The organism is Sphingopyxis indica (assembly GCF_032879645.1).
Classification (GTDB): Bacteria; Pseudomonadota; Alphaproteobacteria; order Sphingomonadales; family Sphingomonadaceae; genus Sphingopyxis; species Sphingopyxis indica.
Window position 1 is genome coordinate 3,941,396 of the sequence record NZ_CP076394.1, and the last position, 54,091, is coordinate 3,995,486.

Consider the following 54,091-nt stretch of genomic DNA (forward strand, 5'->3'; position numbering starts at 1 on the left):
GCTGAGCTTCGCATCGAAGGCCGATGGCGCGGCAGGCGCAGCGATGGCAGCGGGCGCGAGCGGCGGCAGCGGCGCCGCGGTCATCGCCGCCTGGCGCTCGGCGGCGCCGGGTCCCGCGCGCACGAGCACCGAGCGCACCGCGGGCAGATGGTGCCGCCAAGCCAGTTCGAGCCGGTCGCCGAAGCGTTCGTTGATCCAGTTCGCCGAAAAGCGGCTCGCCGTTTCGAGCGTCACAACGCCCGACAATGTGCAATAATCGGCGAAGCGCACCGGCTTCAGCCAGTGGTCGAAGGTGCGTGCGCCGAGATCGCGGCGCAGCCCCTCGGCAACGCGCGGCCAGAGCGCCGCGGCGTCGCCGCTCATCTGCCCATGTCCCGCGCTGCAATCATGGCTGTCCCCTTCATCGTCACCTGATCCATCCCTCGCTGGCCCCCGTGTCGCCGCCGCTCGAGCCGGGAGCCGCCGCCACGCTGCTTCTTCCGCCTGACCGCAGGGCGCAGACGTCCCGTCCCGGGCACGTGGCCCGAAAGCGAACGAATCATGTCGATGTGGCGGCCGCCGGCGATGGCTGGCGACGTCCCTTGTTAGGCAGGAGAAAGAGCAACGATCAAGGCCGCGACGCGTAAAAATTCTGAAATAAAATTCTTGACTCGCCGGACCCCCCGGAAAAGCAAGAAATGGGCAATTTATTGCCTGATTTCAGCTAGATATAGCTGACAATTTTCCCGGGCGCCAACGAATCGCCACGAATCCGTCACTTACCGCATTGCAACAGCAATGACTTTTAGCAGTCACAAAAAAGACCCGCCGGAGGGCCGGCGGGTCCTTGTCTTTCGCATCGGTGCGAAGGGCGAATCAGCCGATCGCGTTGACGCTCTTCGTCAGGCGCGAATATTTGCGCGCGACGGTATTCTTGTGCAGCACGCCCTTCGCGACGCCGCGCGCCATCTCGGGCTGCGCCGCGGCGAGCGCCGCGTTCGCGGCGTCCTTGTCGCCGGCAGCGACGGCGGCTTCGACCTTCTTGACCAGCGTGCGGATGCGCGACACGCGGTTCTTGTTGACGATCGTGCGCGCCGTGTTGCGGCGGATGCGCTTCTTTGCCTGCGGCGTATTGGCCATAAGTTCCTCAAAAATCCAATCGGTTCAACGGTCGGAGCACAGCCGGAAGCGGAGCAGCCGAATCGCGCGCGGGCGGCGAATCAATGTCCGGATACGGCCGGTTCCGGATGACCGGACCCTGCTCGAAGGGTGCGCCCATAGCCATGCGGGCCGCGAAGGTCAATGGTTTTCGGGCGGTTTGCCCGCATGTAATACCATATCCCGGCGATGCGCTGGCGCGATTTTGGTTTCACGCGAAGACGCGAAGAAGAAAGCGGAGGCCGACAGGCCTCTTTCCTGTCTCCACGGCGCCTCACGATCCAACGGGGTGATTGAGGAGGCCGCTTCGCGGCAATCGCCATATCTTCGCGCCTTCGCGTCTTCGCGAGAAATTTTCGTCAAAACCGCGGCCGAACCTCAGCGCTGGCATTTGGGGCAGTAAAAGGTCGACCGCCCGCTCTGCACGATCCGCGCGATGGTGCCGCCGCATTCGCACCGCTCGCCCTCGCGGCCATAGACGCGCCAGTCCTTCGCGAAATAGCCCAGGTCGCCTTCGGGGCTGAGGAAATCGCGCAGGGTCGATCCGCCCGCGGCGATCGCGGCGGTCAGGACCGCCTTGATCGCCGGGACGAGCGCCGCGAGCTTGGCGCGCGCGACGTCGGCCGCGGCGCGCGCCGGCGCGATCCGCGCCATGTTGAGCGCCTCGCAGACATAGATGTTGCCGAGCCCGGCGACGATCGTCTGGTCGAGCAGCATCGCCTTGACCGGCGCGCGGCGCCCCGCGAACGCTTTGGCCAGATGCGCGGCGTCGAACGCATCCGAAAGCGGTTCCGGCCCGAGCGTCACGAAGGCGGGGAAGATCGTCAGCGGATCGCCGCTTACCAGATCGACCGATCCGAAGCGCCGCGGGTCGTGGAGGAAGAGGCGGTGCCCGGCGCCGGTTTCGAGCAGCAGATGGTCGTGCTTTCCCGCGTCGCCGCCTTCGGTGCGCCAGCGCCCCGACATGCCGAGGTGAAAGATCATGTGATCGTCGCGATCGGTCGATACGATGCCATATTTGGCGCGCCGCGACAGGCGCGTGACCGTCGCCCCGGTCAGCCGCTGCGCCAGGTCGACCGGAAAGGGGCGGCGCAGGTCGGGGCGGAAGGTGCTGACCGTGACGAGCCGCTGCCCTTCGAGGAAGGGCGCGAGGCCGCGCACGGTGGTTTCGACTTCGGGCAGCTCGGGCATGATGTCCTCGCGGCTACGCGCCATTTGCGCGCGCGGCAAGGCCCGGCTAAAGGCGCAGCTTCACTTCTCCACTCCCCGCAAAGGCGCGACTCCATGGCCACCCCCGATACCGTCAGCTTCGGCTATGAACAGGTTCCCGCGGGCCAGAAGACCGCGAAGGTCGGCGAAGTGTTCAGCCGCGTCGCGCGCAAATATGACATCATGAACGACGCGATGTCGGGCGGGATGCACCGGTTGTGGAAGGACCGTTTCGTCCGCCGCGTCAAGCCGCGCACCGGCGAGGCAATCCTCGACATGGCGGGCGGCACCGGCGACATCGCCTTTCGCATGGAGCGCTCGGGCGCGAGCATCACGGTCGCCGACATCAATCCCGACATGCTGGGCGTCGGCATGGAGCGCGCGGCGGAGCGCGGCATCGACAGCCTCGTCTGGTCCGAACAGAATGCCGAGGCGCTGAGCTTTCCGGACCGGTTTTTCGACGCCTATACGATCGCCTTCGGCATCCGCAACGTCACCGACATTCCGGCGGCGCTCAAGGAAGCGCACCGCGTGCTGCGCTATGGCGGGCGCTTCTTCTGCCTCGAATTTTCGACCAACGAATGGCCGGGTTTCGCGCAGCTTTACGACGCCTATTCGCACCATCTGGTGCCGCGTCTCGGCAAGCTGATCGCGAACGATGAAGACAGCTATCGCTATCTGATCGAATCGATCCGCCGTTTCCCGCCGATGCCCGAATTTGCGCAGATGATCCGCAACGCGGGCTTTTCGCAGGTCAAGGTCGAACCGATCATGGGCGGGCTGGTCGCGATCCACAGCGGGTGGAAGGCGTGAGGGGGCGAACCCGTCTCTCCCCTCCCGCTTGCGGGAGGGGTCGGGGGAGGGCCTGTTTGTCCCGCGCCCGCCTCGACATGCCCTCCCCTAGCCCCTCCCGCAAGCGGGAGGGGGATTTCGCATGACCCGTCCCGTCACCCATATTTTCCGGCTGCTGAAATGGGGCCGCATCCTCGCGCGCCACGGGGCGCTGCGCGGGATAGAGAGCGCGCCGGCGACGCCGAGCGGGGTCAAAAGGCTGTGCCGCATCGCGCGGCTCGGCACGATCCAGCCGCGCGTGCCCGACTATGCCGCCGCCTTTCAGGCGATCGGCCCCGCCGCGGTCAAGCTCGGCCAGACGCTCGCGACGCGCCCCGACCTCGTCGGCGAGGAGGCCGCGCGCAATCTCCTCTCGCTTCAGGATGCCCTGCCCCCCGTCGCCTTCGACCGGATCAGGGCCGAGATCGAGGCGACGTTCGAAGCGCCGCTCGAAAGCCTCTACGCCGAATTCGACCCCGAACCGGTCGGGTCGGCGTCGATCGCACAGGTTCACCGCGCGGTGACCGCCGACGGGCGGCAGGTCGCGGTCAAGGTCCGCCGCCCCGGCATCGACAAGCAGTTCGCGCGCGACATCGAAACCTATGAATGGGCCGCCGCGCATCTCGAAGCGTTCGGCGGCGAGGCGGCGCGGTTGCGGCCGCGGCAGGTGATCGCCAATTTCCGCCGCTGGACCTTGCGCGAACTCGATTTGCGGCGCGAAGCGGCGTCGGCGTCGGAACTCGCCGACGCGATGGCGGCCGACCCGACCTATGAAGTGCCGCCGATCGACTGGGACCGCACCGCCAATCGGGTGATGACGCTCGGGTGGATCGACGGGATCAAGATTTCGCACCGCGACCAGCTGATCGCCGCGGGGCACGACATGGAAAAGCTCGCGGCGAACCTCGTCCACGCCTTTCTGCGGCAGGCGATCGCCGAGGGCTTTTTCCACGCCGACATGCACCAGGGCAATTTGTTCGTGAAGGCCGACGGGACGATCGCCGCGGTCGATTTCGGCATCATGGGGCGGATCGACCGGCGCGCGCGCTATTGGCTCGCCGAAATCCTCTATGGGCTGACCACGGGCAATTACCGCCGCGTCGCCGAGATTCATTTCGAGGCGCAATATGTGCCCGACTATCACAATGTCGAGGAGTTCGCGACGGCGCTGCGCGCGGTCGGCGAGCCGATGCGCGGCAAGCCGGTGAGCGAGCTCAGCGTCGGGCAGATGCTCGACGGGCTGTTCGCGATCACCCGCGATTTCGACATGCAGACGCAGCCGCACCTGCTGCTCCTGCAAAAGACGATGGTGATGGTCGAAGGCGTCGCGACGATGCTGAACCCCGCGATCAACATGTGGGACGTATCGGGGCCGTTCGTGCGCGAATGGATTCGCGACGAACTCGGCCCCGAGGCCGCGCTCGCCGACGGGCTGCGCAAGCAGGCAGGGACGCTCGCGCTGATCCCCGACATCATCCGGCGGCTCGACGAGCAATTGCCAAGGAAAGGCGCCGCGCCGCCCGCACCGCCGCTGCCCGACATTCCGCTGATGTGGGAACCGGGCGAGCGGCGCGTCTGGTGGCGCTATGCGCTGACCGCGCTCGCCGGTGCGGCAATAGGCGTCGCCGCCATGATGTGGCTTCCCCTCACTCCGCCCTAAAGCGTCATCCGATAGACGAGAAAGCCCGAACGCTCGGCGAGCGCGTCATAGAGACGGCGCGCATTATGGTTGGTTTCGTGCGTCTGCCAATAGACGCGCGCCGCCCCCGCGAGGCGCGCCTCTTCCGCCACGCGAGCGATCAGCGTCGAGGCGATGCCGCGGCCGCGCGCGCTTTCGGCGGTGAACAGATCCTGCAGATAGCAGACGTCGGCGATCGACGTCGTGCTGCGGTGATAGAGATAGTGGACGAGGCCGACGAGCTCGCCATCCGCTTCGGCGACGAGCGCATGCACCGGCTGGTCGGGGTCGAAGAAGCGCACCCAGGTCGCCGAGGTGACGTCGGCGGGGAGCGCGGCGCGCCCGCTGCGGCCATAGAATTCATTATAGCCGTGCCACAGCGGCAGCCAGCGGTCGAAGTCGCCCTGCACCGGCGGACGAATGTGAAGCGCGTCGGACATGCGCCAGCGCTACGCGCTCGCGGGGCGCCTGTCGACGGACGATCGGGCCGCGAGCCCGCGCTGGAGGTCGAGCCCGCTCGGCTGCTGAAAAACGCGCAGGCCGAATTCGGGCAGAATTGCGAGCAGATGGTCGAAGATGTCCGACTGAATGCCTTCATAATCGCCCCATGCGGTCGTGTTGGTGAAGCAATAGATTTCGAGCGGCAACCCCTGCGGGGTCGGGTCGAGCTGGCGCACCATCAAGGTCATGCCCTGCGCGATATGGGCGTTGGCGCGCAGATATTCGACCACATAGGCGCGGAAGGTGCCGATGTTGGTGACGTTGCGCTCGTTCACCGGATCGCGCCCCGCCTTTTCGAGCGCGGCGTTCCATTCGCCGAGCTCCTCCTGCTTGCGGCCGAGATAGGCGTCGAGCAACTGGAAGCGGCGCAGCTTCTGTTTCTCGCCGGACGAAAGGAAGCGGATGCCGTTCTGGTCGATGAACAGCGATCGCTTGATCCGCCGCCCGCCGGCTTCGGACATGCCGCGCCAGTTCCTGAAGCTTTCGGAGATCAGCCGGTGCGTCGGAATCGTGCTGATCGTCTTGTCCCAATTCTGCACCTTGACCGTGTGGAGCGCGATGTCGATCACGTCGCCGTCGGCGCCGAGTGCTGGCATTTCGATCCAGTCGCCGACGCGGATCATGTCGTTCGAGGTGAGCTGGACCGACGCGACGAGCGAGAGGATTGTGTCCTTGAACACCAGCAGCAGCACCGCCGCCATCGCACCGAGCCCCGACAGGAGGAGGAACGGTGACTGGTCCATCAGCGCCGCGACGATCAGGATCGCGGCACCGGCATAGAGCGCGATTTTCAACAGCTGAATATAACCCTTGATCGGCCGGCTCGCGGCGTCGGGGCGGTGATTGTAGATGTCGTTGCCGAGGCTGAGCGCCTTGCCGAGCGCCATCGCGACGAACAGGATGATCGACGCCGCGACGACATTGCTGACCAGCGTTACGATGGCGCCCGGCAGATTCGGGACGAGGACGATCCCCGACGAGATAATCAGCGCCGGAACGATATTGGCGAGCCGCGCCGCAACGGGCAGCGGCGTCAGGTCGTCGTGCGGCAGCCAGCGCGTGACGATACGCAGCACGATATGCTTGACGATGAAGTTGGCGAGCCACGCGACGGCGGCGAGCAACAGGAGGCCAAGCAGGGTTTCGGCCCAGGGCGGCAGATGGCCGAGGAAGGGCAGGGCGTCGGCGAGGTCGAGGCTGAGGCTTTCGGTCGTAAACTGGCGCATGGCGTCGTGCCCGCCGGCGGCGGGGCGTGGCTCCTCTGGCTATCGGTAACGCGCGCTAGGTGGCAATTGCCGCCGCGCATGTCAAATCGAGCGCCTATGCTTCGGAGCGCCCCACTCCTTCGCGGTCGCGTGGATAATGGCGCGCGAGCGGGAAGGGCGGCAGCCACGCTTCGCGGCGGATGATCCAGCTTTCATACGTCGGAACGAAGCGATCGGGCCCATCGAACGCGCCGAGATTCACTTCGATCTCGTCGCAGCTGCGCCCGAACAGCGACGAGCCGCAGCGCGGGCAGAAATGCCGTCCTTCATAGGCGCGCGTTTCTCCCGCGACCGTAACCGCATCGGCGGGAAAGATCGCCGAGGCGTGGAAGAGCGCGCCATGATGCTTGCGGCAATCGAGGCAATGGCAAAGCCCGACGCGATAGGGCTCGCCGCGCGTCTCGAAACGCACATCGCCGCACTGGCAACCACCGCTCTGCGCATCCATGTCTGCGTCCTTTCGGTTTCGAGGAGCCCCTCTAGCGCGCGCTCGACATCGAATAGGGCCGCGCCGACGCCGCACTGCCCCATGCCTTGTCGGGCTCTGCCTGCATCGTGAAGCGCAGCGTGCCGCCGGCGCGGATTTCGGCGTCGGAGATCCAGCTTCGCGTCAGCGGCTTGCCGTTCAGCTCGACCTTGCCGACATAGCGGTTCGCGTCCGAGAGGCCGACCGTTTCGACCGTGAAGCGCTTGCCGTTCGGCAGGGTCAGCGCGGCGCGATCGACGAAGGGGCGGCCGATCACATATTGGTTCGACCCCGGCGCGACCGGATAGAAACCCAGCCCCGTGAACAGCAGCCACGACGACATCTGGCCGAGGTCGTCGTTGCCAGAGAGGCCGTCGGGGGTCGGCTTATACTGGCTGTCGACGATCTGCTTCAGCCGCTCCTGCGTGCGCCACGGCGCGCCGGCATAGGCGTAGAGATAGGCGACATGGTGGCTCGGTTCGTTGCCGTGGATATATTGGCCGATCAGCCCGGCGATGTCCTCGGCATGGCTGTAGTCGAGCTTCGACACGTCATAATCGAACATCGCGTCGAGCTTGGCGATCGTCTTCGCATCGCCGCCGAGCAGGTCGAACAGCGCTTTCTGATCCTGCGGCACGAACCAGCTATATTGCCACGCATTGCCCTCGGTATAGTCCGAGCCATAGTTGATCGCGGTCGGATCGAAGGGGGTGCGGAAGCTGCCGTCGCTCAGCCTTGCGCGCAGCCAGCCCGACTTTGCATCGAAGCTGTTCCGCCAATAGCCCGCGCGCTTGTAGAAGCGGTCGGCGACATCCTTGCGCCCCATCTTCTCCGCCATGCGCGCGATCGTCCAGTCGTCATAGGCATATTCGACCGTCTTCGACGCCGCCTCGGGCTCGCGGTCGATCGGGACATAGCCCAGCTTCATATAGTCGCCGAGCCCGCCATAGGGCGCATAGTCGGCGCTCGCGACCATCGCGGCGAGCGCCGCGTCGGCATCGAAATCGCCGACGCCCTTCAGATAGGCATCGGCGATCACCGGGACCGCGTGATAGCCGATCATCGTCCATGTCTCGCGCCCCGCGAACTGCCAGACCGGCAATATGCCGTGCGGGCTGTGCTCCCGGCTCGCGACGAGCGATTTGACGATGTCGGTCGTCACCTGCTCGGGCTGGACGAGAGTGAGCAAAGGATGCTCGGCGCGGAACGTATCCCACAGCGAGAAGGTCGAGCGGACGGTAAAATCCTTGGCGACATGCACCTGGTCGTCGGGCCCGCGGTAGCGGCCGTCGACGTCGCTCCACACGCTCGGTGCGAGCAAAGCGTGATAGAGGGCGGTGTAGAGATTGGTGCGCATCGGCGCCGGCGCGTCGATCCGAAGCCGGCCGAGCGCCTCGCGCCACGCGGCTTCGGTGCGCGCGCGCACCGCGTCGAAGCTCGCGCCCCCGGCTTCTTTTTCGGCCGCATCGAGATTGGCGATCGCGCCCGCCTCGTCGACCCCCGACAGCGCGACGCGCACCTCGAGCGGCGCTTTCAGCGTGCCGAAGTCGATCCGCGCCTCGAGCGCCTTGCCGAGCTTTTCGGCGAGCGCGTCGCTCCCGCGCCCCGGCGCCTGAAAGCCCTTGTAGGGGATATTTTCGTCGCGATCGAGAAAGGCGTGGTTCGCGACCGGCGCCGAGAAACGCATCGCGAAGAAGAGCTTGCGCCCCGGCGCCCAGCCGCGCGTTTCGCGAAAGCCGGTGAGCGTGCCGTCGGGGCGCAGGTGCAGCCCCGACCAGAGGATCTTGCCCGGATAATCATAGAGCGACGCGCGGAGATCGAGGAGCAGATGCGCCTCCTTCCCCGCCGGAAAGCTGTAGCGATGGATGCCGACGCGCGTTCCGGCGGTCAGTTCGGCGCGGATGCCACTGTCGGCCAGCGTCACCGCATAATAGCCGGGACTTGCCTTCTCGGTCGCATGGTCGAAGCGCTGGCGATAGCCCGAGCCGGGCTTGGCGGGATCGCCGGGGTCGAGCCGGACCTCTCCCGCCTGCGGCATGACGAGGATGTCGCCGAGGTCCGAATGGCCGGCGCCCGAGAAATGCGTGTGGCTGAACCCCTGAATCGTCGGGTCGGGATAGCTGTAGCCCGCGGCATGGTCATAGCAGTCGCGCACCCGGCACGTCGCATCGGTGTCGGGCGACAATTGAACCATGCCGAAGGGCGCCGTCGCGCCGGGGAAGGTGTGGCCTTCGGGGCCGGTGCCGATCATCGGGTCGACAAAAGCCAGCGGATCGGGTGCCGCGGGTTCGGCGGCGGACTGGAAGGGCAGGGCGGAAACGAGCAGCGCGGCGGCGAGGGGGATATGCTTCATGCGCCCCTTTGTGCCGCGAAGCGGCGGGCGTGCCAATGATGGAATAGGAATGCGGTGCCGAGGCGTTATTGATATTCGACGGTCACCGGAATCCGGCCGCGATAGTCGCCGTCGTCGCGCGCGTCGAGCTGGAGCCGCCCGCCGAAGCGGAAGCGCAGCCGGCCGTCGGGGCCGAGCCGCGGGACGCCCGCAAGGTCGGTGACGAGCCCCGTTACCCGCGCACGGCCGCCGCTGCCGCTTTCGAGATCGACCGTCGGCGGCAGGATGACGCGCAGCTCGGCGCCGGGTGCGCCGCGCACCGAAACGACGCCGCTCACCGCATAGCCGCCGAGATCGACGATCTGCCCGCTCAGCCGCCGCGCGCCGGTGGCGGGGTCGAGCGCCACTTCGCCCCCCATCGCGCCGACCGCGACGCGGCTGAAATCGAGCTGGGTTTCGATTTCGACGTGCAGCGGCGTGTCGCGCCCGGCCGCGCGGCCGCTGTCGAATGCGCTGCTATCGTCCTTTGCGCAGAGCAGGCATTGCGCGCCGGCACCGGACGGCGCGGCGAGGAGCAGACCCAGAGCCAAGATCGGGCGCAGTTTCACGCCTTCCCCGCTAGCGCATTCGTGGTTAATCCCGCGTAAAGCGGCGATCGGTCACTTGGGGCCGCCCCTTGCGATGCGCCGGCGCGGTGCCGATATTGCGGGACAAACGGCCGCGCACTCGCGGCCCGGCAAGGAGATCATCGCCATGACCGATCCCAGGAGCGACGCGGCCCTCGACCCGATGGCCTTTCATGTGCTGCGCGAAGGCGGCACCGAGCGCGCCTTCACCGGCAAATATACCGACCACAAGGGCGACGGCATGTACCGCTGCGCCGGCTGCGGCGCGCCGCTGTTCGACAGCCGGACCAAATATGACAGCGGGTCGGGCTGGCCGAGCTATACCGCGCCCGCGAGCGACGGGGCGGTCAGCGAGCATCGCGACGCGAGCCACGGCATGATCCGCACCGAGGTGCGCTGCGCCAAATGCCAAGGCCACCTCGGCCACGTCTTCCCCGACGGCCCCGGTCCCGAAGGCCTGCGCTATTGCATCAACAGCGCAGCGCTTGACTTCGCCGAGCGCGGACGGGATGAGGCGGACACGAACGAAGGCTGATCGCCGGCCCTTCGGGGACCAGCGCCGGGGCAGAGCGAGAGAAGGAATTTGGGCTTTGCCCCGCAAGCAAGCATCTTCGGGTAAATCGTCATCGGGCAAGAAAAGCGGCAGCGCGCCGTCGGGCGTGCGGCTGTGGCTGCGCCGGATCGTCCGCTGGGGCCTCGGCCTCGCGCTGGCGGGGGCGGTCGCGCTCGCGGTCGCGGTCGGCATCGCGGTGCAGCGCATTCCGAGCTTCGAGGCGCTCAAGAAATCGCCAGCGGGCCAGACGATCCGCATCCACGCCGCCGACGGCACGATCTTTCTGTCGCTCGGCCCCAATTACGGGCGTTGGCTGACGCTGCGCGAAACGCCCGAGGTGATGCAGGACGCGATGGTCGCGGTCGAGGACCGGCGCTTTCGCTATCACCCCGGGGTCGACCCGGTCGGCATGGCGCGCGCCGCGATCTTCGCGGTCGAACATTATGGCACCGGGCGGCGGATGCAGGGCGCCTCGACGATCACCCAGCAGCTCGCGCGCAACGTCTTTCTGTCGAACAGCTATACCTGGTCGCGCAAGCTGCGCGAGGCGGTGCTCGCGCTCGCGCTCGAATGGAAATTCTCGAAGGACGAGATCCTCGAGCTTTATCTGAACAAGGTCTATTTCGGCGGCGGCAGCTATGGCATCGACGCCGCATCGCGCCGCTTTTTCGGGCATAGCGCGACCGACATGTCGCTCTCCGAAGCCGCGGTGGTCGCGGGTCTGGTCAAGGCGCCGTCGCGCTATTCGCCGACCGCCGACGCGCAGGCGGCGCTCGGCCGCGCCGGCGTGGTGCTGAACACGATGGTCGATGCGGGCTTCATCACCCGGTCGCAGGCCGACAGCGCGAAACCCGCCGACGTCGAACTCGCATCGGAGACGGGGCAGAACAGCGCGCGCTATTTCACCGACTGGGCGCTGCCGCAGCTCGACATGCTGATCGACGAGGGCAATGAGCCGCTCGACGTCTATACGACGATCGACCTCGCTATGCAGCGCGCCGCGACCTCGGCGATCCAGGCGGATGTGCCGAACGGGGCGCAGGGCGCGCTCGTCGCGCTCGACCGCGACGGTGCGGTGCGCGCGATGGTCGGCGGCACCGACTATGTCGCGTCGAACTACAACCGCGCGACGCAGGCGGTGCGCCAGCCCGGATCGGCGTGGAAGCTGTTCGTCTATATGGCGGCGCTCGAGGCGGGGTATAAGGTCGACGACCAGCTGGTCGACGAGCCGGTGACGATCCAGGGCTGGAGCCCGCGCAACTCGTCGGGGCGCTTCGCCGGACCGATGAGCGTCCGCACCGCCTTTGCCTATTCGGTGAACACGATCGCGGCCAAGCTGGGCAGCGACATCGGCTTTTCCTCGGTCGCCAACATGGCGCGGCGCTTCGGCATCACGACGCCGATCAACACCCACCCCTCGATGGTGCTCGGCAGCGCCGAGGTCCGCGTGATCGACATGACCGCCGCCTTCGCCGCGGTCGCGCGGGGGGGAGTGTCGGTGCATCCCTATGGCATCACCAAGGTGACGACCGCCGACGGGCGCCTCCTCTATCAGCGCGAGGCCGACCGCGGGCAGGTGCTCGTCGATCATTGGGTCGCGGCGGGGATCACCGACCTGTTGCAGACCGCGGTCAACACCGGCACCGGCCGCGCGGCGCAGATCGGCCGCCCGGTCGCGGGCAAGACCGGCACGACGTCGAGCAACAAGGACGGCTGGTTCCTCGGCTTTTCGAGCGGCATCACCACCGGCGTCTGGATGGGCCGCGACGATGCAAAGCCCGTCGGCGGGTTGCAGGGCGGCCGGTCGCCGGCGCGCGCCTTTGCCGATTTCATGCGTGTTGCCGTCGCGAAGCGCCCGGTCGAGCCGTTCGACACCGAGGTCGTGCTCCCCGAATGGCAGCTCGAAGAGGATGACGACGCCTGGTTCGGGGCGCCGGAGGACGGCAGCGGGCTGGTCGACGAAAATGGCATGCCGATCGAGCTTCCCGGCGCAGCGCCGCTGCCCGGCACCGAAGGCGAGGCGCAGCCCGCGCCGCCGGGCGAGGACGGACCGGTGCTCAACCAGCAGTGGATCGAGGAGCAGACCGGCCGCCGACCGCCGCAGCCCGAAGCGGGGGCGCCCAAGGCGGCACCGCCGATCCGCGTCCCGCTGCCCGCGGCGCCGAAGAACGGGACGCAACCGGTGCCGAAAGCTGCTCCGCCGCGCGAGCCATCGCCCAACGCGGGTGGCTAGGTCGTAAACTCATAAATGGCGCCATCGAGGCGCCCAAATGGCGAACAGGTCGGGGGGAAAGACGCGCCGGGAAGGCTGGTTGCCTTTCCAAGCGGCTTTCGCCCCGAGATGGAAGCCATTTGGGCGTCCCGAAGGGATTTGACCAAAATGGCCCATTGCTTCGTCGAGAAGTCTTGAAATATCGACATATTCCTGTGCCTTCTCTCCTCGCACCGGGCCATTTTGCCTCAAACCTCGATGGCGCCATTTATGAGTTTACGACCTAGAGTCTTGTTTTACCGTGTTTTCAACTCAGGTGATTCCACCTGACTTGAAAACACTTTAACCACTTCGCCTTTGATCGGCCGTGTGCTCCCGCGAAGGCGGGAGCCCATCTCCCGACGACGCCACCTTGAGCCCGTCGGTGATGGGTCCCCGCGTTGGCGCTACGCGCCGCCTTCGGCCCCGCGGGGACACACGCGCTTGAGCAAGCGCTTCATTCAAAGACCGGCAGGCGTCAGATTGCGCCGAAGCGATAGCGGTGAAGTCCGCGTCCTTCGCGGCGCAGCCACTCGCGCGCCGCGGCGACGTCGCCATCGTGCAATTCGTCGACGAGCGCGTGAAAGGCACGGCCATGGTCCATGTGCCGCAAATGCGCGACCTCGTGCGCGACGGTCGCGCGGCGGACATGGTCGGGCGCCATGATCAGCCGCCAGCTGTAGCGCAGGTCGCCGGTCGCGGTGCAGCTGCCCCAGCGGCTGCGCGGATCGCCGATGCCGACGCGGCCGACGGCCAGCCCGGCGCGCGCGGCAAGCGCGCGGCTTTCGGCTTCCATCACCGCGAGCGCCTCGGCGCGCAGCCAGCGCTCGATCCGGCGCCCGACGGTTTCGGCCGGGCCGCCGAGCAGCAGCGCGCCGCCCTCGGCGCGCACCGCGCGCGGGCGCGCCGGATTCCAGTCGATAGGGTGCGCAATGCCGCGCAGCGGCACCTCGCTCCCCGCGCCGACGGTGACCGGCAGCACCGCCTTGTCCAGCTGCGCCGCGAGCCAATCCTGTTGCTCTGCGGCCCATGCGAGCGCCTTCGCGCTGTTGCCGCGCCGCGGCAACGTCAGCCGCAGTTCGGCTCGCGCCGCGTCGAAGACGAGGCGATAGCGGCGCGCGCGCGCATGGTGGACGAGCCGCACCGGCCACGCCTCCTCGCCGATCAATATTTCGGGCACCGCCGCGCGGTCAGACGATGCGCCGAACAAGATGATTCTCCAGCGGCCCGGCGATGTCCTCGCTGACCGTCCAGCCGACGATCGATTCGCCCGCGCGATGCACCGCCTCGCGGTCGCCGCAGACGAGATAATGCCAGTCGGGCAGCGGCCGCCCCTCCGCTCGCAGGCGATAGGCGCAGCTTTGCGGCAGCCATTCGATTGCTCCGACCTTGCCCTTGGTCAGCGTCAGACAGTCGGGGACGTGGCGGCGGCGGTGCTTGTAATCGCCGCAGCGCGCAGTCGAAAGGTCGAGCAGCCGGCACGCGACATTGGTGGGATAGATGCGCCCGGTATCCTCATCCTCCAGCTTGTGCAGGCAGCATTTGCCGCAGCCGTCGCACAGCGCCTCCCACTGCCCCGCGTCGAGGGTGGCGAGCGGGGCCTCCCAAAAGGGCCGCGTGCCTATCTCACCCATTTCGCAAGCTCGGCGGCGACCTTGTCCGGCGCGCCTTCGTCGATGTCGGTCGAGGGATCGTCGAGCGGCAGCATCGCCATCGGCTTGCCATCGGGGTCCATCAGAAAGGCGATCTGCGTGTGCGCCATCAGATAGCGGTCGGGCGCCGATCCTTCGACCTTGTTGTAAACGACCGCATAGCCCTTGGCGACCTTGGCGATCTGTTCGGGCGTTCCGGTGAGGCCGAGCAGCCGCGGATGGTAGCGGCTGACGAAGGGTTTCAGCGCCTCGGGCGTGTCGCGCGCGGGGTCCACCGTGATGAACAGCGGCTGCACCTTCGCGCCGAGCTTTGGCGAGGCCTTTTCGAACGCTGCGAGCCCGCGCATCAGCTTTTGCAGATCGACCGGGCAGATGTCGGGGCAGAAGCTGTAGCCGAAATAGACGATGCGATACTGGCCGGCGAAGTCGGTATCGCTGACGGTGCGGCCGTTCTGGTCGGTGAGGGTGAACGGCCCGCCGATGCGCGCGCCGGCAAGCGGCGGCTGGGCATCGCCAGCGGGCGCCGCGCCATTGCACGCGGCGAGCGCAGCGGCCAGCATCAGGACAAGGCTTGAACGGACGAACTTTCGGCCCATAATTACGCTATTCATCATCGGTCCAGCCTTGATCGGCCAGGCTCCGAAAATCAACCTTTGTCGTCGCATCGACGACGCTTCTGCCCCGGGGGTTTCATCCATGTTTCGTCGCGCGGACTTTCGCCTCGCCGCCCTGACCGCCGCCTTTGCGGCCTCCGCCCTGCTCGCCGCGCCCGCGGCGGCGCAGTTCAGCGACAGCTACAGCTTTCTGCAGGCGGTCGAAAAGCGCGACGGCGACGAAGCGACGAAGCTGCTCAACGACAATGACGCGGGCATCGTCAACACGCGCCACCCCGACACCGGCGAAACCGCGCTGATGATCGTCGTCAAGCGCCGCGATTCGACCTGGCTGCGCTTCCTGCTCGCCAAGGATGCCGATCCGTCGATCGCCGACCGCCAGGGCATGACCCCGCTGATGCACGCGGCGATGCTCGACTTCACCGACGGTGCGACGCTGCTCCTCGACGACGGCGCCCCGGTCGATCAGACCAACCGGCGCGGCGAGACGGCGCTGATCCTAGCGGTGCAGGCGAACAACCCCGCGATGGTGCGGCTGCTCGTGCGGCGCGGCGCCAATCCCGACAAGGCCGATCATATCGCCGGCATGTCGGCGCGCGATTACGCCCGGCGCAACGACCGTTCGGGCCGGATGGCGGCGCTGCTCGACGAAAAGGCCGACGCCGCGGCGCGCGATACGGGAGCCGTTTTCGGACCGAAATGATCATGGCGATGTGATTGACGGATTGACAATCACATTATGATGTGAATATTGGCGGCATGTCTACGCAGCTCATTGATCGCATCCGCGCCATCGTCGACGATGGCGCGATGTCGCGCTCGGGCCTCGCCCGCGCCGCCGGCCTCCACGCCAACAGCCTGCGCGATCTCGATTCGCCCGGCTGGAACCCGACGGCGGAAACGCTGCGCAAGCTCGAAAACTGGCTCGCGCACGGCAGTGACCTGTCGCCGATGGCCAGCCCTGAGGAAATCATCGCCGAGGCGCGCAACGGCCGCATGTTCATCCTCGTCGACGACGAGGACCGCGAGAATGAGGGCGATCTGATCATCCCGGCGCAGATGGCGACCCCCGATGCGATCAACTTCATGGCGACCCACGGGCGCGGCCTCATCTGCCTTGCGATGACGCGCAGCCGCGTCGAGGCGCTCGGGCTCGAGCTGATGAGCCGCAACAATGGCACGCGCCACGAAACCGCCTTCACCGTGTCGATCGAGGCGCGCGAGGGCGTCACCACCGGCATTTCGGCGGGCGACCGCGCGCGCACCGTCTCGGTCGCGATCGACGCCTCGAAGGGCCGCGACGACATCGTGACGCCGGGGCATGTCTTTCCGCTGATCGCGCGCGACGGCGGCGTGCTCGTGCGCGCGGGGCATACCGAGGCATCGGTCGACATCGCGCGCCTCGCCGGGCTGACCCCCGCGGGCGTGATCTGCGAGATCATGAACGAGGACGGCACGATGGCGCGCCTCGACGACCTGATCCCCTTCGCGCGCCGCCACGGGCTGAAGATCGGGACGATCGCCGAGCTGATCGCCTATCGCAGCCGCAGCGACCGGCTGGTCGAATGCGTGTCCGACGAGCCGTTCGAATCGGACTATGGCGGCGACTGGCGGCTCAAATCCTATCGCAACAAGATCGACGGCAGCGTCAACATGGTGCTGCAGAAGGGCGCGGTCGATCCCGAGGGCGTGACCCTGGTACGGATGCATCCGGTGTCGCTGTTCGACGATCTGATGGGCCGCCCGGGGCCGAAGAAGCGCCGCCTGCAACGCTCGATGGACGCGATCGGCGAGGCGGGCGCGGGCGTGATCGTGCTGCTGATGCGCCCGCTGCCCGGCTCGGCCGCCGCCGAAGCCGCGCCGCCGCCATCGGGCGGCATGGACCTTCGCACCTATGGCATCGGCGCCCAGATCCTCGCCGACCTCGGCGTCCACGCGATGGAGCTGCTGACGCCGACGCACAGCAACCTCGTCGGGCTCGAAGGCTATGGCCTGTCGATCGTCGGCGAACGCGCGATTCCGGGAGAGGCATGATGGCGCACCTATTGATCGTCGAAGCCCGTTTCTATTCGCACCTCAACGACATGCTGCTGGGTGGCGTGAAGAGCGCGCTCGAGGCCGAGGGGCACAGCCACGAGACGGTGACCGTGCCCGGCGCGCTCGAAGTGCCCGCCGCGATCGCGCTCGGCCACGAGACGGGTCGCTTCGACGCCTATGTCGCACTCGGCGTCGTGATCCGCGGCGAAACCTATCATTTCGAGGTCGTGTCGAACGAAAGCGCGCGCGGCATCATGGCGCTGACGCTCGACGGGCTCGCGATCGGCAACGGCATATTGACCGTCGAAAACGAAGAACAGGCGCTTGCGCGCGCCGACAAGACGCGCAAGGATAAGGGCGGCGAGGCGGCGAAGGCCGCGCTCGCGATGCTGGCCCTGAAGGAACAGTTCGGCGTTGCTTGACCGACCACCGCCCAGCCGATTTTCCGTCGTCGAACGCGGCGGGCGGCTGGTGGTGATCGACCGGGAAAGCGGGCGCACGCCGCCGAGCGCGGCCGAGCGCATGGCGGACCATGACCGGCGCATGGGGCTGGAAGCGGCCCGTCCCGCCATGCCCGAACCCGTGTCCGAAACGCTGGTTGTTCCGGCGCCGCCGCCCCGAACGGTCGCCGCTCCCGCCGCCGGCTTGCAGCAGGCGAAGCACGAGGGCGATGCCGCGAATCGGGGCCGCGCCGCGCGCGGCGACCGGCCGTGGGGAAAGGAGACGACGCAGCCCGAATCGCGTCGGGCACAGCCCGCGCCGGCGCGCATCCCCCATCGCGCGCCGCCCTCTCCCGGTCGCAAGACGATCACCACCGCGAAATGGTGGGACGCGAAGGGGCCGCGCACCGTGCAGGTCGGCCCGAGGGGGCAGGCCGAACTCAACGCGGGCCTGATCGCTTTCCTGTTCATGGTGCTGGCGATTACCGTCGTCACCGCGCTGATCGCGCTGCCGCTGCTGTTCGTCGCCGGCTTCCTCGCGCTGCGCTTCGCCGACAAGATCGTCGCGCCGGTCGGTGCCTCGCTGATCGACAAGGCGCTCACGACGCGCGAATAGTCCGTGCGGCATATGGGGCTGGTCGCCCCAGCGACAGCTGGGGCCGCCGTCGGTTTACGCCATCGCAGCTGCGGCAAGCCGATGACGGCCCCAGCCTTCGCTGGGGCGACGCATATAGATCAGGCGGCTTCGAGCGCCGGATAGTCGATATAGCCCTCGGGACCCGGCGTGTACCAGGTCTTCGGATTGTCGGCGGCCCATTCGGCGCCGGTCCTGATACGCTCGACAAGGTCGGGGTTGCCGATGAAGGGGCGTCCGAAGCTGATCGCATCGGCCCGCCCGCTCGCCAGATCGGCTTCGGCCTTTTGCGCGTCATAGTCGCTGTTGAGGATCAGCGGGCCCTTGAACGCGGCGCGGATCGACGGCGACTGCTTGGGCACGTCGGTGCGGCCGAAGGTGCCGTCGGGGCCGGGCTCGCGCAGTTCGAGGAAAGCGATGCCGAGCTTGTCGAGCGCCGCCGCCGCGGCCGGGAACAATTTCTCGGGCGCGCTGTCGTCGACCCCCTGCGTCTCGCCATTGGGCGACAGGCGCACGCCGACGCGGTCGGCGCCCCAAATGCCGATCAGCGCCTCGGTCACTTCGCGCAGCAGGCGGATGCGGTTCTCGACCGGGCCGCCATAATCATCGTCGCGCAAATTGGTACGATCGCGCAGGAACTGGTCGATCAGATAGCCGTTCGCGGCGTGGAGTTGCACCCCGTCGAAGCCTGCGCGCTTCGCATTCTCGGCCGCCTTCGCATAGTCGGCGATCACGCGCGGAATTTCGTCGAGGCGCAGCGGCCGCGCTTCCTCGAGGTCGAGGCGGCCGACCGGCGTGTGCGCGCGGCCCTCGCCCTTCGTCGCCGAGGCCGAAACCGGCGGCTTGCCGTCGTTGAACACCGAATGGACGAGGCGGCCCATGTGCCAGAGCTGGGCGACGATCCGCCCGCCGGCGGCGTGGACCGCATCGGTCACCGGCTGCCAGCCTTCGACCTGCGCATCGGTCCACAGCCCCGGCGCCGACGGCCAGCCGAGCCCTTCCTGCGAAATGCCGGTTGCTTCCGAAATGATCAGCCCGGCGGCAGCGCGCTGGCGATAATATTCGACGGCGAGCTCGTTCGGCACGAAGCCCGGCCCCGCGCGGCCGCGCGTCAGCGGCGCCATGACGATGCGGTTCGGCGCCTCGATGGCGCCCAGCGTGATCGGATCGAAAAGCGTTGCGGTCATAAATCCTCCGGCTTGTTCCAATTTTGCCGCGACGGTCCGGCGGGCCGCCGCTATGGGCCGACCGAGCTATGGACGCCCGCCATATGAAACAATAGCCGGTAGCAAAAGAAAATCTAAATGACCGCCAAGACCGACAGCCTGGACAAGAGCGCGGCGACGCTGCCGCAGGCTCTGGCCTTTGCGGGCCTGCTCGCGGGCAATATCTGCCTGTCGCTCGGCGCGATGCTCGTGCGGCTCGTCGATACCGGGCCGGTCGCCGCGGCTTTCTGGCGGCTGCTGCTCGCGCTGCCGGTCATCGCCCTGCTCGGCTGGCGCGAGGCGGGCGGGCGGCTGCCGTCGCGTCACGCCCTTCTGGTCGCCGCCGGCGCGGGCGCCCTTTTCGCGCTCGACCTCGCTGCCTGGCACCTCGGCATCATCCGCACCAAGGTCGCCAATGCGACGCTGTTCGGCAATTGCGCGAGCCTGCTGCTCGTGATCTGGGGCATCATGCTTGCACGCAAACTGCCGCGCGGGTGGCAGGCGCTGGCAATCCTGCTCGCCTTCGCGGGTGCGGCGCTGCTGATGGGGCAAAGCTACGAGCTTTCCCCCGCCTATCTGGCCGGCGACCTGCTCTGCCTGCTCGGGGGCGGCTTCTATACGGCCTATGTGCTGCTGATGCAGCGCGTCCGCGGCGAGCTCGGCGCATGGTCGGCGCTGGCGATTTCGGTTCCCGCCGGCGTCCCGATCCTGCTCGGAACCGCGATCCTGCTCGGCGAGCGCATCTGGCCGCAGAGCTGGACCGTCGTCGTCATCCTCGCGCTCACCAGCCAGATCATGGGGCAGGGGCTGCTCATCTGGGCGCTTCCGCGTTTCTCGTCGCTCGTCGTCGGGCTGACCTTGCTCGTCCAGCCGGCGTTCGCGGCGCTTGCGGGGTGGCTGATGTTCGGCGAACGGCTGGGTCCGGTCGATCTGCTCGGCGGGGCGATGGTCGGCGCGGCGCTCGTGCTGATACGGTTGCCGTCGCGCGCCGCGCGGCGTATCTGAAGGTCATGGCCTCGATCCTGCCCGCCGACCCGACGCTCGACGAGATTCGCGCCGCGCTCGCGCCGCTGATCGCCGAAAATGCCGCCTTCGACGGTTTCGGCGAGGCCGCGCTGACGGCCGCAGCCGAGCGTATCGGGGTGGACCTCGACGTCGCGCGCCTCGCCTTCCCCGGCGGCGCGCGCGATCAGGTCGACGCCTGGTTCGCCGATATCGACGCGGCGATGGCGGAACGCTGGCCTGCCGAAAAACTCGCGACGCTCAAGATTCGCGAGCGAATCACCACCCTCGTCGAAACGCGGCTCGACCTGCTCGCGCCGCGCCGCGAATCGCTGCGCCGCGCACTCGCCCTGCTCGCGCTGCCGACCAACCTGCCGTTCGCCGCAAAGCTCGGCTGGCGCAGCGCCGACGTCATGTGGCGTCTCGCCGGCGACACCGCGACCGACTATAATCACTACAGCAAGCGCGCGATCCTCGGCACCGTCTATGCCTCGACGCTCGCGGTGTTCCTGAACGACGAGAGCGAGAATTTCGCCGGCACGCGCGCCTTCCTCGCGCGGCGGATCGACGGCGTGATGCGTTTCGAAGGCTGGAAGCACCGCCGCGCCGCCCGCCGCGCCGAGCGCCCGAGCCTCGCGCGTTTCGTCGGGCGGCTGCGCTATCCGGGGCGGTAGGACGGTCCGGCCAGCGGCAAAACAAACGCTGGCATTGGCGCACCGTTATTGATAATCGCTCGCAAATGATCGCGAAACTTGATTCCGCGCCGCTCGGAACCCCCGTGCGCATCGCCCGCATCGACTGGCCGCTCCTCTCGCACGACGAGGGGCGCCGCCTGCGCGAATTCGGGCTGATGGAGGGGGTCGAGATCACGCCGCTGCACCGCGGCAGCCTTTTCTCGCGCGAGCCGCTCGCGCTTCTCGTCGGACGGATGCAGGTGATCATCCGCGCCAGGCAGGCTGCCGCCATCGAGGTCGAGGCGATCGCGGCCGCAGCATGACCGGTGCCATTCCCACGATCGCGCTCGCCGGCAACCCCAACGCCGGCAAGTCGAGCCTGTTCAACGCGCTGACCGGCGCGCGGCAGAAGATCGCCAACTATCCCGGCGTCACCGTCGAGCGCAAGGCGGGGCACGCGAGCTTCGCCGACGGGCGCCCGCTGTCGCTGATCGACCTGCCGGGGAGCTACAGCCTCACCCCGTCGAGCCCCGACGAAGCGGTGACGCGCGACGTCGTGCTGGGGCAGCAGGCGGGACAGAAGCGCCCCGACGCGATCGTCATCGTCGTCGACGCCGCCAATCTCGACAATCATCTCTGCTTCGCGCTCGAACTGATCGCGCTCGGCCTGCCGACCGTCGTTGCGCTCAACATGCTCGATCTTGCGGAGCGCGACGGGCTGACGCTCGATGCCGAGCGGCTCGCCGGCGAACTCGGCGTTCCCGTGGTGCCGACCGTCGCGGTGCGCCGCCGCGGCCTGTCCGAGCTGCTCGCGGCGATCGACCAAGAAATACTGGTTCACCAGCTCGAAACGCACACGCACGCCGCACCGCCGCCCGGCGACGTCGCGCTGCACCGGCGCGCCCGCGCGATCGCGCGCGCCGCCACCCTGTCGGAAACCCCGGTGCGCCGCTGGACGCAGCGCGTCGATGCGGTGCTGCTGCATCCGGTCGCGGGCTTCCTGATCCTGCTCGCGCTGATGTTCGTGATGTTTCAGGCGGTCTATGCCGCGGCGGAAGCGCCCGCCGACCTGCTCGAATCGGGGGTCGGCCTGCTCCAGCAATGGGTCGTCGGCGCGATGCCCGACACTATCCTGCGCGGGCTGATCGTCGAGGGGCTGCTCGCCGGGGTCGGCGCGGTCGTCGTCTTCCTGCCGCAGATCCTGATCCTCTTCCTCTTCATCCTGCTGCTCGAAGCCTCGGGCTATATGACGCGCGCCGCCTTTCTGATGGACGGGCTGATGGCGAAGGTCGGCCTGTCGGGGCGCGGGTTCATCCCGCTCCTCTCCAGCTTCGCCTGCGCCGTTCCGGGCATCATGGCGACGCGCGCGATTCCGGACGCCAAGGACCGGCTGACGACGATATTGATCGCGCCGCTGATGACCTGTTCGGCGCGGCTGCCGGTCTATGCGCTGATCATCGCCGCCTTCATCCCCGACCGCGCGGTCGGCGGATCGCCGGTCGGGCTGCAGGGGCTCGTGCTGTTCGGCCTCTATGTGTCGGGGATCGTCGGTGCGCTGGTCGTCGCCTTCGTCCTGCGCCGCACCGTCGCGCGCGGCAATTCGGCCAGCTTCATGATGGAAATGCCGCGCTATCAGATGCCGCGGCTGCGCGACATTGCGATCGGGTTGTGGCAGCGCGCGTGGATCTTCCTGCGCCGCGCGGGCACGATCATCGCGATGACCACGGTGATCCTGTGGCTGCTGCTCAGCTTTCCCAAGGCCCCGGCCGACAGCGACATGCGCCAGGTCGATTACAGCATCGCGGGCCGCATCGCGAGCGGGCTCGAGGTGGCGGTGAAGCCGATCGGCTTCAACCATGACATCGCGCTCGCGCTGATCCCCGCGATGGCGGCGCGCGAGGTCGCGGTCTCGGCGCTCGCGACCGCCAATGCGATCGACGCCGGCGACGACGAGGAAGCGATGTCGCAGTCGCTGGGCGAGCGGTTGCAGGGACGCTGGAGCCTCGCGACCGCGCTCGCCTTTCTCGCCTGGTTCGTCTTTGCGCCGCAATGCATTTCGACGATCGCGATCACCCGGCGCGAGACCAACGGCTGGAAATGGCCAATGTTCATGGTTGGCTATTTGTTCCTGCTCGCCTATGCCGCTGCTGGTATCACCTATTGGACGGCGGTTGCCTTCGGGCTCGGCTGATCCTTTTCACATCTAGCGGAGCGGAGCGGCGATGGCTGGCAGCGTCAACAAGGTTATTCTCATCGGCAATCTGGGCGCCGACCCCGAAATCAAGTCGTTCCAGAACGGCGGCCGCATCGCCAATATCCGCATCGCGACGTCCGAGCAGTGGAAGGACCGGATGACCGGCGAGCGCAAGGAGCGCACCGAATGGCATAATGTCGTGATCAACGGCGACGGGCTGGTCGGCGTCGTCGAGCGCTATCTGAAGAAGGGCTCGAAGGTCTATATCGAAGGGAGTCTCCGCACCCGCAAATGGCAGGACCGCGACGGCAACGACCGCTATACGACCGAAGTGGTGATCGCGGGCATGGGCGGCAATCTGACCATGCTCGACGGCGCGCCGGGCGGCGGCGGATCGCGCGGCGGCAGCGACTGGAACCAGGGCGGCGGATCGTCGGGCGGCTGGGATCAGGGCGGCGCTTCGGGCGGAAGCTCGGGCGGCGGTGGCTGGAACCAGGGCGGCGGCGGAAGCGGCGGCGGTGGCGGCCGCCCCCCGTTCGACGACGATCTGGACGACGACGTCCCCTTCTGAGGATTTGAGGCATGGCGAGCGACCTGCTGACCGCCGCGGACGTCGCGCGCGGCGTGTGCCGGCTGTTCGTGCAGGCCGGGCTCGTCGCGATTCCCGAGGTCCCGCTGCCCAACGGGCGGCGCACCGACCTCACCGCGATCGACGCGAAAGGGCGGATCACGATCGTCGAGATCAAGGTCAGCCGCGCCGACCTGCACGGCGACGGCAAATGGCCCGACTATTGCGACTGGTGCGACCATTTCTATTGGGCGCTCGCGGCAGGGCTCGATCCCGCGATTCTCGAAACCCCCGATTACCGCCCCGAAACCTCGGGCCTGATCGTCGCCGACCGCTATGGCGCCGCAGTGGTGCGCGAGGCGGCACGCTGCGACCTAGCGCCCGCGCGCCGCAAGGCCGAGCTGCTGCGGATCGGACGGCTCGCGATGCGGCGGTCTATGGTCGCCGCCGACCCCGATTTGGCGGCCGGATGGGGCGAGGGCGTCTGAAATTTTTTCGCGCGAAGACGCGAAGAAGGCATGGCGATGCGCGACGGCCTTCTTTCGCCGTAGGCGGCCATGAAAAAGGCGCTTCGCGCGATCCTCGCGCAAAAGCGTTGGGATGAACCGCCCTCTTTGTGTCTTTGAGTGAGATATCCGAAATCTCGGCGCGCCCGGCTTTCTTCGCGTCTTCGCGACTTCGCGTGAAACCCGCTAACCCCGCACCTGCTGCATCCGCGCCAGATAGCGCGCGAGCACGTCGATTTCGAGGTTTACCGGCCGCCCCGCTGCCGCCTCATCGAGCGTCGTCACCGCCTGCGTATGCGGGATGATGTTCAGCGTGAAATGCGCGGCTCCGCCCGGCTGATCGGTCACTTCGTTGACCGTCAGCGAGACGCCGTCGAGCGTGATCGAGCCCTTGGGCGCGATATGCGGCGCGAGCGACGCCGGGGCTTCGACGGTGACCTTGACGCTGTCGCCGACGGGCTCGACCGACACGATGCGGCCGACCGCATCGACATGGCCGGTGACGATATGCCCGCCAAGCTCGTCGCCCACCTTGAGCGCGCGTTCGAGATTCAGGCGGCGGCCGACGTCCCACATCCCGGGCGCGGTGCGCGCGATCGTTTCGGCGCTCGCGTCGATCGCGAACCAGCCCGCGGGGCCGTTGCTGCCCGCATCGACCCCCTTGTCGACCACGGTCAGGCACGCGCCCGAGCAGGCGATCGACGCGCCGAGGTCGATCGTGTCGACGTCATAGGCGGTGCCGATAATCAGGCGCGTATCGCCGCGATCCTCGCGCGCGCGGACGGTGCCGATGTCGGTGACGATTCCGGTGAACATGAAGCGGTCAATCCTTCCTGATGCGCTCGTAGACGTCGAGCCGGTCGCTGCCAAGCATCCGGCTGTCGGCGAGCCGCCAGCGGCCATGCGCCGTCGCAAGGTCGGCGAGGCCGATGTCGCCGAGCGCAGGCCGGCCGCCGCCGATCAGGATCGGCGCGCGATAGAGGAGCAGGCGGTCGACCTTGTCGGCAGCGAGGAAGGCCGACGCCGCCCCCGCGCCGCCCTCGACGAGCAGCGAATCGACGCCGGGGTCTGCCTCGGGTCCGGCAAGCGCGATCCAGCCGTCGGGGGCGTCCCCACGAGTGAGCAGGAAACGCCGCGGACTGCGCGCCTCGAGCCCGGCGAGCCGCACGTCGAGCCGCGGCCTGTCGGCGGCAAGCGTGCCGCGCCCGACCAATATGCCCTCGTGCAACGCGCGCTCGAGATGGCCGTGTGCGCGCGCGCGGTCGCCGGTGATCCAGCGGCTCGACCCGTCGGGCATGGCGATGCAACCGTCGAGCGAGGTCGCGAGCTTGAGCGTCACGAACGGCCGCCCGTGCGTCGCGCGCAACCACCAGGGCGCCATCGCCGCGCGGGCTTCCTGCGCGAGCACGCCCGTTTCGACCGCGATTCCCGCCGCGCGCAGCCGCGCGATACCCTGGCCATCGGTGCGCGGGTCGGGGTCCTGCACCGCAACCACCACCCGCGCGACGCCGGCGGCGATCAGGCTGCCGGTGCAGCACGGGCCGCGCGCGCTCGTATGCGCGCAAGGTTCGAGCGTGACGTAAACGGTGGCTCCGCGCGCCGCATCGCCCGCCGCGGCGAGCGCCATTGCTTCGGCGTGCGGACGGCCGCCGGGCTGGGTCCGGCCGCGCGCGACGATCCGCTCTTTCGTAACGATCACGCAGCCGACATTGGGATTGGGCGCCGTCAGGCCGCGCCCGCGCCATGCCAGCGCGACGGCGGCGGCCATCCAGTCGGCATCGGCGCGCGGTCGCTGCATCAGCGCCGCGGCGCCTCGTCGGCGGGGGGCGGCGGGGTCCGCGCGGCGCGCTCGGCGAGCGTCGAGCGTTTGGGCGGCGCGGGCTTTTCGTCGAGGGTGTCGGCTTCCTTGCCCAAGGTTTCGCGCGTCACCCTGTCGGCTTCGCGCGAATCATAATCGACCCCCATCATGTCGGCGAGCTTCTGGAATTCGGCGCGGCGCCGTGCATTTTCGCGCGTCGTTTCCCTGGCGCGCGCGATCCAGTCGGCGCGAATATCGGCCTCGCTGCGGTCGGCCTTCCAATTTTCGAAATAGATGATCTGCGGTTTCGGCTTTTCATAGGGGATCAGATATTTTCCAAATCCCCAGAACAGCAGGATCGCGATCGCGATCGCCACGCCCCAGCTCGTCCAGCGGTGCGGCCGCGGCTGGCGGACATAGTCCCAGAAGTCGGAGACGCCGCCGCCGATATCCCAATTGTTCAACATTCCCATCGCGCCAATTTAGGCGATCGTGGACAGGATGGCGAGCAAAAGCGAGGATTGCGCGCGACGACGATTGCTAGCGCTACCAGTTGCAAAAAATGCAATCACGGATGCTGATTTCGCAGTTGCACAATTCATTGTGCAGTGCAATATCACACTTGCCTTTTAGGCATCCTCTCCCAAAACTTTCACGGGCCGCCTTCGGGCGGCCCTTTTTTTCGACTTTTTTGGTTGAGAGTCGCACCGCCCCTCGCGAATCGGGGTCTTTCCCGATCAGTCCTGAAGCGGCGTTCGCATCTCGAATCGCCGGACTTCCGCGATAAATGTTCCCGGAAGCGGCGTCGGCTGGCCGCTGTCGCTGTCGATATGCGCATAGCTGATTTCGATGTCGGTCAGCCGCTCCTCGTCGCGGAAAATGCCGCAGTGGAGTGTGAAGCTGGTTCGTCCGAACCGGCTGATCCGCGCTGCTATGGTGATCAATTCGTCGAGCCGCGCCGGCGCGTGATAGTCGATTTCGCAACGGGTTTCGCGAATATCTGTACCATATTGGTGAAAATAGGGTCCGGGCTGCCCCTCGCCGAGCGCGCGGAAATATTCGGTGACGCCGATGTCGGCGTAAACGAGATAATTGCCGTTGAAGACGATATTCTGCCCGTCGATCTCGTTGAAGCGCACGCGAATCACCTCGCGCACGCGAAAGTCGCCGAGCGGCACCGCGTTGCGATGACCGGTCATCCGCGGATCAGGCCGCGAGCGCTGCGGGAGCACGCGCGATCGGCGCGCAGGCGGCTTCGAGCCATGCCCGGTCGCCCTCGCCCATCCCCGGCGCCAGTTTCTCGAAAACCTGCGCGTGATAGGCGTCGAGCCAGTCGGCCTCGGCCGGCGAGAGCAGCGCCGGTTCGACCAGATCGCGCGCGATCGGCGCGAAGGTGATCGTCTCGAATCCCAGCATCTCCTCTTCGGCGCCGTCGATCCGGGCGGGCACGACGATCACCAGATTTTCGATCCGGATGCCGAAATGCCCCGCCTTGTAATAGCCGGGCTCGTTCGACAGGATCATGCCCGCGTGCAGCGGCTCCTCGGTCCCCGCCTGCCCGCCGGCGGGCTTGGCGATGCGCTGCGGCCCCTCGTGAACCGCCAGATAGGCGCCGACGCCGTGGCCGGTGCCATGCGCATAATCGACCCCGTCGGCCCACAGATATTGCCGCGCCAGAATATCGAGCTGGCTGCCGCGCGTCCCCTTGGGGAAGCGCGCGGTGGCGAGCGCGATATGGCCTTTGAGCACCTGCGTGAAGCGGCGGCGCATTTCGGCGGTCGGCGTGCCGATCGCGATCGTGCGCGTGATGTCGGTCGTGCCGTCGGCATATTGGCCGCCCGAGTCGACGAGGTAGAGCGTGCCGGTCTCGATCGGGCGGTTGGTCGTTTCGTCGACCTTGTAATGCGGCAGCGCGCCATTGGGTCCGGCCGCCGAAATGGTATCGAACGACAGATCGACGAGCGCGCCGCTTTCGTCGCGAAAGGCCCGGAGCTTCGCCGCGGCGCCGAGCTCGTCGAGCCCGCCCTGCGGCGCCGTCTCCTCCATCCACTTCAAAAAGCGCGCGACCGCGACCCCGTCGCGGACATGCGCGGCACGGGTGCCGCCGAGCTCGGTATCATTCTTGATCGCCTTGGGCAGCACCGCGGGGTCGCGGTGGCGCGCGATATTCGCGCCCGCCGCCTCGAGCGCGGTGAAGATCGCCGCGACCGCACGGTCGGGGTCGACCGCGACTTGTCTGCCCGCAAGATTGGCGAGTGCGCCCTCGAACGCGTCGCGATCATGGATCCGCACGCTGTTGCCGAGGTGCGCGCGCACCGCGTCGGTGAGTTTTCCGGGGGCGATGAACAGGTCGGCGGTCGCGTCGGCGTGGAGCAGCGCGAAGGCGAGCCCGACCGGCGTGTGCGTCACGTCCGATCCGCGAATGTTGAAGGTCCAGGCGATCGAATCGAGCGCGGTCATCACCGTCGTGTCGAGCCCCTGTGTCTTCAGCCAGTCGGCGATCACCGCGCGCTTGTCGGCGGCCGACTGGCCCGCCTGCCGTGTGTCATAGACCGTCACCGGCGCGTCGCTCGGCGCGGGCTGGTCGTCCCACACCGCGTCGACGGGATTGCTCTCGACCGCGACCAGCTCGGCGCCCTTCGCCTCGAGCGCCTTCGCCAGCCCGCGCGCCCAGTCGATGCCATGGAGCCACGGATCATAGCCGATTTTCTGCCCCGCGCTGACATTGGCGCCGAGCCATTCGGCGACGCTCGACTGCGGCACCCCGACATAGTCGTAGAGCGACCCGTCGACCTGATCGCGCACCTGCACCGTATAGCGCCCGTCGACGAAGATCGCCGCCTTTGCGGACAGCACCGCCGCGGTGCCCGCCGAGCCGCCGAAGCCGGTGAGCCACGCGAGCCTTTGCGCATAGGCGCCGACATATTCGCTCATATGCTCGTCGCTGATCGGAATCACGAAACCGTCGAGGCCGCGGCGCGCGAGTTCGGCGCGGAGCTTCGCGAGACGGGCGCGATAGTCGGGGGTGGACATGCTTGCTTCCTTGTTCCTACATCGCTGCCGTTCCTGCCCAGAGGGGGCGGCGCAGCGGGGGTGTCGGTCTATGCGCGCTATTTGGATGTTTCTGGCCGCAATTGCCACCCCGCTTGTCGTATCCCAGCCGCTTTCGGCCCAAGAGAAAGACCGCGATTTGACCCAAATGCCTTCCGCGCCCATCGCCGAACAGCGGCCGCACGAATTGACGCTCCACGGCGAAACGCTGTCCGACCCGTGGCACTGGCTGCGCGACGAAAGCTATCCGGTGGTCGATGACGCCGATATTCTGGCCTATGTGAAGGCCGAGAATGCGTATTTCGAGGCGGCGATGAAGCCGCACGCAGCGCTGGTCGAGACGCTGTTCCAGGAGATGAAGGGCCGCATCAAGGAAGCCGATGCGAGCGTGCCGCAAAAGGACGGCGACTGGCTCTACTGGATCGAGTTCGAACAGGGCGCCGAATATAAGAAATGGTATCGCCGGCCGACCGCGGGCGGCGAGCCGCAGCTGATCCTCGATGAAGTCGCGCTCGCCGCGGGCAAGGAATATTTCCGCCTCGCCGACATGGCGGTAAGCCCGAACGGCAGGCTGATGGCCTATGCCTTCGACGACAATGGTTCCGAGCGGTTCGAGGTGCGTTTCCGCAACCTCGATACGGGAGAGCTGCTGCCCGACGTGATTCCGGGCACGCTGTCGGCGCTCGTCTGGACGGCAGGCAGCGACGCGCTGCTCTATGGCCTCGCGAACGAAAATTGGCGCACCGACAATGTCCGCCTCCACAAGCTCGGCACGCCGGTTTCCGGCGACAAGCTGCTCTACAAGGAGGCCGACATCGGCTTCGGGGTCGGCATCGGCAAGACCGCGGCGGACAATTATATCGTCATCGCGACGGGGGATAACGAGACGAGCGAAGTCTATCTGCTCCCCGCCGACGATCCCGAAGCCACGCCGCTGCTCGTCGCGCCGCGCCGGAAGGGGCGCGAATATAGCGTCGATGAGCGCGAAGGGACGCTCTACATCCACACCAACGACGAGCATCCCAATTTCCGCATCGCGACCGCCTCTCTCGAACGGCCGGGCGAATGGACGACGCTGGTTCCGGGGTCCGATTCGACCTACATCACCGGCCTCGCGGTCTTCCGCGACTATTTCGTGCTCGAAAGCCGCGAAGGGGGGCTCGATCAGGTCGACGTGCGCCGTTACGACGCGCCGCTGACCCCCGGGCGGATCAAATTCCCCGAGGCGACCTATGTGGCGGGGCTCGGCGACAATCCCGAATATCATCAGGACAAGCTCAGGCTCGACTATGAATCGATGGTCACCCCCGACACCGTCTATGATTATGACGTCGCGAGCGGGGCGCTCGAAACGCTAAAGGTGCAGGAAATCCCTTCTGGCTATGATTCGTCACAATATGTAACCGAATGGGTCAACCTGCCGAGCCGCGACGGCAAGACGATGATCCCCGCGTCGCTCGTTTACAAGAAGGGGACGAAGCTCGACGGCAGCGCGCCGCTGCATCTCTATGCCTATGGCAGCTACGGCTATCGCGTCGCGCCGGGCTTTTCGACGACGCGGCTCAGCCTCGTCGATCGCGGGATGATCTATGCCATCGCGCATGTGCGCGGCGGCGACGATCTGGGGCGCTCATGGTATCTCGCGGGCAAGACCGGCCGCCGCAAGAACACGTTCGACGATTTCATCGACGTTGCGAAAGGCCTGATCGCGAAAGGCTATACGAGCGCGGGCAAGATCTCGATCGAAGGCCGCTCGGCGGGCGGGCAGGTGATGGGCGTGGTTTACAACGAAGCGCCCGAACTGTGGGGCGCGGTGCTCGCGGGGGTGCCCTTCGTCGACGTGATCAACACGATGATCGACGAGGAGCTGCCGCTGACCCCCGGCGAATGGCCCGAATGGGGCAATCCGGTCACCGACAAGGCGGCGTTCGACTATATGCTGAGCTACAGCCCCTACGACAATGTGAGCGCCAAGGCCTATCCGCCGATGCTCGTGTCGGCGGGGCTCAACGATCCGCGCGTCACCTATTGGGAGCCCGCCAAATGGGTCGCCAAGCTGCGCGCTACGCGCACCAATGATGCGACGCTGCTGCTGCGCACCAACATGGGCGCGGGCCACGCCGGCAAATCGGGCCGCTGGGGCGCGCTGCGCGAGGATGCCGAGGAATATGCCTTCGTGCTGACCCAGCTGGGGGTGGAGAAGTAATTCACAATATTTGTCATTCCCGCGAAAGCGGGAATCCAGCGAGCGAACGGAGAAGCTGGATTCCCGCTTTCGCGGGAATGACGAGATTGGCTATCAGCCCAGATAGCCCCGCGCCACCAACGCCGCCTCCAACCCCGCCGCATCCTCGAACCGGTGCGCCGCAATCCCCGCCGCCTCGGCACCCGCGACATTTGCGGGGTTGTCGTCGATGAACAGCGCGCCCGCCGGGTCGATGCCGAAGCGTTCGATCGCGAGCGCGTAAATCGCGGGATCGGGCTTCATCAATTTTTCGGTGCCCGAGACGATGATGTCCTGGAAACGGTCGAACACCGGCTGGGTCGGGCGGAAGCCGTGCCAGAAGTCATGGCCGAAATTGGTGATCGCGAACAGCGGCACACCCGCGGCGTCGAGCCGCTCGACAAGGTCGAGGCTGCCGCGCACCGGGCCAGGAATCGTCTCGTTGAAGCGCGCGGCATAGGCGTCGATCAGATGCGCATGGTCGGGAAATGCGGCCCGGCGTTCGGGCACCATGTCGGCGAGCGGGCGGCCGGCGTCGTGCTGGAAATGCCATTCGGGGGTGACGACATGGCCCAGAAACCATTCGAGCTCGCCCGCATCGTCGATCAGTTTCGCGAACAGATGGCGCAAATCCCATTCGAACAGCACCTTGCCGACATCGAAGATCACGCTTTGCCGAATCATGCATCCCCCACGCACGCGAAAGCGCCGCCGGAAGCATCCGACGGCGTTACGCTAACTCGCAAATCGCGCAGGGGCGGTAATCGCCCCGGCAGGGACATCAGCCCTGGCGCGCCTTGAAGCGGCGATTGGTCTTGTTGATCACATAGGTCCGGCCCCGGCGGCGGATCACGCGGTTGTCCCGGTGGCGGTCCTTCAGCGACTTCAGGCTGTTGCGAATCTTCATGGCTCTTGTCCGTAAATCTCTAGCGTTGTCACGCGAAGCGGCGCAACTATGGGGATAAGGCCAAAAAGTCAACCGCCCCTCTCCCCTAATTTCGTCATGCCGGGCTCGGCCCGGTATCCATCGCCGCGCCGACGTCATGGACCCCGGATCGAGTGTCGGGGGTGACGAAGAGGATTATCCCGCCAGCGCTTTCTGCCGCCGCCTTTGCACCGACGAGCCATAGCCCATCGCCTCGCGATATTTGACGACGGTGCGCCGCGCGATATCGTGGCCTTCGGCGGCGAGCTTCTGCGCGATCACCTCGTCCGACAGGATCGCCTTCGGGTCCTCGGCGTCGATCAGCGCCCTGATCCGGCTCTTCACCGCCTCGGCCGACACCGCGCCGTCGCCGGCGGTCGCCGAAATGCCGCTCGAAAAGAAATATTTGAGCTCGAACAGTCCGCGCGCGCACGACAGATATTTGTTGCTCGTCACGCGGCTGACGGTCGATTCGTGCATACCGATTTCCTCGGCGACCTGACGCAAGGTCAGCGGGCGCATATGCGCGACGCCGTGGAGGAAAAACCCCTCCTGCTGTTTGACGATCTCGCTCGCGACCCTGACGATCGTGCGCTGGCGCTGGTCGAGCGCGCGCACCAGCCAGTTGGCGCCCGCGAGCTGTTCGGACAACCACGCCTTGTTCCTCGCCGCCGCGCCCTGCGCCAGCTCGTCGTAATAGCGCCGGTTGACGAGCAGCCGCGGCAGGGTGCCGCTGTTGACCTCGACCAACCAGCCCTCGGCGGTGCGGCGGACGTAGAGGTCGGGGACCACAGCTTGCGCGACGCCGCCGCCGAAGCGCAGCCCGGGCTTGGGATCATAGCCGCGCAGCTCGCGGATCATGTCGGCGAGATCCTCGTCATCGACCCCGCAGATGCGCTTCAATTGCGGAAAGGCGCCCTTCGCGACGAGGTCGAGGTGCGCGACCATGCATTGCATCGCGGGGTCGTAGCGGTCGGCCTCGCGCGCCTGAATCGCGATGCATTCGGCAAGGTCGCGCGCGCCGACGCCCGCGGGGTCGAACGCCTGAACCCCTGCGAGCACCGCCTCGACGAGCGCGAGCGGCACCCCCAGCCGCTGCGCGAGTTCGGGAAGGTCGGCGCGCAGATAGCCCGCCTCGTCGATCAGCGCGACGAGCTGTTCGGCGACCATCGCCTCGAGCCCCGAAAAACGCTCGCCGACCTGCGCGAGCAGATGGTCGTAAAGCGTTTCGTCGGCGCCGGCGAAACTGTCGAAGTCGATTCCTTCGCTCGACCCCGACAGGCCGACCGAATCGCTGGCGCTGTCGTGATGGAAGCGCTCCTCGGCGTAATCGACGTCGAGATCGTCGGCGGTCCCGGCGTCGGACGACAGCGCGGCGTCGGTCTCGCGCGCTTCGGCCGCGGCGGCGGGCGCTTCGTCGGCCGGCTCGTCGGCGCCGCCCTCGCCCTCTGCCGATGCCGTATCGAGCAGCGGATTGCCTTCGAGCGCTTCGGCCAGATAGGATTCGAGTTCGAGGTTCGACAGCGCGAGCAGCTTGATCGCCTGCTGCAACTGCGGCGTCATCACCAGCGATTGCGACTGGCGTAAATCGAGGCGGGGACCCAGAGCCAAGAGCGGCTATCCCGTCAGCAAAAGCGTGTGTCCCCGCGAAGGCGGGGACCCATCTCCTGCCGGTTCGAAATGGCACCTGCCGGAGATGGGCTCCCGCCTTCGCGGGAGCACGCAAATTTGTCGAGCCGCAGCGCAGCGGTCACAGCGAGAAGCCCTCGCCGAGATAGAGGCGGCGCACCTCGGGGTCGGCGACGAGCTCGGCGGGCGACCCCGCGAGCAGCACCTTGCCGTCATAGATGATGCACGCGCGATCGACGAGGTCGAGCGTTTCGCGGACATTATGGTCGGTGATCAGCACGCCGATGCCGCGCGTTTTCAGGTCGGCGACGAGGTCGCGAATGTCGCTGATCGACAGCGGGTCGATGCCCGCGAACGGCTCGTCGAGCAGGATGATCGACGGATTGGCGGCCAGCGCGCGCGCGATTTCGGCGCGCCGCCGCTCGCCGCCCGACAGCGCCATCGCCGATGCGTCGCGCAGCCGGGTCAGGCCGAATTCCGCGAGCAGCTCGTCGAGCCTTTGCTCGCGCGCGATGCGGTCGGGCTCGGCGAGTTCGAGCACCGCGGCGATATTCTGCTCGACCGTCATCCCGCGAAAGATCGAGGTTTCCTGCGGCAGATAGCCGAGGCCCAGGATCGCGCGGCGATACATCGGCAGCGCGGTGATGTCCGATCCGTCGAGCATGATGCGTCCGGCGTCGGGCTTCACCAGCCCCATGATCGAATAGAAACAGGTCGTCTTGCCCGCGCCATTGGGGCCAAGCAGCCCGACCACCTCGCCCTTGCCGACCGACAGCGACACGTCGGAGAGCACCACGCGCTTGTCGTAGCTCTTGGCGATCGAGACGACCGCCAGCCCGTGGCCCGCCGCCGCTTCCTCCTGAACATGCGCGACATTTTCGGCGACGCCATGGTCGGCCTCGGTCAGCGTCGCGAGCTTGGGATCGTCGGTCATAGGCGGTTCGTTACCCGAGGAGCGGCGCCAGCGTCAATCTGGCAGGATTATTGCATATGATTGTTGCGCGGGACGATTGTTGCGCGGGACGATTGTTGCGTCTGTTGAGCCCCTCCCCTTCAGGGGAGGGGTTGGGGTGGGGCCATCGGCCTTGCGCAAGGCCGAGGGCCCCACCCGCTGCGACTAGCGAACAAGTTCCCAAGTCTCGCTGCCCTCCCCTGAAGGGGAGGGCGTTTCCCTTCATTCAATGCCCCACCGTCTCGCCGCGCGTCACCCCCGACTGCGCGAGCTGGTCGTCGATCGCCGCGACCAGCCGTTCGAGCCCCGCGGCATCCTTCGCCTCGGCGCGCGCGACGAGCACGTCCTGCGTGTTCGACGCGCGGAGCAGCCACCAGCCATCGTCCGTCAGCACGCGCGCGCCGTCGGTGCGGTCGACTGTGGCCTCCGCGGTCGCGAGCCGGTCGAGAACTTCGTCCACAATGGCGAATTTGCGCGACTCATCGACCTGGAAGCGCATTTCGGGCGTGTTGACCATCGCGGGCATCTCGCCGCGCAATTCGGTCACGCTCTTGCCGAGCTTCGCCGCCGCCTCGATCAGCCGCACCGCGGCATAGGGCGCGTCGTCATAGCCGTAATAGCGGTCGGCGAAGAAGATGTGCCCGCTCATCTCGCCCGCCAGCGGGCTCGCGGTTTCCTTCATCTTCGCCTTGATAAGGCTGTGGCCGGTCTTCCACATCAGGGGCGTTCCGCCCAGCTCGGCGATGCGGTCGAAGAGCGCCTGGCTCGCCTTCACATCGGCGATGACCGTCGCGCCCGGATGCTCGCGGAGCACCGCGGCGGCATAGATCTGCAACAGCTGGTCGCCCCAGATCACGCGCCCTTCGCCGTCGATCGCGCCGATGCGGTCGCCATCTCCATCGAAAGCGACGCCGAAATCGAGGCTTCGCTCGGCGACGAGCTTCCTGAGGTCTGCCAGATTCCTCTCGTCGGTAGGATCGGGATGGTGGTTCGGAAAATGACCGTCGACGTCGGTGTAGAGAAGATGATGTTCGCCGGGCAGGCGCGCGGTGAGCTTTTCGACCACCGGTCCCGCGGCGCCATTGCCCGCGTCCCAGCCGATGCGATAGGCGCCGCCCGCAAAACCCTCGACCAGCCGGTCGACATAGGCGTCGGCGATATCGACGCTGTCCGATCCGCCCTCGCCGCTCTCCCAGTCGCCCGCGGCGGCCATTGCGCCGATCCGCTGAATGTCGGCGCCGAAGAAGGGGCGGCCCTGAAACACCATCTTGAAGCCGTTATAGTCGGGGGGATTATGGCTGCCGGTTATCTGTATGCCGCCATCGACGTCTTCCGTTGACGCCGCATAATAGAGCATCGGCGTCGGTCCCATGCCGATGCGCAGCGCATCGACGCCCGCGGCGTTGATCCCCTCGACCAGCGCCGCCTCGAGCATCGGCGACGAAAGGCGCCCGTCATAGCCGACCGCGATCCGCCTGCCCCCGGCGCGCGCGATCAGCGTCGCGAAGCTGCGGCCGATCGCGCGGGCATCGGCCTCGGTCAGCGTGTCGCCGACGACGCCGCGGATGTCATATTCGCGCAGCATCGTGGAATGGAAAACATGGGTCATCGGATCGCTCGCTTGCTGGGGGAGGGGGATGGTCAGGCCATGGCGAAAAGATCGCCGTCGGGGTGGAAACGCTCGCGCGCGGGAAGATTGAGGCCCCCCATCGCTTCGCGAAGTTCCTGCCGCGCAACGACATGTCCCATCCCCATGCCGCCGAGATGCGCCTTGTCGAGCAGGGTGAGACCGGCCGGGAACAGCTCGCGATAGATGACGCGCTCGCCGAGCCCCGGGATCACGCGAAAGCCGACGCGGCGCGACAATTGGGTCAGCGCCTCGCCGACGCGGCGCATATTGTGGGCATCGACGTGCTGCAGGCGGTTGCGCAGGATGATCCAGTCGATCGTCCGCCCGTCATTCTTCGCGCGCGCCTTGCGCGCATCCCAGATCAGCTCGGAATAAAAGCTCGGGCGCGTGACCTGAAAGCTTTCGGGATCGACCTGGCCGATCAGGTCGAAGTCGATGAAGCTGTCGTTGATCGGCGTCACCAGCGTATCGGCGCTCGTCGCCAGATGGCGCGCGAACACATCGTCGCGGCCTGGCGTGTCGGCGATGAAATAGTCGGCGCCATCCGACAGCCGCGCGACCTGATCGTCCAGTTCCTCGATCGTCGAACCGGCGAACACTTCGAACCGCGGCGTCGGCAGCGCGATGTCGCGCCGCTTTGCCGTATTCTCGCGATTTTCGAGATAGCGGTGAAAGGTGCGCTGGCGCGGATCGAGGTCGAGTCCCGCGACGCGCCAGCCCTGGCTCGCGAGCGCGACCGCGAAATGCACGGCGCAGGTCGATTTGCCCGTACCACCCTTTTCATTGGCGAATATGATGCGGTGCGGCGCGGGATTCGTCATGACCGTTGCGATTTTCCTGTCGGCGCGGCATGGCGGCCGCATGAGGTGGCGTTTGCGCCGCCAATATCGGAGGCTGAACGGCGGTGCAAATCATCCGTGATATCGCCACGCTTCGTCGCGCCGTTGCGGCGCTGAAGCAGGGCGGCAAGAGCGTCGCGCTGGTCCCGACGATGGGGGCGCTCCACGAAGGCCATCTCTCGCTCGTGCGCATGGGGCGGCGGGTCGCCGACCATGTCGTCGTGTCGATCTTCGTCAACCCGACGCAGTTCGGCCCGAACGAGGATTATGCCGCCTATCCGCGCGACGAAGCGCGCGACGCCGCGCTGCTGGCGCAGGAGAAGGTGTCGCTGCTCTGGGCACCCGATGTGGACGTCATGTATCCGGGCGGCCACAGCACGCATATCGAGGTCGCCGAGCTCGGCGCCGACTATTGCGGCGCCGCGCGTCCCGGCCATTTCGATGGCGTCGCAACCGTCGTCGCCAAGCTGTTCAACCAGGTCCATCCCGACATGGCGATCTTCGGCGAAAAGGACTGGCAGCAACTCGCGATCATCCGCCGCATGGCGCGCGACCTCGACTTCGGGCTCGACATATTGGGGGCGCCGATCGCGCGCGATTCCGACGGGCTCGCGCTGTCGTCGCGCAACGCCTATCTGTCGAAGGACGAACGCGCGGCGGCGGTCGCCTTTCCGAACGCGCTCAAGGCCGCCGCGGCGGCGATCGCCGCCGGCGCCGACGTCGAGACGAGCCTGACCGAAGCCGCGACCGCGATCCATGCGGGCGGCTTCGAGCATGTCGATTATGTCGCGCTCGCCGATGCGGACAGCCTCGAACGGCTCACCGAATTTCGCGCTCCGGCCCGCCTGCTCGCCGCCGCGAGGATCGGCAACACGCGGCTGATCGACAATTGGCCGGTGGGATGAATCATCGCCCCCGCGGAGGCGGGGGCGACGCTAGAGCATCGTGCCGGAAATCTGCACCGTTTCCCCGAGCGAAGACGAGGGGCTCTGCCGAGCGAAGTCGAGGCGGCGACGCTGCGGTTCTCGCTCTGCTCGAACGAGCCCCTCGTCTTCGCTCGGGGATGCGGATGATTCAGATTTCGCGCAATTTGCTCTAATTGCCGATTTCCGCGCCCTTCCCCGCTTATCCCCGAAAAATCGCCGCACGGTTAACGCTTTGTTGACCATAAGCCGCTTTGTTGAACCCCGAAGTCTCCTGTGGGGGGAGGCAAAGGGGGTTATCATGGCCAATAGTCTGAAGTCCGCCCGGTTTCTGATCGAGAGCCGCCTGCTCGACGCGGCGCGGGGCGACGCGGGTGCCTATTTCGATCTCGGCATCGCCTTTTCGACCGGCACCGGCGGGGTCGATGTCGACCTGATCCAGGCGCATAAATGGTTCAATCTCGCCGCGCTCGGCGGCAGCCTTGAAGGCCAGCAATGCCGCGCCGACGTATCGGGCGAAATGAGCCGCGACGAAATTGCCGAAGCGCAGCGCCAGGCGCGCGCGTGGCTCGACGAAACGGCCCGCCGCCCGGCCGCCCGGCGCTTCGCGGCCTGATTTTGGTTCACGCGAAGACGCGAAGGCGCGAAGAAGACGGCTCGGGCCGACAGGCCCATTTCTTCACAAACGATGCAGCTGGCCGCAGTGGTTGAAAGAGAAAGCCGCTTCGCGGCAAACGCGACCTCTTCGCGTCTTCGCGTCTTCGCGTGAAATTTCATTCCTGATCCGCCCGCCGAAACGGCATCTGCCCTTCGAGCCAGTCCATTTCGGCCTCTTCGGCCATCCGCTCGCGTTCGAGGAATTCCGCGACCGCGCGGCGGAAGCCCGGGTCGGCGATGAAATGCGCCGACCAGGTCGCGACCGGCCCATAGCCGCGCGCGAGCTTGTGCCCGCCCTGCGCCCCCGCCTCGACACGCGCCAGCCCGCGTTCGATCGCAATGTCGACCGCGCGGTAATAGCAAAGCTCGAAATGCAGATAGGGAATGTCGGCGAGGCACCCCCAATAGCGGCCGTATAGCGTATCGGCGCCCAGGAAGTGCATCGCCCCCGCCACCGGCCGCGCGCCGTCCCACGCGAGGACGAGGATGATGCGGTCGGCCATGCGCGCGCCCATCAGGTCGAACGCCTCGCGCGTCAGGTACGGCTGCCCCCATTTGCGCGCGCCGGTGTCCTGGTAAAAGGCCCACATCGCGTCCCAATGCGCGGACGTAATCGCGCTGCCGGTCACCTCCTCGATCCGCAGTCCTTCGACCGCACGCGCACGTTCCTTGCGCAGCTGCTTGCGCTTCGCCGAGGTCAGCGTCGCGAGAAAATCGTCGAAGCTCGCATAGCCCCTGTTGGCGAAATGGAACTGGATATCGCGCCGCACCAGCCAGCCGGCGCCCTCGAACAGCGGCATCTGTTCGGGCGCGACGAAGGTCGCGTGCGCCGAGGAGAGATTGTTCTGCCGCACCACCGCTTCGGCGGCGCGGATCAGCAGCGCCGCATCCTCCGCACCCTTCGCCAGCAGCCGCGGCCCCGGCACCGGGGTGAAGGGCGCCGCGATCTGCAGCTTCGGATAATAGCGGCCGCCCGCGCGCTCCCATGCATCGGCCCAGGCGTGGTCGAAGACATATTCGCCCTGGCTGTGCGCCTTCAGATAGGCAGGCGCCGCCGCGACGAGCGCGCCGGCTTCGTCCTCGACGAGCAGCGGCGCTGCCTGCCAGCCGGTGCCCGGCCCGACGCTGCCCGATTCTTCGAGCAGCGTCAGGAAATCATGGCTCACGAAGGGATTGGCGCCGCCCGCGAGCGCGTCCCACGCCGCGGCATCGACCGCGGCGACGCCGCTGCCGAGCGAGAGGGTGCGCGCGGGCGGGTCGGCCTCGGCCATGGGCTCCTTAGGCGGGTTTCACCGCAACGATGGCGTCGACCTCGACCGCGGCGCCGAGCGGCAGGACCGCGACGCCGACCGCGCTGCGCGCATGGCGTCCCGCCTCGCCGAATACTTGCTCCATCAGCTCGGACGCGCCGTTCGCGACCTTGGGCTGCGCGGTGAAGCCGGGATCGCTGTTCACGAATACGCCGAGCTTGACGATCTTTTCGACGCGCGACCAGTCGCCGTCCACCGCCTTGCCGATCTGCGCGACGAGCATCAGCGCGCAGCGGCGCGCGGCGTCGTAACCCGACGCCTCGTCCATATCGAGCCCGAGGCGGCCGGTGACCACGTCGCCGCCGCGAAAGGGCAACTGGCCGCTGATGTGGAGAAGCCCGCCCTGTTCGACAACGGGCACATAGGCGGCGACCGGCGCGGCAGGCCTGGGAAGGTCGAGGCCGAGTTCGGCGAGCTTGGCGGGGATGTCCATGATGCGTCCTTATACCAGTTGGGGCCGGGGGGCCGGGATATTTTCGTCGAGCCGCGCGAGGATCCAGTCCGCCGCTTCGGCCCAGTCGTCGATCCGCGCGTGCGCATACGGCGCCGGGGCGATCTTGCCCGCGATCGCGGGTTCGCCGACCATGTGCAGGCGCCACACCTCGGGCGCTTCGAGCGCGACCGAATGATGATGGCCGGCAAGGTCGTCGATGAACACCGCGACGCTCGGCCGCCGCTCGTCGAGCAGCCGCCGCACCGGTTCGCCCTTGCCGCCGCGGCTGCCGATCACCGGCGCGGCGAGGCCGAGCGCGGCGAGCTGCGCCGCGCGCGCCGCCTGATGGTCGGGACCGACATTGGTGAGCACGACGATGTCGGCCGCGGCGCCGATCGCCGCCATCGCCGCCATCGCGCCGCTTATCGGATATTGCCGCTCCATCTCAGTGCGGAAAAAGCCGTCGAGCAAGGGCCAGACCTCGGCGGCTTCGAGCGGCGTCCCGCATTCCTTGCGCTTGAGCGCGCCTGCAAAGCTCGCATCCTCCATGCGGAACAGCACGCCATGCGCTTCGTCGACCCACCGGGCGAAGGGCACGACCATGTGCATCAGCACCTCGTCGCAATCGGTGATGACGAGCGGGCGGGTCATGGCGGTCCTTCCTGTCCTTCGAGCCGGCCGGCGGCGGCGGCGAGCGCTTCGGGCTTCATATCGAGCGCCTCGGCACAGGCGACAAGGTCGGGCTCGTGCGCGGCAAGAAAGCCGAGCACCGCGGCGAGCGTCGCGCGCTCGTCCAGCGCGGCGCGCAGCCCCTCGGGGGTCAGGCCGGTCATCCCGAGCAGCCGCTCGGCGCGCGGCTCGTCGGCCAGTATCCAGCCCAGCGCGTGGAGCGCCACCGCTTCATCGCCGTCATGCACGTCGAAAAACTCCTTCTGCGCGAGGCAATTGTGTCGCGGGACCGATTCGCCTAAACCGGTGTGGGACGCAAGCGGGGAAAGCGTGAAGCATGGGCAAGACCATTTTGGTCGTTGAGGACAATGAACTCAACCTCCGCCTCTTTTGCGACCTGCTGAACGCTCACGGTTACAGCGCGCATCCGGTGCGCGACGGCCGCGACGCCCTCGCCAGGGCGCGCGAGGTGTCGCCCGATCTGATCATCATGGACATTCAGCTGCCATATGTCAGCGGGCTAGAGCTGATCGGCCAGATGAAGGCCGACGCGGCATTACGCCCCGTCCCGATCATGGCGGTCACCGCCTATGCCGGCAAGGGCGACGAAGAACAGATCCGCGCCGCCGGCGCCGAAGCCTATGTGTCGAAGCCGATCTCGGTGATCAAATTCATTGAGAGCGTCGGCGCGTTTGCTTGAGGCGAGGGCGTTGCCCGCGTCACCACAGCGCCGGCTTGGCGACCATCAACCAAAAGACTCCGAGCAGCCCCAGAAAGGCCGGCCAGCCGAGCAGGAACCATAACCGCATCGTCCGGGCATAATCAGTGCCGAGCGGGGTTCCCATTTGCGCGGCGGCAGCGGCAAGACGTGTCGCGCGAATTTGAAGCCCCACGACCGGCACCCAGCAAGCGAACGCAAGCAGGTACAGGGCATAGGTCGCAGCAAGCCATGACTCGGTGGGCGAATAGCCGGCATGAAAGACGAGCCAGAGGCCGCTCGCCGGCTGGACGATCCCGCTCGTCCCGGTGAATATCCAGTCGGCACGCACCACCATGCGCCCGACGCTAGCGATCGTTGCGGCATCGCGCGTCAGATGCGCGGACCAGAAATACCATGCGGTGCCTGCGCCGAAGCCGAACAGCACGGTGCTGCCGACGATATGAAGCGTTTTCATCAACAGATAGGGGTCGATCATTTCTTCTCCCCGATCACGCCGTACACCGCAACGAGCAGCAAGATCGGCAAATTCTTGAGAAGCGGCCCCAGCGGGTCGAGCCAGAGGCGCGGGAGCGCCAGACCGATCACGATCGAATAGCCAAGAATGGCAGCGATCTGGATGATCGTAGCGAGCCGAATGCTGCGGCCGGACAACAGCAACGTCGCGATCCCTACGTCGGCCAGGCTGGCGCCGATTCGCAGCGGGTCGTCTAGCGCCGGCGAAAGGCCAAGGCCCTTCACGACCTCGCGCGTCGCCGTCTCACCATAAACCAAACCGAGCCACGCCGAGGCAAGCCACAAGAATATCAGCGCGGCGCGGGTCGCCGGTGCGAGGAAGAAGAGCCGCGCATGCCAGCGATCCTGTACGTCGGCGGGATGTGCTCGCAAGGCGTCCTCCAGACGCCTCGGTTTCGTTCCGATGGCCTCGGCGTAGGCGGCGCTGTCGCCCGCATTGCCCGCGACGAGTTGCGAAAGACTGTTGCTCGATACCGGGCCATCCCCAGTGAAATCGCCGATCCGGCCGAGTGCGCGCATAATAGGCATCGGCACCGAAACGAAGCGCGCCTCCCCAAAGCCCAGCCATGCACGATAGCGCTGCAACAGCCCGCGCAGGTCGATCGTCGCAGGACCGACGGGTTCGAGCGCGCGCCCAGCGAAAGCCGCGTCGCCGCAGAGGCGGACGACGTCGCGCGCGAGATCCTCGACGTGGATCGGCGTGAAGGCCTGATCGCCCGCGCCCGGAAGGGGGATGGCGAATGGGAACCCCGCCATGCCGCGAAGCAGCGACGTGCCGCCGTAGCTGCCGTCGCCATAGACAAGCGAAGGGCGCAGGATCGTCCAGTCGAGGCCCGATTCGCGCAACACCGCCTCACCCGCCAACTTCGTCCTTGCATAGTCGGTCGGCACGTCCGGGCGCGCGCTGATCGCCGACATCAATATGGCTTGCCGGACCCCGGCAGCGCGCGCCGCGGCATAGAGCGCGCGCGGCATCGCGATGTGGACCGCCTCCATGTACGGCCCACGCAAAAGCCCCGCTGCGTTCACGATGCACGCCACGCCGGCCAACCGATCGCGCCACGCAGCCTCGTCGGTCGCCTGCGCGAGATCGACGGTCACGAAACGCACATCGGGAAACAGCCGCTCGAGTCCGCTGGAAGACCGGACGACTGCCACGACCTCATGTCCCGCCGCCAAGGCCGACAGGATATGGCGCCCGATAAATCCTCCCGCGCCGAGCAGCATGACCCGCATATTCGTCCCCTTCGGACCCCGCGTTAGCGGGCAGAGGGTCACAGGTCAGCCCCCATTGTATCAACGCAAACGACCGCCCTTGTCTTGGGATTGCGCAGTCCTCGCTGTATAACGCCGTCCAAAGGAGAGCGGCATGGCGGGCGGTCTGGCAATCGTGCTGAGCGGCGGCGGCGCCAAGGGCGCGTTTCAGGTCGGCGTCGTCCACGAACTCGTCGTCAATCGCGGGGTCGCGATCGACATCGTCGCGGGGGTGTCGACCGGCGCGATTCAGGCGCTGGGGGTGGCGCAGGACGATGTGCCGGGGCTGCTCGACGCGTGGCTCGGGATCAGGGGCAATGCGTCGATCTACAAGGAACGGCCATTGGGCGTCGTCGGCGGCTTTCTGGGTGAGGATGCGATCTATGACGCCGCACCCTTGCGGCGCTTGCTCAAGGGCTTTGCCGACGATGCGCGGCTGCGCGCCAGCGGACGCAAGCTGCTGCTCGGTGTCGTCAATCTGGGCACCGGCGTCTTTCGCACCATCGACGAAAGCGTCCCCGGCATTCACAATTGGGTCTATGCGAGCTGCGCGATGCCGCTGTTTTTCGACCCGCTCAAGACGCGCGCCGGCGACGGGACCGAGGAACAATGGGTCGACGGCGGGGTGCGCGACGTGACGCCGCTGAGCGCGGCGCTGCAGCTCAATCCGCGCGGCGTCATCGCGGTGCGCGCCTCACCCGCGCCGCAGCCCGGTCCGGTACGGACCTTCGGCAATCTGATCGACATCGGGCTGCGCGCGGTCGACATTCTCCAGTCGGAGGTGTCGGCGAACGACCTCGCCGGCGCGGCGCTCGTCAACGATCTGATCGCGGCGCGCGAGGCGCAGCTGCGTGCGCTGCAGGCCGAAGGCATCGGCGGCGCGCAGGCGGCGCGCATCCTCCGCCCGATCGACGTCCAGATCGCGCGCTACCGCTTCGCGCCGATCCGCATCATCGAGCCCGAGGCGGAATATTCGGACACGCTCGATTTCGATCCGGCCAAGATCCGCACCGCGATCGACGCCGGCCGCCGCGCGGTCGAGCGCGAATGGGACGCGCTCGAACCCTTGCTCAGCTGATCCTGCTCAGTCGGGAGCGTCCACCTGCGCCACGTGCGACACGGGCACGTCGACGCGATCCTCGGTGATCCAGCGCCGGAAAATATCGCTCCAGCTGACGATCAGCGGCCCCGGAAACAATGCGTCGGGGTGCCAGCCGAGCAAATGGCGTCCATCGCGCCAATCCTCCGGTGCCTCTTCCGCCTTGATCCAAATCACTCGACCCGTATCCATCTCTTTGGGATGCTTTCCCCTGGCCGCCGCCAAAGCCGAAAACTGCCCAAAAAAGCCGCTTCAGTCTGTGCCGATTTGCGGCAATTCGCCGCAGCCTGTGCAGGATTGAAACAATCGTGCACGGACGCGTTCTTGCGCAACCTAGCTCGGGCAAGCTGAACCCCCGGCAACGCCGGCCGGGCGATACGGCGCAGGAAAAAGGGCGGCGCGCGGCCGCCCTTTGAAAATTGTCCGAAGGAATCGCGGGGAAAGCGGCGCCGGCTCGTCCCGAACGGCTCGATCCACCCTAGGTGTTTGGCGGAATGTCCGCGCGCCACGGGGCTCCGTAGTGGATGGCCACCGCCGCTTGCGAAGCGTCCATCAATATCGTCCAGAGTCTGGCAAGCCAGCCGGCGCGGCGAGTATCGCGGGTCATGTCTGATCTCCTTGGGCCGTCGGTGCAGGGAGGGGGCCGGACGGCGCGGCTGGCACATCATTAGGGCGATACCCGCGGCCACTGGCGCGAAAATTGATAGTCACAGCGACCAAATTTTGCGCTATGAGGAAAAATATGCGAAAAAACGTCACCCTCGATCGATTCGACCGCCGGCTGCTCGACCTGGTGCGGCAGGATAATCTGGCGCCCGCCCGGATATTGGCGGACAAGGTAGGCCTGTCGGTTTCGGCGGTGCTGCGCCGGCTGCGGCGGTTGCGCGAGGAAAAGGTGATCGTCGCCGATATTGCGGTGATCAATCCGGCGCTGACGGGCTCGGCGCTCACCATGCATGTGCTCGTGCGGATGCAGCAGGCGGGACCGCAGACGATGGACGGTTTTGCCAGGGAAATCGCGCGCCACCCGGAGGTCACCGGTGCATGGGACGTAACCGGCGACGACGATTTCCTCCTCAAGATTCAGGTCGGCAGCATGGAGGAATATGACGTCTTCACCCGGCGCGTGCTCGGCGAAGACAAGGGCGTGCATTCCTTCACGACATTGATCACCATCCGCACGATCGTCGAGGACGACACGACACGGCGGCCGCTGCGCGATCGCTAAGGCGCGGCGCGCACGAAAAAGGGCGGCGCAAACGGCCGCCCTCTGAACCCCGGCCTTCGCCGGGATGACGCATTTTCAATCCGCGCGCGCTCGGCGCGCGGGAAAATGCGTCACTTGATCTTGGCTTCCTTGAACTCGACATGCTTGCGCGCGCGCGGGTCATATTTGCGCACCGACATCTTCTCGGTCATCGTGCGCGGATTCTTCTTGGTGACATAGAAAAAGCCCGTGTCGGCGGTGCTCACCAGCTTGATCTTGACGGTCGTCGGCTTGGCCATGGCCCTATCCTTGGATTATCTGGCACATCCGCCGGGCGCCCGACCGATGCGGCGGGGCTTTGCGGCCCCGGCGGTTGGTGTGAAAAACGAAGAGGGCCGCGCGCCGGGCGCCGCCCCCATTTATCCGGGCGCCCTTGGCGGGATTCGCCGCTTCTGTCAAGCAAAAGCCGCGCGGCGGCGCGTCCGGGCGAGGCGGTGCGCACGCCCCGCCCGCCGCGGCGTCAGACGTCGCGGATCACGAAGCTCACCGTCATCGCGCGCCAGCTTTCGACGGCGACCCCGCCGCGCGTCGCGGGCTTGAAGCGCCATTTGGCAAGCGCGCGCTTCTTCGTCGCCTCGAAAAAGGCGGGGTCGTCGGCGCGGACCAGCTCGACCGCCTTCACCCGCCCGTCGGTGCCGATCAGCACGCGCACGACGACGCTGCCCTCGACCCCGGCGCGCTGCTGGCGCGGCGGATAATCGGGCTGGAACTGTCCGGCGTAGCGCGGGTCGATCTGGGCGGTGACCAGCTTCGGCGGCGCCGGCGGATCGAGTTCGACAGCGGGGCCGGGTGGCAGCGGCGGCGGATCGAGGATGACCGGTCCGTCGGCGACGCTGTTGCTGTTGTCGGAAGGCAGCTTGAATACTGTGTCGGGAGTGTCGGCAGCCGTATCGGTCCTGGGCTGCGCTTTTACGTCGGGTTGAGGGTCCGGCTCGGGTGGCGGCGTTTTTGGCAACTCGATCAGCGTTCCGACGAGCGGTATCGTATGCGGTGCTTCTTCGACGACCATCGGCGACAGCGCGACCGCGACCACCAGCGCCGCGGGCAGTCCGATCGCGATCGCCGCCGCGATCGGCCGGTGCCGCGCACCGGGATCATAGCCATAGCGGGCGCCCGCGGAGGCCGGCGCGCGTTCGGGCGCGGCGGCGAGGGCGGAAATCAGGGGTATCAGCGTCATGGCATCTCTCCTTGCCGGTGACGACCCGAACCCCGCCGCATCTTGACCGCGGCTATCGGCCAGGCCGGGTTATGAGATAATATAACGTGACGCCGATTGTCAATCGGAGAAGTCGGCAAAGTGCGGCGCGAGCGGAAGCGCTCTCAAGCCCGAGTGCTCCCGCGAAGGCGGGAGCCCATCTTCCGATCGCGCGATCCTGCACCGGTCGGCGATGGGTCCCCGCCTTCAGCCTTTGGCTGAAGTTTATCCTGAGCGCCTGCAAGGCAGTCGAAGGGCGGGAACACACGAGCCTGCGCAAGCGATTCATCCGGAATGGATCAGCGCGCCGAAAGCCGCGCCAGCGCCTCGTCCTTGGCGATCAGCGGCAGCAATTGGCGCATGTCGGGGCCATGGTCGCGCGCGGTGAGCGCGCGGCGCAGCGGCAGGAACAGCGCGCGGCCCTTCGCCCCCGTCGCCGCCTTCACCGCGTCGGTGAGCGCGTGCCAGGGGTCGGCGTCCCAGTCGATCGCCGGCGCTACAGCGGCCGCCGCGTCGAGCACCGGCAGGTCGGCGGCCTCGGGCGCCGGCGGCGCGAACGGCCCGTCGAACACCGGGACCCACTCGGCCGCCTCGGCGACGGTCATCAGGTTCGGGCGAATCGCCAGCCAGCGCGCCTCGCCGATCGCCGCAGGCAGGCGCGGCGCGACCGCGGCATAGTCGGTGTGATGCAATATCTTCTGGTTGAGCAGCGCGAGCTCGGCTTCGTCGAAGCGCGCGGGCGCGCGGCCGAAGCGCGCAAAGTCGATCCCCGCGATCAGCGGCGCGAGGCTCGTCACCGGCTCGACCGGATCGCTCGTCCCGAGCCGCGCGAGCAGCGCCGCGAGCGCGACCGGCTCGATGCCGGCCTCGCGCAGATCGGCCATGCCGAGCGAGCCCAGCCGCTTCGACAGCTTGCCTTCGGTTCCGACGAGCAGCGCCTCGTGCGCGAAGGCGGGCGGCGCCGCGCCGAGCGCCTCGAACATCTGGATCTGCGCCGCGGTGTTCGACACATGATCCTCGCCGCGCACGACATGCGAAATGCCCATCGCGATATCGTCGATCACGCTCGGCAGCAGATAGAGCCAGCTGCCATCGGCGCGCCGCACGACGGGGTCGGACAGCGTCTTCGGCTCGAAATGCTGGGCGCCGCGGATCAGGTCGGTCCACTCGATCGGCGCCTCATGGTCGAGCCGGAAGCGCCAGTGCGGCGCCACGCCATCGGGCACCGGCGCGCCCTCGGGCCTGCGCTCATAGACCGGCGGGAGGCCGCGCGAGAGCAGGATCTTGCGCCGGATCTCCAGCTCCTCGGGCGTTTCGTAACAGGCATAGACGCGCCCCGCCGCCTTGAGTCGCTCGAACTCGGCCTCGTAAAGCGCAAAGCGCACCGACTGCCGCTCCTCGCCGTCGATGTCGAACCCCAGCCACGCGAGGTCGGCACGGATCGCCGCGACATATTCCTCCTTCGATCGCTCGAGGTCGGTGTCGTCGATGCGCAGCAGAAAGCGCCCGCCATGTTTGCGTGCCCACAGCCAGTTGTGGAGCGCGGTGCGGACATTGCCGACGTGGAGATGGCCGGTCGGCGACGGGGCGAAGCGGGTGGTGACGGTCATGGCGCGCCTATAGCCCGATTCGCGCGCGATGCGAGCATGGCGCGAACATAGGGCGGATCACCCCGTCCGGAACCCGTGCGTAATCGGATAGCGGCGGTCGCGGCCGAAGTTGCGCGTCGACAGCTTGACCCCCGGCGGCGCCTGGCGGCGCTTATATTCGGCGATCGCGAGCAGCCGCTCGATCCGCGCAACGGCGTCGCGGTCGAAGCCGTAGCGCTGAGCCACATCGTCGACGCTCGCTTCCTCCTCGACGAGCATATGGAGCATGCGGTCGAGGTCTTCGTAGGGCGGCAGGCTGTCTTCATCCTTCTGGTCGGGGCGCAGCTCGGCGCTCGGCGGCTTGGTGATGATTCGGCCGGGCATCACCGGGAACACCGGGTTGCGCGACAGGCGCGGCGCGTGCGCGTTGCGCCACTTGGCGATCGCGAACACCGTCGTCTTGTACGCGTCCTTCAGCGGATTATAGCCGCCCGCCATATCGCCATAGATGGTCGCATAGCCGACGCTCATCTCGCTCTTGTTCCCCGTCGTCAGCAGCATCGGGCCGAATTTGTTGCTGAGCGCCATCAGCGTGACGCCGCGGATGCGCGACTGGATATTCTCCTCGGTGATGTCGACGTCCTTGTCGGCGAAACTGTCCGACAGCATCGTGTCGAACGCCTCGACCGCGGGGACGATCGGGATGGTGTCGAGCCGGCACCCGATCATCTCGGCGCAGCCCTTCGCATCGTCGAGGCTTTCGCGGCTCGTGAAGCGGCTGGGCAGCATCACGCACCACACCTTGTCGGGTCCGAGCGCATCGGCGGCGATCGCAGCGCAGATCGCCGAATCGATCCCCCCCGACAGGCCGAGCACGACGCCGGGAAAGCCGTTACGCTCCACATAGTCGCGCAGCGCCACGACCATCGCATGATAGATGTCGGCGGGGTGCGCGTCCCATTCGGCGATCGCACCCGGCGCGCAGCTCCAGCGGCCGTCGGCACCCCTGGACCAGTGCGTGACGCGCTCTTCCTCCTCCCAATCGACCAGCCGGTGCATGGTCGCGCCATCGGCACCCAGCACGAAGGAGCAGCCGTCGAACACCAGTTCGTCCTGCCCGCCGACGCGGTTGAGGAAAGCAAGCGGCAGCCGGTTCTCGGCAACCCGCATCCCGAACACCTGCGAGAGCCGCCGGTCGTCCTTGTCGATCTCATAGGGGCTGCCGTTGACCGAGATCAACAGCTCGGCGCCCTGCGCCGCGAGATGGCGGCACACCGCCGGCAGCCACCCGTCCTCGCAGATCGGCAGGCCGAGCTTCACCCCGCGCCATTCGACGATGTCGGGCAAGGGGCCGGGTGCGAAGACGCGCTTCTCGTCGAAAGTTCCGTAATTGGGCAGCTCGTGCTTGCGCCGCACCGCGACGACCTGGCCGCGGTCGAGCAGCGCGACGATATTGTAGAGCTTCCCCTCGGGGTCGCGCTCGACCGAGCCGACGAGCATCGCCGGGCCGCCGTCGGCGGTATCGGCGGCGAGTTCGGCGAGCATCGCCGCGGCGCGCGTCGCGAGCGCGGGCTTGAGCACCAGATCCTCGGGCGGATAGCCGATCAGTTGCAGCTCGGGATAGAGGATCAGATCGGCCTGCCCGTGCCGCGCGCGCACCGCGCGCATCGCCGCGGCGTTGGCGGCAAGGTCGCCGACCGCCTGCGTCATCTGCGACAGGACGATGGTGAGCGTGGCGGGAGCGTTGGTCATGCCCCCGCCTTTATGCCGCGCCGCGCAGCGCGGCAATGGCGCGCGCGCCGTTCGGGGCAACTTCGCCCTTCCCCTATCCGCGCCCGCTGGCTAAGGGGCGCGCATCCATCCCCAACGGCGTCAAGGGGCAGCGCATGAAACTCATTTCCGGCAACAGCAATCTTCCGCTCGCCCGTGCGGTCGCGGACTATCTCGAGCTGCCGCTCGCCGATACCAGCGTGCGCCGCTTCGCCGACGAGGAAGTATTCGTCGAGATTCACGAGAATGTGCGCGGTCAGGACGTGTTCGTCGTCCAGCCGACCAACTTCCCCGCGAACGACAATCTGATGGAGCTGCTCATCATCGTCGACGCGCTGCGCCGCGCCTCGGCCAAGCGCATCACCGCGGTGATCCCCTATTTCGGCTATGCCCGGCAGGACCGCAAGCCCGGCCCGCGCACCCCGATCTCGGCCAAGCTCGTCGCCAATCTCGTCACCACCGCGGGCGCCGACCGCGTCCTCGCGATCGACCTACACGCCGGGCAGATCCAGGGCTTTTTCGACATCCCGACCGACAATCTCTATGCCGCGCCGGTGATGAGCGCCGACATCCAGGCGCGCTTCGGCGGCAAGAATCTGATGGTCGTCTCGCCCGACGTCGGCGGCGTGGTGCGCGCGCGCGCGCTCGCCAAGCGGCTCGACAACGCCCCGCTCGCGATCGTCGACAAGCGCCGCGAGCGTGCCGGCGAATCGGAGGTGATGAATATCATCGGCGACGTCGCGGGCCGCTTCTGCATCCTGATCGACGATATCGTCGATTCGGCGGGCACGCTGTGCAACGCCGCCGCGGCGCTCAAGGCGGCGGGCGCCGAAGGCGTCGTCGCATACTGCACCCACGGCGTCCTGTCGGGCGGCGCGGTCGCACGCGTCGAGGCGAGCGAGCTCACCGAACTCGTCATCACCGATTCGATTCAGCCGACCGACGCGGTCAACGACAGCGCCAAGGTGCGCGCGCTCACCGTCGCGCCGCTGCTCGGCGAAGCGATCAAGCGCATCGCCGACGAAACGAGCGTCTCGTCGCTGTTCGACTAGAGGGGCGTCCCGTTCGGGTTGAACCATAGCCGAAATACATGTCCATCCGGACAGGACGGACTCCGGCGAGCATCACCGCGCCACCAGCGCGCCCGCGATATGATCCATCTGACGGCGAAAGGCGTCGTGATCGGGGACCGCATGGACGAGCCCGCGCGCCGTCCAGCATAAAGCCTGCGCGATGCTGCCCGCGCGCGGCACCGCCGACCCGGGGCCGCTGAGCCGGATCGCCTCGGCCATCGCCGCGACGAGCCGCCGTTCGGCCGTGCGCACCGCCTCGGGCGGATCGGTCCGCATCGCCGCGACGATCTCGGCGCCGTGCGGCGATGCGTGCAGCGCCGGGCGGTGCCGTCCGACCCACGCATCGAGCGCATCGACGATCCGCGCGGGCAAGGTCTTCGCGGGCTGGTCGATGCTCGCGAGTGCCTCGGCGAGCGAGCGGTCGATCAACGCCTGCACCGTCCAATCGGCGAGCGCGCCCTTCGATCCGAAGCGATTGTAGAGCGACTGGCGCGACACGCCGAGCGCGCGCGCAAGATCGTTCATCGACGTCCGCCGCACCCCATAGCGCGCAAAGGTCGCGACGACCGGATCGAGGGGAAAATCATCGCCCATGAGCAGCTTTTTACAATATTTATGATATTTGTAAAATTGGTCTAGCGGGGTTGCGGCGCCGGCGTCGAACGGCGCTTCGTTCCGGGGCGCAAAGATCGCCGGGAGGGAGATGGGGATTCACGCGGAGACGCGGAGACGCGGAGGAATGATTGGGACCGAATGGTCCCATTGTTCCGCTTCGGTTCGGCTGCGTGCGCAGGGGGATGCGCAAAGCCGCTTGGCGGCGGGGCGCCATATCTCCGCGTCTCCGCGTCTCCGCGTGAATCAAATCCCCTGCGCTCTCTGCGCCGCTGCGCGAAACTTCTGAGGCACCCGCCGCCGCCATCAGACTGGCGACCGGCCGCGCTATGCGCTAGCGCCACACCCATGTCGCTCGAATCCGATCTCGCGCTCGCCAATCGCCTCGCCGATGCCGCGGGGGCCGCCATCCGCCCGCTGTTCCGCACCGCCTGCGCGCACGAAGCCAAGGCCGACGCCTCGCCGGTGACCGAGGCCGACCGCGCCGCCGAAGCCGCGATGCGCCGGCTGCTCGATGCCGAGGCGCCGCGCGACGGCATCATCGGCGAGGAATATGGCGCCGAGCGCGCGGGCGCCGCGCGGCAATGGGTGCTCGACCCGATCGACGGCACGGTCAGCTTCATGGCCGGCCGGCCGATCTTCGGCACGCTGATCGCGCTGCTTCAGGACGGCTGGCCCGTGCTCGGCATCATCGACCAGCCGGTCAGCGGCGAGCGCTGGGTCGGCGCGACGGGCGAACCGACGCTCTTCAACGGCCGCCCGGCCGCGACGCGCACCTGCCGCGACCTCGCCGACGCGACGCTCGCGACCACCGGCCCGCAATATTTCAGCGACCATGACGGCGAACATTTCATGGCGCTCGCGGCGAAGACCTCGCACAAGCGCATGGTCTTCGGCGGCGACTGCTATAATTACGGCCTGCTCGCGAGCGGGCATATCGACCTGGTGGTCGAGGCGGGGCTGAAGCTCCACGATTATGCCGCGCTGGTCCCCGTCGTCGACGGCGCCGGCGGGATGATGTGCGACTGGAACGGCGATCCGCTGAGCGCCGACAGCAGCGGGCATGTCGTCGCACTCGGCGATCCCGCCCGGCTCGAGGATGTTATCGAGGGGCTCGCCTGCCACCATTGACGCGAAAGGAGCGATCATGGCCTATGAAGGAAGCTGTCACTGCGGCGCGGTGACTTATGAAGTCGAGGGCGATATTCCGGGCGAAGCGATGAGCTGCAACTGCTCGCACTGCCGCCGCAAGGGATTCCTGCTCAGCTTCGTGCCGATCGACCGGTTCCGCCTGAAAAGCGGCGCCGGCAAGCTCAAATCATACCAGTTCTACAAGCATAATATCGACCATCAGTTCTGCACCGACTGCGGCTGTCAGGGCTTTGCCGTCGGCACCGGCCCCGATGGATCGAAGATGGCGGCGGTCAACCTGCGCTGCGTGCCCGAGGCCGATCTCGACGCGCTGAATATCCAGAAGGTCGACGGCGCGAGTTTTTAAGAGGGGTGGACCCCGCGCAGCCGGAGCCGGGCGGACAAAGGTTTCGCGCAAAGACGCAAAGACACGAAGAGGTCGGCGGACAACG

The 54,091-nt window shown here is 67.3% G+C and carries 59 protein-coding genes (1 of these 59 only partly in view); 23 read left to right on the top strand and 36 right to left on the bottom strand.

Features of this window, described 5'->3' with window-relative positions:
* From dnaA to mutM, 3 genes are all read right to left on the bottom strand, one after another.
* Window positions 1-363, bottom strand: partial view of a chromosomal replication initiator protein DnaA gene (dnaA, locus tag KNJ79_RS18650; RefSeq protein ID WP_317152167.1) — the start only. Its footprint begins 996 nt before the window's first position; the window shows 363 of its 1,359 coding nt (coding positions 1-363); it begins with the start codon at window positions 361-363; its stop codon lies beyond the left edge, outside the window.
* Between the two features lie 492 nt (window positions 364-855).
* Window positions 856-1,119 carry a 30S ribosomal protein S20 gene (gene rpsT / locus KNJ79_RS18655; RefSeq protein WP_317152168.1) on the bottom strand — a complete coding sequence of 88 codons (264 nt, stop codon included), beginning with the start codon at window positions 1,117-1,119 and terminating at the stop codon, window positions 856-858.
* Between the two features lie 396 nt (window positions 1,120-1,515).
* Window positions 1,516-2,328, bottom strand: a complete 813-nt coding sequence (gene mutM / locus KNJ79_RS18660) for a bifunctional DNA-formamidopyrimidine glycosylase/DNA-(apurinic or apyrimidinic site) lyase (RefSeq protein ID WP_317153950.1) — start codon at window positions 2,326-2,328, stop codon at window positions 1,516-1,518.
* Between the two features lie 93 nt (window positions 2,329-2,421).
* Here mutM and KNJ79_RS18665 point away from each other — a divergent pair, with 93 nt between their 5' ends.
* Both KNJ79_RS18665 and ubiB read left to right on the top strand, forming a co-directional pair.
* Entirely contained in the window at window positions 2,422-3,159 is a 738-nt protein-coding gene (locus KNJ79_RS18665; protein ID WP_317152169.1) for a class I SAM-dependent methyltransferase, read from the top strand.
* 121 nt (window positions 3,160-3,280) lie between these two features.
* Entirely contained in the window at window positions 3,281-4,837 is a 1,557-nt protein-coding gene (ubiB, locus tag KNJ79_RS18670) for a 2-polyprenylphenol 6-hydroxylase (RefSeq protein ID WP_317152170.1), read from the top strand.
* Here the strand turns inward: ubiB and KNJ79_RS18675 are convergent.
* From KNJ79_RS18675 to KNJ79_RS18695, 5 genes are all read right to left on the bottom strand, one after another.
* A complete protein-coding gene (locus KNJ79_RS18675) occupies window positions 4,834-5,295 on the bottom strand; it encodes a GNAT family N-acetyltransferase (RefSeq protein WP_317152171.1) in 462 nt (153 codons plus the stop codon). The genes ubiB and KNJ79_RS18675 overlap by 4 nt on opposite strands.
* A gap of 9 nt (window positions 5,296-5,304) precedes the next feature.
* Entirely contained in the window at window positions 5,305-6,582 is a 1,278-nt protein-coding gene (locus KNJ79_RS18680; protein ID WP_317152172.1) for a mechanosensitive ion channel family protein, read from the bottom strand.
* 94 nt (window positions 6,583-6,676) lie between these two features.
* Complete coding sequence (locus KNJ79_RS18685) at window positions 6,677-7,069, bottom strand: GFA family protein (RefSeq protein ID WP_317152173.1); 393 nt, start codon at window positions 7,067-7,069, stop codon at window positions 6,677-6,679.
* 31 nt (window positions 7,070-7,100) lie between these two features.
* A complete protein-coding gene (locus KNJ79_RS18690; RefSeq protein WP_317152174.1) occupies window positions 7,101-9,440 on the bottom strand; it encodes a GH92 family glycosyl hydrolase in 2,340 nt (779 codons plus the stop codon).
* A gap of 65 nt (window positions 9,441-9,505) precedes the next feature.
* Complete coding sequence (locus KNJ79_RS18695) at window positions 9,506-10,009, bottom strand: DUF4402 domain-containing protein (protein WP_317152175.1); 504 nt, start codon at window positions 10,007-10,009, stop codon at window positions 9,506-9,508.
* A 163-nt stretch (window positions 10,010-10,172) separates the two neighbouring features.
* Between KNJ79_RS18695 and msrB the strand changes: the two genes are divergently transcribed.
* Window positions 10,173-10,580: a peptide-methionine (R)-S-oxide reductase MsrB gene (gene msrB / locus KNJ79_RS18700; protein ID WP_089215943.1), complete on the top strand. Its 408-nt coding sequence runs from the start codon at window positions 10,173-10,175 to the stop codon at window positions 10,578-10,580.
* Window positions 10,555-12,831 carry a PBP1A family penicillin-binding protein gene (locus KNJ79_RS18705; protein ID WP_394357135.1) on the top strand — a complete coding sequence of 759 codons (2,277 nt, stop codon included), beginning with the start codon at window positions 10,555-10,557 and terminating at the stop codon, window positions 12,829-12,831. The genes msrB and KNJ79_RS18705 overlap by 26 nt, the downstream gene beginning before the upstream one ends.
* 496 nt (window positions 12,832-13,327) lie before the next feature.
* Here KNJ79_RS18705 and KNJ79_RS18710 read toward each other — a convergent pair whose 3' ends face one another.
* From KNJ79_RS18710 to KNJ79_RS18720, 3 genes are read right to left on the bottom strand one after another with little or no spacing between them, the layout of a single operon-like run.
* A complete protein-coding gene (locus KNJ79_RS18710; protein ID WP_317152176.1) occupies window positions 13,328-14,059 on the bottom strand; it encodes a M48 family metallopeptidase in 732 nt (243 codons plus the stop codon).
* Window positions 14,040-14,483 carry a YcgN family cysteine cluster protein gene (locus tag KNJ79_RS18715; RefSeq protein WP_317152177.1) on the bottom strand — a complete coding sequence of 148 codons (444 nt, stop codon included), beginning with the start codon at window positions 14,481-14,483 and terminating at the stop codon, window positions 14,040-14,042. Before KNJ79_RS18715 ends, KNJ79_RS18710 begins: the two co-directional genes overlap by 20 nt.
* Window positions 14,471-15,115, bottom strand: a complete 645-nt coding sequence (locus KNJ79_RS18720) for an SCO family protein (RefSeq protein WP_317152178.1) — start codon at window positions 15,113-15,115, stop codon at window positions 14,471-14,473. The genes KNJ79_RS18715 and KNJ79_RS18720 overlap by 13 nt, the downstream gene beginning before the upstream one ends.
* A gap of 82 nt (window positions 15,116-15,197) precedes the next feature.
* On the opposite strand from KNJ79_RS18720, the gene KNJ79_RS18725 reads away from it, so the two are divergent.
* The 4 genes from KNJ79_RS18725 to KNJ79_RS18740 are packed head-to-tail and all read left to right on the top strand — an operon-like array spanning window position 15,198 to window position 18,208.
* A complete protein-coding gene (locus KNJ79_RS18725) occupies window positions 15,198-15,818 on the top strand; it encodes an ankyrin repeat domain-containing protein (protein WP_317152179.1) in 621 nt (206 codons plus the stop codon).
* Window positions 15,819-15,874: 56 nt separating this feature from the next.
* Window positions 15,875-17,149, top strand: a complete 1,275-nt coding sequence (ribB, locus tag KNJ79_RS18730) for a 3,4-dihydroxy-2-butanone-4-phosphate synthase (protein WP_089215834.1) — start codon at window positions 15,875-15,877, stop codon at window positions 17,147-17,149.
* The gene (gene ribH, locus KNJ79_RS18735) at window positions 17,149-17,574 is read left to right on the top strand and encodes a 6,7-dimethyl-8-ribityllumazine synthase (RefSeq protein ID WP_089215835.1); all 426 of its coding nucleotides are present in this window, start codon (window positions 17,149-17,151) and stop codon (window positions 17,572-17,574) included. Before ribB ends, ribH begins: the two co-directional genes overlap by 1 nt.
* Window positions 17,567-18,208 carry a hypothetical protein gene (locus tag KNJ79_RS18740; protein ID WP_317152180.1) on the top strand — a complete coding sequence of 214 codons (642 nt, stop codon included), beginning with the start codon at window positions 17,567-17,569 and terminating at the stop codon, window positions 18,206-18,208. Before ribH ends, KNJ79_RS18740 begins: the two co-directional genes overlap by 8 nt.
* 119 nt (window positions 18,209-18,327) lie before the next feature.
* On the opposite strand, the gene KNJ79_RS18745 is transcribed toward KNJ79_RS18740, so the two are convergent.
* Window positions 18,328-19,413, bottom strand: coding sequence for an alkene reductase (locus KNJ79_RS18745; RefSeq protein ID WP_089215837.1), 1,086 nt, complete (start codon window positions 19,411-19,413; stop codon window positions 18,328-18,330).
* 117 nt (window positions 19,414-19,530) lie between these two features.
* On the opposite strand from KNJ79_RS18745, the gene KNJ79_RS18750 reads away from it, so the two are divergent.
* From KNJ79_RS18750 to KNJ79_RS18775, 6 genes are all read left to right on the top strand, one after another.
* Window positions 19,531-20,436 carry a DMT family transporter gene (locus KNJ79_RS18750; protein WP_089215838.1) on the top strand — a complete coding sequence of 302 codons (906 nt, stop codon included), beginning with the start codon at window positions 19,531-19,533 and terminating at the stop codon, window positions 20,434-20,436.
* A gap of 5 nt (window positions 20,437-20,441) precedes the next feature.
* A complete protein-coding gene (locus KNJ79_RS18755; protein WP_317152181.1) occupies window positions 20,442-21,107 on the top strand; it encodes a COQ9 family protein in 666 nt (221 codons plus the stop codon).
* 65 nt (window positions 21,108-21,172) lie between these two features.
* Window positions 21,173-21,430, top strand: coding sequence for a FeoA family protein (locus KNJ79_RS18760; RefSeq protein WP_089215840.1), 258 nt, complete (start codon window positions 21,173-21,175; stop codon window positions 21,428-21,430).
* Window positions 21,427-23,298, top strand: a complete 1,872-nt coding sequence (gene feoB / locus KNJ79_RS18765; RefSeq protein ID WP_317152182.1) for a ferrous iron transporter B — start codon at window positions 21,427-21,429, stop codon at window positions 23,296-23,298. The genes KNJ79_RS18760 and feoB overlap by 4 nt, the downstream gene beginning before the upstream one ends.
* Before the next feature lie 31 nt (window positions 23,299-23,329).
* A complete protein-coding gene (gene ssb / locus KNJ79_RS18770; protein ID WP_089215842.1) occupies window positions 23,330-23,872 on the top strand; it encodes a single-stranded DNA-binding protein in 543 nt (180 codons plus the stop codon).
* Window positions 23,873-23,883: 11 nt separating this feature from the next.
* Window positions 23,884-24,357, top strand: coding sequence for an MmcB family DNA repair protein (locus tag KNJ79_RS18775; RefSeq protein WP_089215843.1), 474 nt, complete (start codon window positions 23,884-23,886; stop codon window positions 24,355-24,357).
* A 204-nt stretch (window positions 24,358-24,561) separates the two neighbouring features.
* On the opposite strand, the gene KNJ79_RS18780 is transcribed toward KNJ79_RS18775, so the two are convergent.
* The 5 genes from KNJ79_RS18780 to KNJ79_RS18800 all read right to left on the bottom strand — a co-directional run bounded on the left by KNJ79_RS18780 (window position 24,562) and on the right by KNJ79_RS18800 (window position 29,206).
* The gene (locus tag KNJ79_RS18780) at window positions 24,562-25,191 is read right to left on the bottom strand and encodes a riboflavin synthase (protein WP_317152183.1); all 630 of its coding nucleotides are present in this window, start codon (window positions 25,189-25,191) and stop codon (window positions 24,562-24,564) included.
* Between the two features lie 7 nt (window positions 25,192-25,198).
* A complete protein-coding gene (ribD, locus tag KNJ79_RS18785; RefSeq protein WP_317153952.1) occupies window positions 25,199-26,143 on the bottom strand; it encodes a bifunctional diaminohydroxyphosphoribosylaminopyrimidine deaminase/5-amino-6-(5-phosphoribosylamino)uracil reductase RibD in 945 nt (314 codons plus the stop codon).
* 29 nt (window positions 26,144-26,172) lie between these two features.
* Window positions 26,173-26,646, bottom strand: coding sequence for a hypothetical protein (locus KNJ79_RS18790; protein ID WP_245836688.1), 474 nt, complete (start codon window positions 26,644-26,646; stop codon window positions 26,173-26,175).
* A 264-nt stretch (window positions 26,647-26,910) separates the two neighbouring features.
* Window positions 26,911-27,372, bottom strand: coding sequence for an acyl-CoA thioesterase (locus KNJ79_RS18795; protein ID WP_317152184.1), 462 nt, complete (start codon window positions 27,370-27,372; stop codon window positions 26,911-26,913).
* A gap of 7 nt (window positions 27,373-27,379) precedes the next feature.
* Window positions 27,380-29,206, bottom strand: a complete 1,827-nt coding sequence (locus KNJ79_RS18800; RefSeq protein ID WP_317152185.1) for an aminopeptidase P family protein — start codon at window positions 29,204-29,206, stop codon at window positions 27,380-27,382.
* 166 nt (window positions 29,207-29,372) lie between these two features.
* Between KNJ79_RS18800 and KNJ79_RS18805 the strand changes: the two genes are divergently transcribed.
* Window positions 29,373-31,430, top strand: a complete 2,058-nt coding sequence (locus KNJ79_RS18805) for a S9 family peptidase (protein ID WP_317152186.1) — start codon at window positions 29,373-29,375, stop codon at window positions 31,428-31,430.
* Between the two features lie 93 nt (window positions 31,431-31,523).
* Here KNJ79_RS18805 and KNJ79_RS18810 read toward each other — a convergent pair whose 3' ends face one another.
* The 6 genes from KNJ79_RS18810 to KNJ79_RS18835 all read right to left on the bottom strand — a co-directional run bounded on the left by KNJ79_RS18810 (window position 31,524) and on the right by KNJ79_RS18835 (window position 37,405).
* Window positions 31,524-32,132, bottom strand: a complete 609-nt coding sequence (locus tag KNJ79_RS18810; RefSeq protein ID WP_317152187.1) for an HAD-IA family hydrolase — start codon at window positions 32,130-32,132, stop codon at window positions 31,524-31,526.
* A gap of 97 nt (window positions 32,133-32,229) precedes the next feature.
* Window positions 32,230-32,355, bottom strand: coding sequence for a type B 50S ribosomal protein L36 (gene ykgO, locus KNJ79_RS18815; protein WP_003046794.1), 126 nt, complete (start codon window positions 32,353-32,355; stop codon window positions 32,230-32,232).
* Window positions 32,356-32,529: 174 nt separating this feature from the next.
* Window positions 32,530-33,984 carry an RNA polymerase factor sigma-54 gene (gene rpoN / locus KNJ79_RS18820; protein WP_317152188.1) on the bottom strand — a complete coding sequence of 485 codons (1,455 nt, stop codon included), beginning with the start codon at window positions 33,982-33,984 and terminating at the stop codon, window positions 32,530-32,532.
* 139 nt (window positions 33,985-34,123) lie between these two features.
* Window positions 34,124-34,936, bottom strand: a complete 813-nt coding sequence (gene lptB / locus KNJ79_RS18825; protein ID WP_317152189.1) for an LPS export ABC transporter ATP-binding protein — start codon at window positions 34,934-34,936, stop codon at window positions 34,124-34,126.
* Window positions 34,937-35,180: 244 nt separating this feature from the next.
* The gene (gene pgmG, locus KNJ79_RS18830) at window positions 35,181-36,563 is read right to left on the bottom strand and encodes a phosphoglucomutase/phosphomannomutase PgmG (protein WP_317152190.1); all 1,383 of its coding nucleotides are present in this window, start codon (window positions 36,561-36,563) and stop codon (window positions 35,181-35,183) included.
* 32 nt (window positions 36,564-36,595) lie between these two features.
* Window positions 36,596-37,405 (bottom strand): division plane positioning ATPase MipZ, encoded by an 810-nt coding sequence (locus tag KNJ79_RS18835; protein ID WP_089215948.1) that lies wholly within the window; start codon window positions 37,403-37,405, stop codon window positions 36,596-36,598.
* A gap of 83 nt (window positions 37,406-37,488) precedes the next feature.
* Between KNJ79_RS18835 and panC the strand changes: the two genes are divergently transcribed.
* Complete coding sequence (gene panC, locus KNJ79_RS18840) at window positions 37,489-38,328, top strand: pantoate--beta-alanine ligase (protein ID WP_089215852.1); 840 nt, start codon at window positions 37,489-37,491, stop codon at window positions 38,326-38,328.
* Window positions 38,329-38,647: 319 nt separating this feature from the next.
* Complete coding sequence (locus KNJ79_RS18845; RefSeq protein ID WP_089215853.1) at window positions 38,648-38,962, top strand: sel1 repeat family protein; 315 nt, start codon at window positions 38,648-38,650, stop codon at window positions 38,960-38,962.
* Between the two features lie 157 nt (window positions 38,963-39,119).
* On the opposite strand, the gene KNJ79_RS18850 is transcribed toward KNJ79_RS18845, so the two are convergent.
* From KNJ79_RS18850 to KNJ79_RS18865, 4 genes are read right to left on the bottom strand one after another with little or no spacing between them, the layout of a single operon-like run.
* Window positions 39,120-40,274, bottom strand: coding sequence for a GNAT family N-acetyltransferase (locus KNJ79_RS18850; protein WP_317152191.1), 1,155 nt, complete (start codon window positions 40,272-40,274; stop codon window positions 39,120-39,122).
* 7 nt (window positions 40,275-40,281) lie between these two features.
* Entirely contained in the window at window positions 40,282-40,746 is a 465-nt protein-coding gene (locus KNJ79_RS18855) for a RidA family protein (RefSeq protein ID WP_089215855.1), read from the bottom strand.
* 9 nt (window positions 40,747-40,755) lie between these two features.
* Window positions 40,756-41,397: an HAD family hydrolase gene (locus tag KNJ79_RS18860; protein ID WP_317152192.1), complete on the bottom strand. Its 642-nt coding sequence runs from the start codon at window positions 41,395-41,397 to the stop codon at window positions 40,756-40,758.
* Window positions 41,394-41,663: a DUF3572 domain-containing protein gene (locus tag KNJ79_RS18865; protein ID WP_317152193.1), complete on the bottom strand. Its 270-nt coding sequence runs from the start codon at window positions 41,661-41,663 to the stop codon at window positions 41,394-41,396. Before KNJ79_RS18865 ends, KNJ79_RS18860 begins: the two co-directional genes overlap by 4 nt.
* Before the next feature lie 89 nt (window positions 41,664-41,752).
* On the opposite strand from KNJ79_RS18865, the gene KNJ79_RS18870 reads away from it, so the two are divergent.
* Window positions 41,753-42,115, top strand: coding sequence for a response regulator (locus KNJ79_RS18870; protein WP_089215858.1), 363 nt, complete (start codon window positions 41,753-41,755; stop codon window positions 42,113-42,115).
* Window positions 42,116-42,134: 19 nt separating this feature from the next.
* Here KNJ79_RS18870 and KNJ79_RS18875 read toward each other — a convergent pair whose 3' ends face one another.
* Complete coding sequence (locus KNJ79_RS18875; protein ID WP_089215859.1) at window positions 42,135-42,611, bottom strand: DUF2269 family protein; 477 nt, start codon at window positions 42,609-42,611, stop codon at window positions 42,135-42,137.
* Complete coding sequence (locus tag KNJ79_RS18880) at window positions 42,608-43,885, bottom strand: SDR family oxidoreductase (protein ID WP_317152194.1); 1,278 nt, start codon at window positions 43,883-43,885, stop codon at window positions 42,608-42,610. The genes KNJ79_RS18875 and KNJ79_RS18880 overlap by 4 nt, the downstream gene beginning before the upstream one ends.
* Before the next feature lie 133 nt (window positions 43,886-44,018).
* Between KNJ79_RS18880 and KNJ79_RS18885 the strand changes: the two genes are divergently transcribed.
* Window positions 44,019-44,981 carry a patatin-like phospholipase family protein gene (locus KNJ79_RS18885; RefSeq protein WP_089215861.1) on the top strand — a complete coding sequence of 321 codons (963 nt, stop codon included), beginning with the start codon at window positions 44,019-44,021 and terminating at the stop codon, window positions 44,979-44,981.
* 6 nt (window positions 44,982-44,987) lie between these two features.
* On the opposite strand, the gene KNJ79_RS18890 is transcribed toward KNJ79_RS18885, so the two are convergent.
* Both KNJ79_RS18890 and KNJ79_RS18895 read right to left on the bottom strand, forming a co-directional pair.
* The gene (locus KNJ79_RS18890; protein WP_141133960.1) at window positions 44,988-45,179 is read right to left on the bottom strand and encodes a hypothetical protein; all 192 of its coding nucleotides are present in this window, start codon (window positions 45,177-45,179) and stop codon (window positions 44,988-44,990) included.
* 301 nt (window positions 45,180-45,480) lie between these two features.
* The gene (locus tag KNJ79_RS18895; RefSeq protein WP_317152195.1) at window positions 45,481-45,609 is read right to left on the bottom strand and encodes a hypothetical protein; all 129 of its coding nucleotides are present in this window, start codon (window positions 45,607-45,609) and stop codon (window positions 45,481-45,483) included.
* A gap of 135 nt (window positions 45,610-45,744) precedes the next feature.
* Between KNJ79_RS18895 and KNJ79_RS18900 the strand changes: the two genes are divergently transcribed.
* The gene (locus KNJ79_RS18900; RefSeq protein WP_089215949.1) at window positions 45,745-46,230 is read left to right on the top strand and encodes an Lrp/AsnC family transcriptional regulator; all 486 of its coding nucleotides are present in this window, start codon (window positions 45,745-45,747) and stop codon (window positions 46,228-46,230) included.
* A gap of 110 nt (window positions 46,231-46,340) precedes the next feature.
* On the opposite strand, the gene rpmG is transcribed toward KNJ79_RS18900, so the two are convergent.
* The 4 genes from rpmG to KNJ79_RS18920 all read right to left on the bottom strand — a co-directional run bounded on the left by rpmG (window position 46,341) and on the right by KNJ79_RS18920 (window position 50,805).
* Window positions 46,341-46,508 carry a 50S ribosomal protein L33 gene (gene rpmG / locus KNJ79_RS18905; RefSeq protein WP_003042331.1) on the bottom strand — a complete coding sequence of 56 codons (168 nt, stop codon included), beginning with the start codon at window positions 46,506-46,508 and terminating at the stop codon, window positions 46,341-46,343.
* A 221-nt stretch (window positions 46,509-46,729) separates the two neighbouring features.
* The gene (locus KNJ79_RS18910) at window positions 46,730-47,446 is read right to left on the bottom strand and encodes an energy transducer TonB (protein ID WP_317152196.1); all 717 of its coding nucleotides are present in this window, start codon (window positions 47,444-47,446) and stop codon (window positions 46,730-46,732) included.
* 317 nt (window positions 47,447-47,763) lie between these two features.
* Window positions 47,764-49,074 (bottom strand): glutamate--tRNA ligase, encoded by a 1,311-nt coding sequence (locus KNJ79_RS18915; RefSeq protein ID WP_317152197.1) that lies wholly within the window; start codon window positions 49,072-49,074, stop codon window positions 47,764-47,766.
* 57 nt (window positions 49,075-49,131) lie between these two features.
* Window positions 49,132-50,805: an NAD+ synthase gene (locus KNJ79_RS18920; RefSeq protein WP_317152198.1), complete on the bottom strand. Its 1,674-nt coding sequence runs from the start codon at window positions 50,803-50,805 to the stop codon at window positions 49,132-49,134.
* Window positions 50,806-50,939: 134 nt separating this feature from the next.
* On the opposite strand from KNJ79_RS18920, the gene KNJ79_RS18925 reads away from it, so the two are divergent.
* Entirely contained in the window at window positions 50,940-51,875 is a 936-nt protein-coding gene (locus KNJ79_RS18925; protein WP_089215950.1) for a ribose-phosphate pyrophosphokinase, read from the top strand.
* Between the two features lie 72 nt (window positions 51,876-51,947).
* Here KNJ79_RS18925 and KNJ79_RS18930 read toward each other — a convergent pair whose 3' ends face one another.
* Entirely contained in the window at window positions 51,948-52,490 is a 543-nt protein-coding gene (locus KNJ79_RS18930) for a TetR/AcrR family transcriptional regulator (protein WP_317152199.1), read from the bottom strand.
* 366 nt (window positions 52,491-52,856) lie between these two features.
* Here KNJ79_RS18930 and hisN point away from each other — a divergent pair, with 366 nt between their 5' ends.
* Complete coding sequence (gene hisN / locus KNJ79_RS18935) at window positions 52,857-53,639, top strand: histidinol-phosphatase (RefSeq protein WP_317152200.1); 783 nt, start codon at window positions 52,857-52,859, stop codon at window positions 53,637-53,639.
* 16 nt (window positions 53,640-53,655) lie between these two features.
* On the top strand, window positions 53,656-54,006 hold the full coding sequence (locus KNJ79_RS18940) for a GFA family protein (protein WP_317152201.1): 351 nt from the start codon (window positions 53,656-53,658) through the stop codon (window positions 54,004-54,006).
* The last annotated feature ends 85 nt before the right edge of the window (window positions 54,007-54,091 follow it).

Bases quoted from the DNA above. Each gene is read 5' to 3' on its own strand.
- ribD (WP_317153952.1), bottom strand. From the start codon at position 26,143: ATGGCCGCCGCCGTCGCGCTGGCATGGCGCGGGCGCGGCCTGACGGCG.
- KNJ79_RS18940 (WP_317152201.1), top strand. From the start codon at position 53,656: ATGGCCTATGAAGGAAGCTGTCACTGCGGCGCGGTGACTTATGAAGTC.
- KNJ79_RS18800 (WP_317152185.1), bottom strand. From the start codon at position 29,206: ATGTCCACCCCCGACTATCGCGCCCGTCTCGCGAAGCTCCGCGCCGAA.
- KNJ79_RS18720 (WP_317152178.1), bottom strand. From the start codon at position 15,115: ATGATGAATAGCGTAATTATGGGCCGAAAGTTCGTCCGTTCAAGCCTT.
- ssb (WP_089215842.1), top strand. From the start codon at position 23,330: ATGGCTGGCAGCGTCAACAAGGTTATTCTCATCGGCAATCTGGGCGCC.
- ubiB (WP_317152170.1), top strand. From the start codon at position 3,281: ATGACCCGTCCCGTCACCCATATTTTCCGGCTGCTGAAATGGGGCCGC.
- KNJ79_RS18875 (WP_089215859.1), bottom strand. From the start codon at position 42,611: ATGATCGACCCCTATCTGTTGATGAAAACGCTTCATATCGTCGGCAGC.
- KNJ79_RS18805 (WP_317152186.1), top strand. From the start codon at position 29,373: ATGCCTTCCGCGCCCATCGCCGAACAGCGGCCGCACGAATTGACGCTC.
- KNJ79_RS18685 (WP_317152173.1), bottom strand. From the start codon at position 7,069: ATGGATGCGCAGAGCGGTGGTTGCCAGTGCGGCGATGTGCGTTTCGAG.
- hisN (WP_317152200.1), top strand. From the start codon at position 52,857: ATGTCGCTCGAATCCGATCTCGCGCTCGCCAATCGCCTCGCCGATGCC.
- KNJ79_RS18860 (WP_317152192.1), bottom strand. From the start codon at position 41,397: ATGACCCGCCCGCTCGTCATCACCGATTGCGACGAGGTGCTGATGCAC.
- KNJ79_RS18795 (WP_317152184.1), bottom strand. From the start codon at position 27,372: ATGACCGGTCATCGCAACGCGGTGCCGCTCGGCGACTTTCGCGTGCGC.
- KNJ79_RS18925 (WP_089215950.1), top strand. From the start codon at position 50,940: ATGAAACTCATTTCCGGCAACAGCAATCTTCCGCTCGCCCGTGCGGTC.
- KNJ79_RS18930 (WP_317152199.1), bottom strand. From the start codon at position 52,490: ATGGGCGATGATTTTCCCCTCGATCCGGTCGTCGCGACCTTTGCGCGC.
- KNJ79_RS18895 (WP_317152195.1), bottom strand. From the start codon at position 45,609: ATGACCCGCGATACTCGCCGCGCCGGCTGGCTTGCCAGACTCTGGACG.
- rpmG (WP_003042331.1), bottom strand. From the start codon at position 46,508: ATGGCCAAGCCGACGACCGTCAAGATCAAGCTGGTGAGCACCGCCGAC.
- KNJ79_RS18760 (WP_089215840.1), top strand. From the start codon at position 21,173: ATGATCGCGAAACTTGATTCCGCGCCGCTCGGAACCCCCGTGCGCATC.
- lptB (WP_317152189.1), bottom strand. From the start codon at position 34,936: ATGACCGACGATCCCAAGCTCGCGACGCTGACCGAGGCCGACCATGGC.
- ribH (WP_089215835.1), top strand. From the start codon at position 17,149: ATGGCGCACCTATTGATCGTCGAAGCCCGTTTCTATTCGCACCTCAAC.
- msrB (WP_089215943.1), top strand. From the start codon at position 10,173: ATGACCGATCCCAGGAGCGACGCGGCCCTCGACCCGATGGCCTTTCAT.
- KNJ79_RS18880 (WP_317152194.1), bottom strand. From the start codon at position 43,885: ATGCGGGTCATGCTGCTCGGCGCGGGAGGATTTATCGGGCGCCATATC.
- KNJ79_RS18745 (WP_089215837.1), bottom strand. From the start codon at position 19,413: ATGACCGCAACGCTTTTCGATCCGATCACGCTGGGCGCCATCGAGGCG.
- KNJ79_RS18850 (WP_317152191.1), bottom strand. From the start codon at position 40,274: ATGGCCGAGGCCGACCCGCCCGCGCGCACCCTCTCGCTCGGCAGCGGC.
- KNJ79_RS18680 (WP_317152172.1), bottom strand. From the start codon at position 6,582: ATGCGCCAGTTTACGACCGAAAGCCTCAGCCTCGACCTCGCCGACGCC.
- KNJ79_RS18690 (WP_317152174.1), bottom strand. From the start codon at position 9,440: ATGAAGCATATCCCCCTCGCCGCCGCGCTGCTCGTTTCCGCCCTGCCC.
- KNJ79_RS18835 (WP_089215948.1), bottom strand. From the start codon at position 37,405: ATGACGAATCCCGCGCCGCACCGCATCATATTCGCCAATGAAAAGGGT.
- KNJ79_RS18665 (WP_317152169.1), top strand. From the start codon at position 2,422: ATGGCCACCCCCGATACCGTCAGCTTCGGCTATGAACAGGTTCCCGCG.
- KNJ79_RS18755 (WP_317152181.1), top strand. From the start codon at position 20,442: ATGGCCTCGATCCTGCCCGCCGACCCGACGCTCGACGAGATTCGCGCC.
- KNJ79_RS18845 (WP_089215853.1), top strand. From the start codon at position 38,648: ATGGCCAATAGTCTGAAGTCCGCCCGGTTTCTGATCGAGAGCCGCCTG.
- KNJ79_RS18725 (WP_317152179.1), top strand. From the start codon at position 15,198: ATGTTTCGTCGCGCGGACTTTCGCCTCGCCGCCCTGACCGCCGCCTTT.
- KNJ79_RS18780 (WP_317152183.1), bottom strand. From the start codon at position 25,191: ATGTTCACCGGAATCGTCACCGACATCGGCACCGTCCGCGCGCGCGAG.
- KNJ79_RS18715 (WP_317152177.1), bottom strand. From the start codon at position 14,483: ATGGGTGAGATAGGCACGCGGCCCTTTTGGGAGGCCCCGCTCGCCACC.
- KNJ79_RS18910 (WP_317152196.1), bottom strand. From the start codon at position 47,446: ATGACGCTGATACCCCTGATTTCCGCCCTCGCCGCCGCGCCCGAACGC.
- KNJ79_RS18900 (WP_089215949.1), top strand. From the start codon at position 45,745: ATGCGAAAAAACGTCACCCTCGATCGATTCGACCGCCGGCTGCTCGAC.
- feoB (WP_317152182.1), top strand. From the start codon at position 21,427: ATGACCGGTGCCATTCCCACGATCGCGCTCGCCGGCAACCCCAACGCC.
- KNJ79_RS18790 (WP_245836688.1), bottom strand. From the start codon at position 26,646: ATGGGAATGTTGAACAATTGGGATATCGGCGGCGGCGTCTCCGACTTC.
- KNJ79_RS18750 (WP_089215838.1), top strand. From the start codon at position 19,531: ATGACCGCCAAGACCGACAGCCTGGACAAGAGCGCGGCGACGCTGCCG.
- KNJ79_RS18705 (WP_394357135.1), top strand. From the start codon at position 10,555: ATGAGGCGGACACGAACGAAGGCTGATCGCCGGCCCTTCGGGGACCAG.
- KNJ79_RS18675 (WP_317152171.1), bottom strand. From the start codon at position 5,295: ATGTCCGACGCGCTTCACATTCGTCCGCCGGTGCAGGGCGACTTCGAC.
- ykgO (WP_003046794.1), bottom strand. From the start codon at position 32,355: ATGAAGATTCGCAACAGCCTGAAGTCGCTGAAGGACCGCCACCGGGAC.
- KNJ79_RS18885 (WP_089215861.1), top strand. From the start codon at position 44,019: ATGGCGGGCGGTCTGGCAATCGTGCTGAGCGGCGGCGGCGCCAAGGGC.
- KNJ79_RS18870 (WP_089215858.1), top strand. From the start codon at position 41,753: ATGGGCAAGACCATTTTGGTCGTTGAGGACAATGAACTCAACCTCCGC.
- pgmG (WP_317152190.1), bottom strand. From the start codon at position 36,563: ATGACCCATGTTTTCCATTCCACGATGCTGCGCGAATATGACATCCGC.
- KNJ79_RS18775 (WP_089215843.1), top strand. From the start codon at position 23,884: ATGGCGAGCGACCTGCTGACCGCCGCGGACGTCGCGCGCGGCGTGTGC.
- KNJ79_RS18920 (WP_317152198.1), bottom strand. From the start codon at position 50,805: ATGACCAACGCTCCCGCCACGCTCACCATCGTCCTGTCGCAGATGACG.
- KNJ79_RS18810 (WP_317152187.1), bottom strand. From the start codon at position 32,132: ATGATTCGGCAAAGCGTGATCTTCGATGTCGGCAAGGTGCTGTTCGAA.
- ribB (WP_089215834.1), top strand. From the start codon at position 15,875: ATGTCTACGCAGCTCATTGATCGCATCCGCGCCATCGTCGACGATGGC.
- KNJ79_RS18855 (WP_089215855.1), bottom strand. From the start codon at position 40,746: ATGGACATCCCCGCCAAGCTCGCCGAACTCGGCCTCGACCTTCCCAGG.
- mutM (WP_317153950.1), bottom strand. From the start codon at position 2,328: ATGCCCGAGCTGCCCGAAGTCGAAACCACCGTGCGCGGCCTCGCGCCC.
- rpsT (WP_317152168.1), bottom strand. From the start codon at position 1,119: ATGGCCAATACGCCGCAGGCAAAGAAGCGCATCCGCCGCAACACGGCG.
- KNJ79_RS18915 (WP_317152197.1), bottom strand. From the start codon at position 49,074: ATGACCGTCACCACCCGCTTCGCCCCGTCGCCGACCGGCCATCTCCAC.